This window comes from Paraburkholderia sp. RAU6.4a, assembly GCF_050435625.1.
In the GTDB taxonomy this organism is placed as follows: Bacteria; Pseudomonadota; Gammaproteobacteria; order Burkholderiales; family Burkholderiaceae; genus Paraburkholderia; species Paraburkholderia tuberum.
This window is the reverse complement of the sequence record NZ_JBNDKQ010000002.1, coordinates 3,156,827-3,213,081: the sequence shown is the minus strand read 5'-3', so window position 1 is coordinate 3,213,081 and position 56,255 is coordinate 3,156,827. Positions and strand designations below refer to the sequence as shown.

At 64.1% G+C, this 56,255-nt stretch carries 52 protein-coding genes, 1 tRNA gene, 1 pseudogene and 1 riboswitch (2 of these 55 running past the window's edge); of the genes and pseudogenes, 25 read left to right on the top strand and 29 right to left on the bottom strand.

What is annotated here, in order from left to right; all coding sequences use genetic code 11:
• Window positions 1–1,732, bottom strand: partial view of a xanthine dehydrogenase molybdopterin binding subunit gene (gene xdhB / locus OKW40_RS19635; protein WP_429491078.1) — the 5' portion only. It extends 638 nt beyond the left edge of the window; the window shows 1,732 of its 2,370 coding nt (coding positions 1–1,732); its start codon is at window positions 1,730–1,732; the stop codon falls past the left edge of the window.
• A gap of 34 nt (window positions 1,733–1,766) precedes the next feature.
• Entirely contained in the window at window positions 1,767–3,284 is a 1,518-nt protein-coding gene (gene xdhA / locus OKW40_RS19630; RefSeq protein WP_429491076.1) for a xanthine dehydrogenase small subunit, read from the bottom strand.
• 228 nt (window positions 3,285–3,512) lie between these two features.
• Here xdhA and OKW40_RS19625 point away from each other — a divergent pair, with 228 nt between their 5' ends.
• A complete protein-coding gene (locus OKW40_RS19625) occupies window positions 3,513–4,724 on the top strand; it encodes an MFS transporter (protein ID WP_184055477.1) in 1,212 nt (403 codons plus the stop codon).
• A gap of 141 nt (window positions 4,725–4,865) precedes the next feature.
• Here OKW40_RS19625 and OKW40_RS19620 read toward each other — a convergent pair whose 3' ends face one another.
• The 6 genes from OKW40_RS19620 to OKW40_RS19595 all read right to left on the bottom strand — a co-directional run bounded on the left by OKW40_RS19620 (window position 4,866) and on the right by OKW40_RS19595 (window position 13,726).
• Window positions 4,866–6,155, bottom strand: coding sequence for an oligosaccharide flippase family protein (locus OKW40_RS19620; protein ID WP_429294564.1), 1,290 nt, complete (start codon window positions 6,153–6,155; stop codon window positions 4,866–4,868).
• 31 nt (window positions 6,156–6,186) lie between these two features.
• Window positions 6,187–7,923: a hypothetical protein gene (locus OKW40_RS19615; protein WP_429491075.1), complete on the bottom strand. Its 1,737-nt coding sequence runs from the start codon at window positions 7,921–7,923 to the stop codon at window positions 6,187–6,189.
• Window positions 7,924–7,981: 58 nt separating this feature from the next.
• A complete protein-coding gene (locus OKW40_RS19610) occupies window positions 7,982–8,896 on the bottom strand; it encodes a glycosyltransferase family 2 protein (RefSeq protein ID WP_090803220.1) in 915 nt (304 codons plus the stop codon).
• A 157-nt stretch (window positions 8,897–9,053) separates the two neighbouring features.
• Window positions 9,054–10,259, bottom strand: coding sequence for a hypothetical protein (locus OKW40_RS19605; protein WP_184062219.1), 1,206 nt, complete (start codon window positions 10,257–10,259; stop codon window positions 9,054–9,056).
• Between the two features lie 4 nt (window positions 10,260–10,263).
• Window positions 10,264–11,364, bottom strand: a complete 1,101-nt coding sequence (locus OKW40_RS19600; RefSeq protein WP_429491072.1) for a glycosyltransferase — start codon at window positions 11,362–11,364, stop codon at window positions 10,264–10,266.
• A gap of 142 nt (window positions 11,365–11,506) precedes the next feature.
• Window positions 11,507–13,726, bottom strand: coding sequence for a GNVR domain-containing protein (locus OKW40_RS19595; protein ID WP_429407307.1), 2,220 nt, complete (start codon window positions 13,724–13,726; stop codon window positions 11,507–11,509).
• Window positions 13,727–13,946: 220 nt separating this feature from the next.
• On the opposite strand from OKW40_RS19595, the gene OKW40_RS19590 reads away from it, so the two are divergent.
• The gene (locus OKW40_RS19590; RefSeq protein WP_090803213.1) at window positions 13,947–14,330 is read left to right on the top strand and encodes a hypothetical protein; all 384 of its coding nucleotides are present in this window, start codon (window positions 13,947–13,949) and stop codon (window positions 14,328–14,330) included.
• A gap of 463 nt (window positions 14,331–14,793) precedes the next feature.
• Here OKW40_RS19590 and OKW40_RS19585 read toward each other — a convergent pair whose 3' ends face one another.
• The 5 genes from OKW40_RS19585 to OKW40_RS19565 form a co-directional block, all read right to left on the bottom strand.
• Window positions 14,794–16,038 (bottom strand): glycosyltransferase, encoded by a 1,245-nt coding sequence (locus OKW40_RS19585; RefSeq protein WP_184062222.1) that lies wholly within the window; start codon window positions 16,036–16,038, stop codon window positions 14,794–14,796.
• Window positions 16,039–16,130: 92 nt separating this feature from the next.
• The gene (locus OKW40_RS19580) at window positions 16,131–17,015 is read right to left on the bottom strand and encodes a polysaccharide deacetylase family protein (protein WP_184062424.1); all 885 of its coding nucleotides are present in this window, start codon (window positions 17,013–17,015) and stop codon (window positions 16,131–16,133) included.
• 61 nt (window positions 17,016–17,076) lie between these two features.
• On the bottom strand, window positions 17,077–18,330 hold the full coding sequence (locus OKW40_RS19575) for an NAD(P)-binding domain-containing protein (RefSeq protein WP_429356656.1): 1,254 nt from the start codon (window positions 18,328–18,330) through the stop codon (window positions 17,077–17,079).
• A 35-nt stretch (window positions 18,331–18,365) separates the two neighbouring features.
• A complete protein-coding gene (locus OKW40_RS19570) occupies window positions 18,366–19,355 on the bottom strand; it encodes a carboxylate--amine ligase (protein WP_260330580.1) in 990 nt (329 codons plus the stop codon).
• 719 nt (window positions 19,356–20,074) lie between these two features.
• Window positions 20,075–21,298, bottom strand: coding sequence for a pyridoxal-phosphate-dependent aminotransferase family protein (locus OKW40_RS19565; protein ID WP_429491069.1), 1,224 nt, complete (start codon window positions 21,296–21,298; stop codon window positions 20,075–20,077).
• A 223-nt stretch (window positions 21,299–21,521) separates the two neighbouring features.
• Here OKW40_RS19565 and OKW40_RS19560 point away from each other — a divergent pair, with 223 nt between their 5' ends.
• On the top strand, window positions 21,522–22,517 hold the full coding sequence (locus tag OKW40_RS19560) for a 2-hydroxyacid dehydrogenase (RefSeq protein ID WP_018419530.1): 996 nt from the start codon (window positions 21,522–21,524) through the stop codon (window positions 22,515–22,517).
• A 44-nt stretch (window positions 22,518–22,561) separates the two neighbouring features.
• Here OKW40_RS19560 and OKW40_RS19555 read toward each other — a convergent pair whose 3' ends face one another.
• Window positions 22,562–23,143, bottom strand: coding sequence for a plasmid fertility inhibition factor family protein (locus tag OKW40_RS19555; protein ID WP_429356653.1), 582 nt, complete (start codon window positions 23,141–23,143; stop codon window positions 22,562–22,564).
• 140 nt (window positions 23,144–23,283) lie between these two features.
• Between OKW40_RS19555 and OKW40_RS19550 the strand changes: the two genes are divergently transcribed.
• From OKW40_RS19550 to OKW40_RS19530, 5 genes and pseudogenes are all read left to right on the top strand, one after another.
• Complete coding sequence (locus OKW40_RS19550; RefSeq protein WP_429491067.1) at window positions 23,284–24,102, top strand: crotonase/enoyl-CoA hydratase family protein; 819 nt, start codon at window positions 23,284–23,286, stop codon at window positions 24,100–24,102.
• 99 nt (window positions 24,103–24,201) lie between these two features.
• On the top strand, window positions 24,202–24,594 hold the full coding sequence (locus OKW40_RS19545) for an SRPBCC family protein (protein ID WP_429491065.1): 393 nt from the start codon (window positions 24,202–24,204) through the stop codon (window positions 24,592–24,594).
• 198 nt (window positions 24,595–24,792) lie between these two features.
• A pseudogene (locus OKW40_RS19540) lies at window positions 24,793–25,952 on the top strand (MFS transporter).
• 71 nt (window positions 25,953–26,023) lie between these two features.
• Window positions 26,024–26,608, top strand: coding sequence for a hypothetical protein (locus OKW40_RS19535; RefSeq protein WP_429491061.1), 585 nt, complete (start codon window positions 26,024–26,026; stop codon window positions 26,606–26,608).
• 112 nt (window positions 26,609–26,720) lie between these two features.
• Window positions 26,721–28,511, top strand: a complete 1,791-nt coding sequence (locus OKW40_RS19530) for a PQQ-binding-like beta-propeller repeat protein (RefSeq protein ID WP_429491060.1) — start codon at window positions 26,721–26,723, stop codon at window positions 28,509–28,511.
• Between the two features lie 107 nt (window positions 28,512–28,618).
• On the opposite strand, the gene fahA is transcribed toward OKW40_RS19530, so the two are convergent.
• From fahA to OKW40_RS19515, 3 genes are all read right to left on the bottom strand, one after another.
• Entirely contained in the window at window positions 28,619–29,917 is a 1,299-nt protein-coding gene (fahA, locus tag OKW40_RS19525) for a fumarylacetoacetase (RefSeq protein WP_184062232.1), read from the bottom strand.
• Complete coding sequence (hmgA, locus tag OKW40_RS19520) at window positions 29,914–31,260, bottom strand: homogentisate 1,2-dioxygenase (RefSeq protein ID WP_187617856.1); 1,347 nt, start codon at window positions 31,258–31,260, stop codon at window positions 29,914–29,916. The genes fahA and hmgA overlap by 4 nt, the downstream gene beginning before the upstream one ends.
• 62 nt (window positions 31,261–31,322) lie before the next feature.
• Entirely contained in the window at window positions 31,323–31,463 is a 141-nt protein-coding gene (locus OKW40_RS19515; RefSeq protein ID WP_184062434.1) for a hypothetical protein, read from the bottom strand.
• A 267-nt stretch (window positions 31,464–31,730) separates the two neighbouring features.
• On the opposite strand from OKW40_RS19515, the gene OKW40_RS19510 reads away from it, so the two are divergent.
• Window positions 31,731–32,564, top strand: coding sequence for an EAL domain-containing protein (locus OKW40_RS19510; RefSeq protein WP_184062236.1), 834 nt, complete (start codon window positions 31,731–31,733; stop codon window positions 32,562–32,564).
• Between the two features lie 41 nt (window positions 32,565–32,605).
• Here OKW40_RS19510 and OKW40_RS19505 read toward each other — a convergent pair whose 3' ends face one another.
• On the bottom strand, window positions 32,606–33,391 hold the full coding sequence (locus OKW40_RS19505) for an IclR family transcriptional regulator (RefSeq protein WP_429407325.1): 786 nt from the start codon (window positions 33,389–33,391) through the stop codon (window positions 32,606–32,608).
• Between the two features lie 94 nt (window positions 33,392–33,485).
• Between OKW40_RS19505 and OKW40_RS19500 the strand changes: the two genes are divergently transcribed.
• Complete coding sequence (locus OKW40_RS19500; protein ID WP_429407327.1) at window positions 33,486–34,676, top strand: acyl-CoA dehydrogenase; 1,191 nt, start codon at window positions 33,486–33,488, stop codon at window positions 34,674–34,676.
• A 74-nt stretch (window positions 34,677–34,750) separates the two neighbouring features.
• Here the strand turns inward: OKW40_RS19500 and OKW40_RS19495 are convergent, their stop codons facing one another.
• Window positions 34,751–35,389 carry a peroxiredoxin gene (locus OKW40_RS19495; protein WP_429356645.1) on the bottom strand — a complete coding sequence of 213 codons (639 nt, stop codon included), beginning with the start codon at window positions 35,387–35,389 and terminating at the stop codon, window positions 34,751–34,753.
• Window positions 35,390–35,737: 348 nt separating this feature from the next.
• On the opposite strand from OKW40_RS19495, the gene OKW40_RS19490 reads away from it, so the two are divergent.
• From OKW40_RS19490 to OKW40_RS19480, 3 genes are all read left to right on the top strand, one after another.
• A complete protein-coding gene (locus OKW40_RS19490) occupies window positions 35,738–36,040 on the top strand; it encodes a DUF883 family protein (protein ID WP_026225611.1) in 303 nt (100 codons plus the stop codon).
• A 131-nt stretch (window positions 36,041–36,171) separates the two neighbouring features.
• A complete protein-coding gene (locus tag OKW40_RS19485) occupies window positions 36,172–36,561 on the top strand; it encodes a phage holin family protein (protein WP_429491057.1) in 390 nt (129 codons plus the stop codon).
• Between the two features lie 57 nt (window positions 36,562–36,618).
• Complete coding sequence (locus OKW40_RS19480; RefSeq protein ID WP_184062241.1) at window positions 36,619–37,134, top strand: DUF3318 domain-containing protein; 516 nt, start codon at window positions 36,619–36,621, stop codon at window positions 37,132–37,134.
• Between the two features lie 79 nt (window positions 37,135–37,213).
• Here OKW40_RS19480 and OKW40_RS19475 read toward each other — a convergent pair whose 3' ends face one another.
• The 7 genes from OKW40_RS19475 to glyA form a co-directional block, all read right to left on the bottom strand.
• Window positions 37,214–37,645: a type IV pilin protein gene (locus OKW40_RS19475; protein ID WP_184062244.1), complete on the bottom strand. Its 432-nt coding sequence runs from the start codon at window positions 37,643–37,645 to the stop codon at window positions 37,214–37,216.
• A gap of 22 nt (window positions 37,646–37,667) precedes the next feature.
• Entirely contained in the window at window positions 37,668–38,138 is a 471-nt protein-coding gene (locus OKW40_RS19470; RefSeq protein WP_187617853.1) for a pilus assembly PilX family protein, read from the bottom strand.
• Window positions 38,139–38,266: 128 nt separating this feature from the next.
• On the bottom strand, window positions 38,267–39,073 hold the full coding sequence (locus OKW40_RS19465) for a PilW family protein (protein WP_429491047.1): 807 nt from the start codon (window positions 39,071–39,073) through the stop codon (window positions 38,267–38,269).
• Window positions 39,070–39,519, bottom strand: coding sequence for a type IV pilus modification PilV family protein (locus tag OKW40_RS19460; RefSeq protein WP_429491044.1), 450 nt, complete (start codon window positions 39,517–39,519; stop codon window positions 39,070–39,072). The genes OKW40_RS19465 and OKW40_RS19460 overlap by 4 nt, the downstream gene beginning before the upstream one ends.
• A complete protein-coding gene (locus OKW40_RS19455) occupies window positions 39,516–40,082 on the bottom strand; it encodes a GspH/FimT family pseudopilin (RefSeq protein ID WP_429491040.1) in 567 nt (188 codons plus the stop codon). Before OKW40_RS19455 ends, OKW40_RS19460 begins: the two co-directional genes overlap by 4 nt.
• 213 nt (window positions 40,083–40,295) lie before the next feature.
• A complete protein-coding gene (gene nrdR / locus OKW40_RS19450; RefSeq protein WP_008919734.1) occupies window positions 40,296–40,778 on the bottom strand; it encodes a transcriptional regulator NrdR in 483 nt (160 codons plus the stop codon).
• Between the two features lie 3 nt (window positions 40,779–40,781).
• A complete protein-coding gene (glyA, locus tag OKW40_RS19445) occupies window positions 40,782–42,029 on the bottom strand; it encodes a serine hydroxymethyltransferase (RefSeq protein WP_090803175.1) in 1,248 nt (415 codons plus the stop codon).
• A 178-nt stretch (window positions 42,030–42,207) separates the two neighbouring features.
• A riboswitch (ZMP/ZTP riboswitch) is annotated at window positions 42,208–42,334 on the bottom strand.
• A 247-nt stretch (window positions 42,335–42,581) separates the two neighbouring features.
• Here glyA and ydfG point away from each other — a divergent pair.
• The 8 genes from ydfG (at window position 42,582) to ybgF (ending at window position 48,992) form a co-directional block, all read left to right on the top strand.
• Window positions 42,582–43,328, top strand: a complete 747-nt coding sequence (ydfG, locus tag OKW40_RS19440; protein ID WP_090803174.1) for a bifunctional NADP-dependent 3-hydroxy acid dehydrogenase/3-hydroxypropionate dehydrogenase YdfG — start codon at window positions 42,582–42,584, stop codon at window positions 43,326–43,328.
• 103 nt (window positions 43,329–43,431) lie between these two features.
• Entirely contained in the window at window positions 43,432–43,896 is a 465-nt protein-coding gene (gene ybgC / locus OKW40_RS19435) for a tol-pal system-associated acyl-CoA thioesterase (RefSeq protein WP_184062254.1), read from the top strand.
• Window positions 43,897–44,083: 187 nt separating this feature from the next.
• On the top strand, window positions 44,084–44,761 hold the full coding sequence (gene tolQ / locus OKW40_RS19430) for a protein TolQ (protein ID WP_090803171.1): 678 nt from the start codon (window positions 44,084–44,086) through the stop codon (window positions 44,759–44,761).
• A gap of 10 nt (window positions 44,762–44,771) precedes the next feature.
• A complete protein-coding gene (tolR, locus tag OKW40_RS19425) occupies window positions 44,772–45,218 on the top strand; it encodes a protein TolR (RefSeq protein WP_184062426.1) in 447 nt (148 codons plus the stop codon).
• Window positions 45,215–46,252: a cell envelope integrity protein TolA gene (gene tolA, locus OKW40_RS19420; protein WP_184062256.1), complete on the top strand. Its 1,038-nt coding sequence runs from the start codon at window positions 45,215–45,217 to the stop codon at window positions 46,250–46,252. Before tolR ends, tolA begins: the two co-directional genes overlap by 4 nt.
• 138 nt (window positions 46,253–46,390) lie before the next feature.
• Window positions 46,391–47,683: a Tol-Pal system beta propeller repeat protein TolB gene (gene tolB, locus OKW40_RS19415; RefSeq protein WP_429407343.1), complete on the top strand. Its 1,293-nt coding sequence runs from the start codon at window positions 46,391–46,393 to the stop codon at window positions 47,681–47,683.
• A gap of 32 nt (window positions 47,684–47,715) precedes the next feature.
• Window positions 47,716–48,222: a peptidoglycan-associated lipoprotein Pal gene (pal, locus tag OKW40_RS19410; protein WP_018419502.1), complete on the top strand. Its 507-nt coding sequence runs from the start codon at window positions 47,716–47,718 to the stop codon at window positions 48,220–48,222.
• Window positions 48,223–48,242: 20 nt separating this feature from the next.
• Window positions 48,243–48,992: a tol-pal system protein YbgF gene (gene ybgF, locus OKW40_RS19405; protein WP_184034372.1), complete on the top strand. Its 750-nt coding sequence runs from the start codon at window positions 48,243–48,245 to the stop codon at window positions 48,990–48,992.
• Between the two features lie 268 nt (window positions 48,993–49,260).
• Here ybgF and OKW40_RS19400 read toward each other — a convergent pair whose 3' ends face one another.
• Window positions 49,261–50,403 (bottom strand): ISNCY family transposase, encoded by a 1,143-nt coding sequence (locus OKW40_RS19400; RefSeq protein WP_429335789.1) that lies wholly within the window; start codon window positions 50,401–50,403, stop codon window positions 49,261–49,263.
• Window positions 50,404–50,572: 169 nt separating this feature from the next.
• Between OKW40_RS19400 and OKW40_RS19395 the strand changes: the two genes are divergently transcribed.
• Window positions 50,573–50,648 (top strand) — tRNA-Lys (locus OKW40_RS19395).
• Window positions 50,649–50,969: 321 nt separating this feature from the next.
• Window positions 50,970–52,712 carry a hypothetical protein gene (locus OKW40_RS19390; RefSeq protein WP_429491037.1) on the top strand — a complete coding sequence of 581 codons (1,743 nt, stop codon included), beginning with the start codon at window positions 50,970–50,972 and terminating at the stop codon, window positions 52,710–52,712.
• Between the two features lie 100 nt (window positions 52,713–52,812).
• On the opposite strand, the gene OKW40_RS19385 is transcribed toward OKW40_RS19390, so the two are convergent.
• Complete coding sequence (locus tag OKW40_RS19385; RefSeq protein ID WP_184062260.1) at window positions 52,813–54,195, bottom strand: sensor histidine kinase; 1,383 nt, start codon at window positions 54,193–54,195, stop codon at window positions 52,813–52,815.
• Entirely contained in the window at window positions 54,173–54,895 is a 723-nt protein-coding gene (locus tag OKW40_RS19380; protein WP_429491035.1) for a response regulator transcription factor, read from the bottom strand. Before OKW40_RS19380 ends, OKW40_RS19385 begins: the two co-directional genes overlap by 23 nt.
• 233 nt (window positions 54,896–55,128) lie before the next feature.
• On the opposite strand from OKW40_RS19380, the gene OKW40_RS19375 reads away from it, so the two are divergent.
• Window positions 55,129–56,223, top strand: coding sequence for an IS630 family transposase (locus OKW40_RS19375; protein ID WP_429491033.1), 1,095 nt, complete (start codon window positions 55,129–55,131; stop codon window positions 56,221–56,223).
• Window positions 56,220–56,255: the start of a DUF6429 family protein gene (locus OKW40_RS19370; RefSeq protein ID WP_090812276.1), read on the top strand. The gene runs 207 nt beyond the window's last position; the window shows 36 of its 243 coding nt (coding positions 1–36); its start codon is at window positions 56,220–56,222; the stop codon falls past the right edge of the window. Before OKW40_RS19375 ends, OKW40_RS19370 begins: the two co-directional genes overlap by 4 nt.

The window sequence follows — 56,255 nt, the reverse complement described above, 5'->3', positions numbered from 1 at the left end:
TCACCCGATCATGCGCGAAGCGCACGTCCCGCGGATTCACGCTGCCCGCGCCGAAGCGCTCGGCCGCGAACGCGGCGAGCCGCTCGCGCAACTGGCGCGCGGCGTCCTGCGCGGCTTTGCCGTTCAGGTCGGACCCGGTCGACGCGGCCGTCGCAGACGTATTGGCGACTTTGCTGGTATCGGTCGCGGTCACCCGAATCCGGTTGAAACCGACGCCGAGTTCATGCGCGACGACCTGCGCGACCTTCGTGTTCAGCCCCTGGCCCATTTCGGTGCCGCCGTGGTTCACGAGCACCGAGCCGTCGGTGTAGATATGCACGAGCGCGCCGGCCTGGTTGAAGTGCGTGACGTTGAACGCGATGCCGAACTTGACCGGCGTGAGTGCCAGGCCCTTCTTCAGGATCTCGTTGTTCGCGTTGAATGCGTCGATCTCCTTGCGGCGCGCGCGATAGTCGCTGGTCGCTTCGAGCTCGTCGATCAGCTCGTGAATCACGTTGTCTTCGACCACCTGGCCGTACGGCGTCTGGTTGCGCTCGGTCTTGCCGTAGAGATTGCGGCGGCGCACGTCGAGCGCATCGATGCCGCACGAGCGCGCGACGTTGTCGAGGATGTACTCGATCGCGAACGCGCCCTGCGGGCCGCCGAAGCCGCGAAACGCCGTGTTCGACTGCGTGTTGGTCTTGCCGCAGAAGCCGTCGATCGAGACGTCCGACAGCCAGTACGCGTTGTCGAAGTGGCACAGCGCGCGCGTCATCACCGGGCCCGACAGGTCGGCGGAAAAGCCGCAGCGCGAGGTCATGTCGACCGCGACGCCTTCGATCACGCCCTCTGCGTCGTAGCCGACTTCGTAGGTGTAGTGGAAATCGTGACGCTTGCCGGTCACCATCATGTCGTCGTCGCGGTCCGGGCGCAGCTTGACCGGGCACAGCAGCTTCCACGCGGCGAGCGCAGCGCAGCACGCGAACAGCGCCGACTGCGATTCCTTGCCGCCGAAACCGCCACCCATGCGCCGGCATTCGATCAATACGTTATGCGATGCAACGCCCAATGTGTGCGCGACGAGGTGCTGCATTTCGGTCGGATGCTGGGTCGAGCAGTAGACGTGCATGCCGTCGTCGTCCTTCGGCACCGCGTACGAGATCTGCCCTTCCAGATAGAACTGCTCCTGGCCGCCGAGCCACATCTCACCGGCCTCGCGATGCGCGGCACACGCCATCTTCGTGCCAGCGTCGCCGCGCGCGAGCTTCATCGGCGGCAGCACGAACTGGTTCGCGGCGCGCGCCTGCTGCGCGCTCAGCACCGCCGGCAGTTCCTCGTAGACCACCTCGGCGCGCCGTGCGCCGAGCCGCGCCGCCTCGTGCGACGTCGCGACCACGATCAGCATCGGCTGGCCGACGTATTGCACGACGCCGTCGGCGAGGATCGGATCGTCGCCATGAACGATCGGGCCGACGTCGTTGACGCCGGGGATGTCGTCGGCGGTGAAGACCGCGACGACGCCGGGCGTCGCGCGCACCTTGTCGAGCGCGATCGAGACGATCTTCGCGTGCGCCTTCGACGACAGCCCCAGCGCCGCGTGCAGCGTGCCGGCCAGCTCGGGAATGTCGTCGGTGTAGGTCGCGCGGCCGCTTACGTGCAGATGAGCGGACTCGTGCGGACGCGACACGTGCACCTGGGTGAAGTCGTCGAGTTCCTGGACCTCTTTCAGGAACGGTTCGGCTTGCTGGTTCATGGTTGTGTTCTCCGTATCCTTGAACGCGCGGGGCTCAGGCGCTCGCGCCGGCCGGCGCGACCGCGCGCACGTCGAGCGCGCTCTTCGGCAGCGGCTGATGCGCGCGCGTTTCGAGCCAGAAACGGTACAGCGTGTTCTTCGCCGACTCGAGGCGGTAGTCGCTGCTCGCGCGCATGTCGGTGAGCGGCGCGTAGTCAGTGCCCAGCGCGAGCATCGCGGCCTGCGCGGTCGCCTCGTGCCATTCGGCGTCGCGCAGCACGGCTTCGGCCTGGAGCGCGCGCTTCGGCGTCGCGGCCATGCCGCCGAACGCGATGCGCGGCTCGCGGATCGCGTCGCCGTCGGCGATGAACGAGAACGCCGCGCAGACAGCCGAGATGTCCGAATCGAAGCGCTTCGACAGCTTGTAGGTACGAAAGCGCAGGTTCGCGCGCGCACCGCCGCGCGCGGGCACCTTCAGGCCGACGACGAACTCGTGCCCGGCCATGTCCTTCTGCTGATACGCGAGGTACAGGTCTTCGAGCGGCATCTCGCGCTCGATGTCGCCGCCCCGCACGATCACGCGCGCGCCGAGCGCGATCAGCCCCGGCATCGAATCGCCGATCGGCGAGCCGTTCGCGATGTTGCCGCCGAGCGTGCCGGCGTTGCGGATCGGCAGCGACGCGAAGCGCTGCCACATTTCGGTCAGCTCCGGGTACTGCTTCGCGATCTCGGCATACGCTTTTTCGACGCTGACGCCGGCGCCGATCTCGATCCAGTCGTCATTGGTTTCGAGCTTTTGCAGCTCGGCGATCTGTCCGACGTAGACGAGGTCGCCGAGCTCGCGCATCTGCTTGGTGACCCACAGGCCGATGTCGGTGCTGCCCGCGAGCAGGCGCGCGGCCGGTTCCTGCTGTTTGATCCGCGCGAGCGCCGCGACCGTGCGCGGCGCGGCGAAGCGCTGGCCCGCGTGCTCGTACTGAAACGTGTCGCGGCGTTCGAGCGTCGCGAGCGTGTCGGCGAGCGCCTTTACGTCGACTGGCGCTTGCGGCGCGGGCGCGTCGAACATGCGCTCGGCCGCGTCGACGATCGGCCGGTAGCCGGTGCAGCGGCACAGGTTGCCGGTCAGCGCATTGCCGATCGCCTCGCGCGACGGCACCGTGCGGTTCGCGCAGCCATGCTCGTGGCCGTGCTTCTCGTAGAGCGCCCACATCGACATGATGAAGCCCGGCGTGCAGAAGCCGCACTGCGAGCCGTGGCAGTCCACCATCGCCTGCTGCACCGGATGCAGCGAGCCGTCCGGCTGGCGCAGGTCTTCGACCGTGAAGAGCGCGCGGCCGTCGAGGGTCGGCACGAACTGGATGCAGGCGTTGACCGCCTTGAACTCGACGCCGCCCGCCGGATTGCGCTCGCCGATCACGACCGTGCAGGCGCCGCAGTCGCCTTCGGCGCAGCCCTCCTTAGTGCCGGTGCAATGCGCGTCCTCGCGCAGATACTGCAGCACCGTGCGGGTGACGGGCGCGTCCTCGATTTCGCGGATCGCGTTGCGGTGATAGAAACGAATCGGCTCGGTCATGTCTCGGTGCTCTCGTCTGTTCCGTGTTTGCGCGGACACGCCGCGTCGATGGTTTGAAAGCTATCACCGTCAATAAACGCAACCCATAGCTCGAATCGCATGGGGGACATATTCCTCGCGCGATATGACCCGCCATTGATTCGTCCCATTTTTTAAGCAAACCCTGCAAGGGAATCGGTTCCATGGGAGAATCACGCCTTCCCGCCGAATTCAAGTCTGGTTTTCCCGATGTCCACCGACTCCGCGTCCGCCCGCAGCGAATTTGCGACGACCCTGCAGATCATTCCGGTCGTCTTTTTCACCTTTCTTTGCTACCTCGCGATCGGTATTCCGCTCGCGGTGCTGCCCGGTTACGTGCACGGCGACCTCGGCTACAGCGCGGTGCTGGCCGGCGCGGCGATCAGCGTGCAGTACCTCGCGACGCTCGCGTCGCGGCCGCTCGCGGGCCGCTCGGCCGATACGCTCGGGCCGAAGCGCACGGTGTCGATCGGTCTGCTCGGCTGCGGCGCGAGCGGTGTGCTGCTGTTGCTCGCCGCGCTGACCGGTCGCTGGCCGGGGCTGAGCCTCGCACTGCTCGTGTGCAGCCGGCTCGTGCTCGGTTTCGGCGAGAGCCTGTGCGGCACCGGCGCGATCCTGTGGGGAATCGGCCGGGTCGGCACCTCCAACAACGCCCGCGTGATTTCGTGGAACGGCATCGCGACCTACGGGGCACTCGCGATCGGCGCACCGCTCGGCGTGATGATCTCGCGCTCGATCGGCTTTACCGCGCTCGGCATTCTGGTGATCGCGCTCGCGGGGCTCGGCTATTACCTCGCGCGTCTGATCGCGCCGGTGCCGGTCGTGCACGGCGAGCGGATGTCGTATCGCAGCGTGTTGACGCGCGTGCTGCCGCACGGTATGGGTCTCGCGCTCGGCTCGGCCGGCTTCGGTTCGATCGCGACCTTCATCACGCTGTTCTATGCGGCGAAGCACTGGCCGAATGCGGCGCTGTCGCTGACGCTGTTCGGCACGCTGTTCATCGGCGCGCGCCTGCTGTTCGCGAACACGATCAAGACCTACGGCGGCTTTCGTGTGGCAATCGCGTCGTTCTCGTTCGAATGCGCGGGTCTGTTGATGCTGTGGCTCGCGCCCGAGCCGCATATCGCGCTCGCGGGCGCCGCGCTGACCGGCTTTGGCTTCGCGCTGGTGTTTCCGGCGCTCGGCGTCGAGGCGGTCGGGCTCGTGCCGCCGGCGAGCCGCGGCGCAGCGCTGTCCGCGTACTCGGTGTTTCTCGATCTGTCGCTCGGCATTACCGGGCCGCTGGCGGGGTATATCGCCGGCGAGTTCGGTTACGGCTCGGTGTTCCTGTTTGCCGCGATCGCGGCTGCCGCGGCGGTCGTGCTGTCGACGGTGCTGTATCTGCGCAACGCGAAAGTAACCAGTCTGTCCACCGCGCAGTAAGCACTCGCAGTAAGCACTCGCAGTAAGCACTCGCAGTGAACGCGCGCAACGAACGCGCGGCGCTGACGCAACAAGGCCGCGACGCGCAAAGTCTTCACGACGCGCGCCGCGGCCATTCGATCCCGCTGTCCATCCTCGCGGCTAATCTCTCTCCGCCGCCATCTCCTGCTTGATCGTCGTCTGCGCGCGCACCGCGATCTGGCCGTGATTGATTCGGCTCGACACGTTGTACACGCCGATCAGCATGAACAGCTCGGTCGCGGCCACCGAGCACGCGGTGCCGACACCGCCCCAGAAGTAGATGCTGATCGGTGCCTGCACCAGATGGAACAGCGCGCCGTAGATATAGATCCGCTTCAGCAACGACTGATTGCCCGACGCGATGATCGTCAGCATCACCTGGGTCGTCGTCATGCCGACGATCGCCGGCACGAACACGAGAATGCGCAAAATGCGGAACGTCTCGCCGAACGCCTCGCCGAGAAAACGTCCGACGAACCATTCGCCGAGCACCGTAAAGCCGACCAGAATCAGCACCGCCGACGCCGCGAACGCGACCATGAAGCCGCGGTTGACCTTGTGGATATAGGCGATGTCGTTGCGCTCGTAAGCGACGCAGATCTTCGGAAAGAACGCCTGGATGGCCGGCGCCGTGCACGCGCGTAGCGCGTTGGTGAGTCGCTCGGCCGCCACGTAATAGCCGACCGCGCCCGGGCCGCTGATCATGCGCAGCATGATCACGTTCGCGTACATGTACACGGACGTCAGCGCCGAACCGAGAAAGATGTGATACGCCTCTTTCGCCTCGGCCATCACGTCGGCCCAACTGACCCGCACAGTCAGCAGGATCTCGCGCTTCCAGATCAGCGCGCCCATCAGGATCACGCCGCACACGAAGGTCGGCGCATATTGCAAAGCGGCCGCGAGCATCACGTCGTCGCGAGTCCTCACGAACAGGAACAGCGGAATCAGCAGACCCACGCGCGTCGCGAGCAGCGTGCCCGCGAGCACCGGCAGGCGCTGCGTGCCTTCGTAGAAGCAGCCGGGCGTCAGCACGCCGCCCCAGATCACGAGCGAGCCCAGCAGCGTCGCACCGCGCTCCTGCGGCGACATGTGCGCGGCGAAGGCCCAGCCGACCAGCACCAGCGAGCACAGCAACGCGAGAATCGCGCGGCCGATCGTGGTCGACCAGTAGATGCGGTTCACGACCTCCGGGTTATCGATGTGCACCGCCACCTTGCGCGCGCTCGACAGGCCGAAGCCGAAGTCGACGATGACGAGAAGAATCTGCGAAATCGATTGCGCGTAACCGATCACGCCCAACCCGGCCGGCCCAAGTATGTGCGACAGATACGGCAACGTAACGAGCGGCAGCACGTAGTTCAGTGCGTACACCGAATACAGCGCGATGATGACGTTTCTCGTCGACACAATCGTCCTGTTTGCAGTAGGCGGTTAAAACTCAGGTCGAAAAAACAGAATACGACACGAAAGCAGGTTCACTTAGTGCGATATCGATCTTGTTGTAGCGATCGTCTTCGCCATTTGCGTTCAACACCGCGCTCTTCACCGCATTGCCGATCAGATTGCTTACCACGGTCTTGTAGTTGGCATCGGTTGCGTCGGTTGCGAACAGGATTTCGGCGAGTAGAGCATGGCCGCGTGTGGCCGCGCGCAACACCACGCGGCCCGAGGTCGAGCGCAGCACGTTGATCGCGATGCGCGTCGTCTCCTGCGACACGGTCTGGTTTCCGCAATGCAGCGCCGCCGCGACGCCGCCGCGTTCGTAGCCGACGCCGAGATTCAGCGCATGCACGAGGCTCGCGTCCTTGCCGCCCGCGATCGCGCCGCCGCCCGGATACGCCTTGGCGTAACCGACGATCGTGTCACCCGCGCGATCGCCGAAATTGCCCTGAATCGTGATGCCGTCGAGCGGTGTGCTGCCCGGCGCGGTCGAACTGCCGTACACGAACTGCGGGCCGTCGCAGCCGGCGTTCTCGTCGTCCTGGCCGGGACGGTAGCGATTGCCGACGATCGTCGCCGCCTGCTGGTAATCGATCTGGATGTGGCAACTCTGACCGGGCGGCACATCGAGGTACGACGGATGGCCGCGCGTCGAGAATTTCCAGCGGCCGATCTTGCCGTCGCCGCCGCAACCATTGCGCGAGAAGTAATTGCCGTTCACCACCTTGCCCCAGTTGCCGCTCTTCATATAGACGCCGGCAAAGCCATTGCGATCGAACACCGCGCCGACGATCAGCGACTCCGCGCCGAGAATCACGCCGTGTCGCGCGTTCCATTCCCAGCGTCCACCGATCACCTGCCAGAAGTTGTCGACGATATCGGCGCCGGCCGTATGGCAGAACATGCCGATGCAATTGATCAGCGAGCCGTCGGTGTGCTCGGTCGCGTAGAAGCCGCGCTCGCACATGTACGCATAGCAGCGCTCGAGCGTCGAGGTGACGCCGAGTTCGTAGCCCGCGCGCGAAAAACCGATCGCCGTGCAACGACTAGCCCCGGCCGACGTACCGAAGTGGATGCCGATCGCCGTGTTGCCGGTGTGCGCCGGGTAGTTGGCGAGGTAGTAGATGACCTTGTCGTAATGCGCGGGCCGCACCTGCACATGCTCGACGAACGCCGAGTCGCCCAGCGTCAGCGCCGCCGACCTCGGGCCGCCCGAGTCCTGTCTCTCCAGCACGGTCGCCCCCATCGCGATGTCGGTGATCACCACGTATTCGCCGCCGCCGTCGCCGCGCAGTCTCGAGCCGTTCGCGGTGGTCAGGTCGCCGGTGTAACGCCAGATGCCGCGCGGTAGATACAACCCGCGCGCACCGCTCGCGAACGCTTCCCTGAGTTCAGCGCCGCAGTCGTAACCGGACGCGCCGCGCTGGATCGCCGCCAGCCGGTGCGGATCGACGAAGCGCGCGACGCTGACCTCGAGTCCCGCGACGATATCGCTGAGCGTCTTCAGATAGCTCGGTGCAACCGGTTCCGATGCGGCACGCTCGGGCACGGACGCGGCGACGCGCAGGATGCCGCCGGCGCCGTCGCCCGCGCCGTTGCCCATACTCGCGAACGCGCCGCGCTCGCGCAGCGCGTGCCCCGTCGCGCGCGCGATGCCCAAATCGGCTGTGCTTGCACTGGCCCCGGCCAGGCCGCCGAGCAGGAACGTCTTGAGCGCCTGTCGCCGGGTTTTCATCTAGCCTTCCCCCATTGCGTTACTCCGTTCCTTTTTCACGTCGAGACATCGACAGGCATCAGTCCACCGTGATGCTTTGCCCCTGCTCGGCGGCCGCCGGACGCGCGCTCACGGTCATGGGGACCGGCACCGCACGCGCCTTCGCGCTGCGACTCAGGCCCTGCACGCCTGGCGGTCTGAACAGCGGCACACGATACTTGCGGCTGAAACGCCACAAGCTGTTCATATGCCGGCGCCCCGCCTTGCTCAGGAAGCCCGCCGCCGACGCACGCTGATGCTCGTGCGTGAGTCGCGCACCCGGCACGCACAGCACGCGGTAGCCCGCCTGCCAGATGCGCGCGCAAAAATCGACGTCCTCCATATAGAGAAAGAAGTGCTCGTCCATGCCGCCGAGTTCGCCGAATAGCGCGCGCCGCACGATAAAGCCCGTGCCCAGCACCCAGTCGGCCTCGAACGGCGTGCCCGCGGCCCACGCTTCGCGCATCATGTGGTTGTCGATGCGGCGCTTGAACGCGCCGAGCCGCCCGAGCGGCGAACGCCGGCCGAGTATGTCGAGCACCGAATAAAAGCGCCGCGCGGAAAACTGCCGCTCGCCATCCGGATAGACCAGATCGAGACCGACGAGGCCGACATCCTTCTCCGTTCTGAACAACTGCACCGCGTTTTCGAGCGATGTATCGACGAAATAGGTGTCCGGGTTCAGCACGAGCACGAGTTCGCGCAGACAACCGACCATGCCGAAATTGACGCCGGCTCCGAAGCCGCGATTGATCGACGTTTTGACGAGCCTCACTCCCGTCGGAAGCGTCTCCCTCAGATAGGAAAACGAATTGTCGGGCGAAGCGTTGTCCACCACGACGATGTCCTCCTTATCCGCAATCGAAAGTTCTAGCACGGAGCGCACGCAATTTCCGACCAGTTTTGGCGTGTTGTAATTGACGATCACCACGCTAAACATTCCCTTCAGGTTCATCCCCACCTCCTGCTTTACATCAGGTGTTCGTGGAATTACCCCCAAACACGGCTTTCTGGTTCTTGCACCTTGCTTCGCGCTGTTCGCGCGCACTACCGACTACCCACTGCTCGTCCGCGCGATGCAGACGATCTGGAGCGCACTGCCTTCTGGTTCGCTACGTGCTGTCTGGACGCGGTCCGCCCACGTAATCGAACACTGGCAATGTCATCAGGATGAAGACAAACGGAATCACTTCGATCGATTGATAGAAGAGCGTTTGAAATAGAGCGGCCCACATGCACAACGAAATCCGGCTCGCGCTGCTCGCGAGTTTCGTCACCGATATCAGCACGCCGTAATAGAAGATCGCGCCCATCAGGCCGATATTCAGAATCTGCTGCAGCACGCTCGATTCGACGACGCCGAACTCCTGTTTCACCGGCTCGGGTGCCGAGTTCGTGACGAGCCCAAAGTACGTGCCGGCGATCACGTTGACCGGCAATACGAGCGACTTGGCCTTTTCCCATGCTTCGGTGCGCCCGTCGTTGCCGTCCGATTGCAGATCGGTCGCGCCTATGATCCGTTCGGTGCCGACGTTGACGACACTATCGTTCTGACTGCTCACCGCAACGCCGAAGATCATGATTGCCATCGTCGCGAACACGGTGGCAACGATCAGTTTCGCGTTTCTCGTGATGAACTGGATCGGCGCCTGCACGAACGCGAGCCCGAACGTGCCGAGAATGATCAGCATGCCGCTACGCGACAGCGCCGAGAAAATCGCGAAGCTGAGCACCGCGCACGCGAGGCCCGACAGCACGTTCTTGCGCACCAGATAGTCGACGCCGCACAGCGACGCGGCAATCGCGACGAACAGCGGGTAGTGCAGATAGCTGCCGGTCAGCGACGGCGCGCGCAGATTGTCGAAGCCGTACGTCGCGCCGGGCAGATCGATCGGGAAGACGTTCTGCTGCTGCGCGAGCGCGACACCCGCCTCGATCAGCGCGATCAGCACGAGCCCCGCATAGGCGACCCGCGGCTGCACGAAGCGCCTCTGATAGTTCGAGATCGCGTAGAAGTAGATGAACAGCGTGAAGATGAAGACGAACAGATAGGACGGCCCGAACTCACCGGTGAGCGCGAGCGTCGCGACGATCGACAGCCCGGTCGAGAACAGCATGCCCACGAGGAAGCCGAACGACAGGCGTCCTTCGTCGCGGAAGTAAGCGGCGATCGCCGTCGGCGAGATGTACCACACGAGCAGCCCGACGATGCCGCCGACCTGGATCAGATAGGCGGCGTCCTTGCCGATCAGATACTCGAGCACGCCGCGCGAGGCACACAGCACGACGGCCAGCAGATAGGCGATGGTTGCGATCATGGCGTCAGGCCTGATACGCCACGGAGGCGTTGACGTTGACCGGATCACCGCGGTAGATGCGCTCGATCACGTCCTGGAACTCATCGATTTCGCAGACGTTGAGCAAGGTGCCGTCGTGCTCGACGCCTTCCGCGCCGAGCGGCGTCGAGACGACCGGCAGTTTCGCCGCGAGCATTTCGAGCGTCTTGAGCTTGACGCCGGCGCCCGACAGCAGCGGCACCACGCCGATATCGGCGGACTCGAAGTACTTGCCCGGATTTTCGACGAAGCCGGTCACGCAAATATCGTCGCTATTCAGGCGCTTTACGCGGTCGCTCGGATCGGAGCCGACCACGAACAGCTTCAGTTGCAGGCCGCGCCGGCGCAGCGGCAGAAAAATCGTGTCGATGAAATTGAGCAGCGCCTCTTCGTTTTCACGGCGTTGCATCGCCCCCCAGAACAGGATGTTGCCTTTCTCGACCGTGTCTTTCGAGCGCCGCACTTCCTTCAGAAACGCCGGCAGTGAGATCGGCACGACCTGCAACGTGCCGACCCCGGGGTACAGGCCGTTGATCAGCTGCGCGTCCTTGCTGGACAGCACGAGCACCTTGTCGGCCAGCTTCAGCAGACGCTGCTCGAGCATGAAGGTCTGCCGCGTGAACAGCCATCCTTCGATGGACTTGACGCGCAAGATGACCTGGATCTGCAAGTCATGCGCGCACATCACGATCTTCACGCCGTCGTGGAAACGCTCGCGCAGATTCTGGGCATACGCAAAGCATTGCGAGAACTCGAGCCGCACGGTGTCGTATCGGTTCCTGTCGACCAGCTCGCAGAGGAACTTGCCGATCGCGGGCTTATAGCGCGAGAACAGGCGCGGTGAAAAAGTCAGCGGATTCGCGAGGAACGACGGAATCAGGTCGAACCGGCTCACGTACTGGATGTACACGTTGCGCACGTTCGCGCGGAACTCGATGGCTTTTTCGTCGACCGGCACGCGCGACACGATCAGCACGTCGAGCTCCGACTCCGCGCTCAGTTTGATCAGGTAGTCGTAGGCCAAACGGTGGCCAGCTTGCGGCGCGTTTTTCTGAGGCAGAAAAGGCGTGACAAATAGCTGTTTCATCCGGGTAGTCCCTTGCCTGTACGGTATGCGCTCGGCAGGCGCGGCCGTAAGATCCCTTCGCATTGCCATGTTGGTGTTCTGATCGGTCCAGTCGGGCGCTACGCCCCGCACCGCGGGCGCGTCGCGAACCAGGCGCCCGGGCTTATCTGTCGTACGGTTTGTAGATGTAGGCTGCGTAGCGATAGCGTCCGTAGCCGTAGCTGTAGCGTCCCGGCCGCATCCGCAGTCCGTTCATGATCACGCCGCGCACCGGCAGGCCGACCTTCTGCATCTGGCGGACCGACTCACGCAGCTCGCCGATGCCCGTGACACCCTGACGCGCGACGAAGAACGTCGTACCTGCCACGCAGGCGAGCCGGACCGCATCCGCGGCGAGCAGCACCGGCGGTCCGTCGAGCAGCACGACGTCGTAGCCGGTCGCGACCTGGCGCAGCACCGCTTCGAGCCGTGTGTTCGACAGCACGTCGCTCGGGCTCGCCACCTGGCGGCCGCTCGCGATGAAGTCGACACCCTGGAAACGGGTCGCGCGAATCAGCTCTTCGGGACGGTACGCGCCCTGGATCAGATCGGTGAGGCCAGGACCGCGATCGCCGCCGAGATGCCGATGCAGGAAGCCGCGACGCAGGTCGCCGTCGATCAGCAGGACGCGCTTGCCGGTCGCACCGATTACCGCGGCGAGATTCAGCGACACGAACGACTTGCCGATGCCCGGCGTCGGGCCCGTGATCAGCACGATATGGTTGCGCGCCTTGGTCATCGTGAATTCGAGCGCGGTGCGAAAGCCACGCAGACTTTCGATGGCCGGATCGATCACCGCTTCGCCCGCAAGCACGAGCGCCTTCGATTCCGGACGGCGACGGCTGTGCGCGAACCGCTCTTCCTGACGGCTGAACGGCACGCTCGCGTAGACCGGCAAACCGGTGCGCAGCTCGACTTCGTACGGATCGTCGATCGCGTCGAACAGACGCTGACGCACGAGCGCGATCACCGAGCCGACGAACACGCCCAGCATCAGCGCGCCGATGATGATCAGCAGCGGCTTGGGCCGCACCGGCGTATCGGGCGCGACGGCGCCATCGACGATGCGCACGTTGCCGGACTTACCCGCCTTGATCAGCTTCAGCTGTTCGAGCGTATTGCGCAGCGACGTATCGAGCTCGGTGCCGACCTGCACGTCGCGCTGCAGGCGCAGCACGTTCTGTTCGAGCGGCGGCAGCGATTGCGTCCGGCTCGCGAGATCTTTCGCTTCCTGTTGCGCCGCATGCAACTGCGCGTTGACCGACTGCACGGCCGGATGCTGGTCGGTGAAGCGCGTCAGCAGTTCATTGCGCTTCTGTTGAAGTTCCGCGAGCCGCGTCTGCGCCTGAACCGACAGCTGCAGCAGGTTGGTCGCTTCCTCGCCGAGATCGACGGTGCCATGCTTCGCGCGGAAGTCGTTGAAGCGCGTTTCCGAAGCGGAAAGCTGCTGGCGCATTTCCGGAAGCTGTATTTCGAGGAAACGGATCGAACGCTCCGCTTCCTCGGATTTGCGCTTCAGGTTCTGGCTCACGTATTCGCCAGCGATGGTCGCGAGAATCGCGCTGATCTTCTTCGGATCGCTGCCTTCGAGCGACACGCCGAGGATGTCCGATTCCTTGCCTTTTTCCGAGATCGTCAGTTCCTTGCGCAGCTTTTCGGTCGTCGTCAGCGCGGACTGGCGCCGCACTTCGAAGGTCGCGCCGGGATTCGCCTCGATCCGGTCGACGACGAGCGTGAGCGGCCCGTAGTTGGTCGTCGCGCTCAGCGGTTGGCCGACCGTGCCTTCGAGCTTCAGCTTGCCGTATTGCAGCTCGTAGCTCGATCCCTCGCCCATCTTCAGCACGAACGGACGGTCGAATAGCTCTTCGGGGACGTCGAATTTCGATACCGTGATGCGCTCGTTGCCGTACACGTAGCCGTGCGGTCCCGGCGTCGACAGATGATCGGAGTGACGGGCGAGCCAGCGGCCGAACAGCGGGAAGTAGCGCGGCGCCGCTTCGATGTCGAGATTGAGCTTGTCGACCGCGCGGCCCACCACCATGCGCGAGCCGATCACCTGTGCCTCGCCTGACGTCGCGGTCTTCACGTCGAACATCGCGGACACGTCGCCGATCACGCTCCTGGACGAGGTACCCGCGTTCTCCTCGACCTGCACCAGAATGTCCGCGCGATACACGGGTTGGGAGAACACCGAATAAGCGATGCCGAGCGCGACCGCGATGGCCGTCGTGATCGCAATCAGCTTGCGATTGTCGTACAGCGCATCCAGATAATTCGCGAAGCCTGCCGGCGCATGTTCGCTGTTGTTGTTGCGGCTATCGAATGGTGCACTGCTTTGGTTCATGCGAGTTCTCCCAAAGTCTCTACGGATTGCCACTTGTTCCCGGCGCCGGGACCGGCACCTCGCCGCATCCAGTCACGCCTGTGTCCAGCGAGCTGACCGCCTCGATCGGACGGGGGTAGCTGATTGACGCCACATCGGCTACCTTTGTGTGTAACAGCGCCTATGCGAGGTCGGCTCTTTTCCCTAACATCGCACCACATGCTTTCTTACGGATCCCGAAATGAAAAAACTTCTTGCCGCCGTCATGCCCGTCTTGCTGAGCGCCCAGGTGGGTTACGCCCAGAGCATCGTGTCCGCCGCCTCTTCGGCTTATGCGCCGAGTTATGTCGCCAAACACTCGCAACTCGACGCGATGACGCCTCATGCGGCCAGTTCCACCACGCTCTACGGCTCCTCGTCGGATTTCGCGTACGCTAAAAAGAACCGCTATGTCGCGCCCAACGTGTACACCCAAACCAAAAACAGCCTTCCGAAGCAGAAACGTACAAGCGTTGCACAGCCTGTCCGCGGCAAGAACTCAGCGGACCCCTACGGCAGCGATTTGTGGAATTCAGACCAGACCTACGCGTCTCCCGAGACCGCCGATCCGTACAGCGTGCGCTGAGCTGTAGCGCATCACCGTCTGGACCCCCCGTATCGCCGATGTGGCCGCTTGCGGCCACATTCCTGTTTGGTTTGAACTGACTGCCGGGCCCGGTCGCGAAGATTCCCCGATTAGCCGCGTCTCGTCCGCCGTTTTTCCACGCAAACGCTCACGACATGCACATGCTTTTGTTCTGATGAGTCTGGCTTTTTCGCCGACCCATTGAGCCGGTCATCGCCAACTCCGCGCCGTCACCGCGGCTTCGTTTACTCTGTCGAGCCACGCGCTTCAGCGCTCGATAAAATGCCTTTCCTTGGCGATCATAATATTCAGAGAGCCCGTCCTTACAACGTTCGGCAGCGCACACAAAAGCCGATTGCTACAGGATTGCTTCAGACAAATCACGCGATAAAAAACACGTGTTTAAAGCGACGATAACGGCACGGATATACACGCCGTTTGCCACAATCAGCGCCGACTATTTTCAGGGCGCCGGACGCGGATTATCCGCATAGCGCGCGCGACGGCGCGACGGCGCGACGTGCGTCGAACTTTCGCCGATGTGCATGATTTCAGCCAGACGCCGCGCGTAATGCTCGGGCAGATATTCTTCGACGTCGTACTTTCTGTGCTCATCGGCCAGATGAATGGCGAGTTCGCCGAGCGCCTGTTTCAGGCTGCCCGGTTCGAACTTGAACTTGATCTTGTTGCCGACCGATTCCGCGGTCACCGCCATGCTGCCGCCATCGCGAACCAGCACCGGCAGACCGAGCATCGCCGCCTCGATCACGACAAGGGGCGCGTTCTCCGCGCCCACCGACGGCACGACCACCGCATCGGCGAACTCGCGCATGGCGGGAAACAACTGCTGCTGCGGCATCGTGCCGAACAGGATCAGCTTGCGCTGTGCGATCAGCGACGCGTAGCGCTGCTCGATCGCCGCGCGGTCCGGGCCGTCGCCGTACACGCCGATGCAATTGATGCGCTCGAAGCCCGTCGCCTCGCAGAGCGTCAGAAATTGCAGCAGGCCTTTCTCCGGCGAGATCCGTCCGACGAACGCGATGTTGAAGCGCTCCTTGTCACGCACCGTGACGATTGGCATCGCGCTCGGCACCGCCGACGGATTGTGCACGATGACCGTATTCTCGATGCCGACGCGATGCAGCGCCTGCTGCATGAACAGGCTCGGGCACAAGATCCTGTCGAACACGCGCGCGGGCTGATAGGCCGCGCGCACCGCGTGCCACCACGCCTTCGTCATCAGATCGTGCACGAGGCCCTTCGGCGTCGGCCGCAACGTGAAGACCGCGCGTGTGCGCAGCACGTCGAGCGGCAGAATGATCGGACGCTTATCCTTGTCGAAGTACTGCAGCGACGGGTTGTAGTAGACGAGGTGATAGTCGTGGCAGGTGTGATACGCGCGATAACCGAACTGACGCTCGTGCCGCGCGATCACGCTGAGAATCGAAGGCGACAGCACGTTGTGGTAGTTGTGCACCATCAGCCGATGCGGCCGGAAACGATGCAGCGCCTTTTCGAGCGCGCGCGCGGCGGTCGTGTTCCAGGAGCGCGACAGCATCGTCGAGCGCGCGGAAAACTGGCTATCGTCGAAACGCTCGACCTCGACGCCGGGCAGCGTGCCCAACAGCTCGGCCGATTGTTGATAGACCACTTCCGCGCCGCCCATGTGCGCGTAATCGTTGATCACCAGTACCCTGCAGCGCTGCATGTCCCCTCCTGTCGTATGCCCCTCGTGCCGTCTCGCGAAAAACCCGGACGGCGTTGCCCGGACGAATCGCTTCGTCCAGGCGCTCCCTCTGTTCAAAACTGCGGAAACTTGCCGCGCCAGCCTCCACCCTCGCGCAGATAGCGCAGAAACAGCGCAATGCCGCTCAATTGCGCCGCGAAGCGCAGCGTCGATGCCGCATCGTCGATGATGATCGTGCGCAGCCGGTACGGATCGGTGTGCTGATCGTTCCAGCCGATGTCGCAGGTGCGCGCGGTTTTGAAGCCGGCGGCCCGCACGAACTCCACTTCGCGTTCGCCGTAATTGCCGTTCGGATACGCGAAGTGCTCGCACGGTTGTTGCAGCAGCGCCGCGATCTCATGGCGGCTGTCGCGGATTTCGGCCTCGCTTTCAGCGTCGCTGCAATGCGTGAGGATCGGATGGAAGCGCGTATGCGCCTGGAAGTCGATGTGCTCGCGCATCGCCTGCATCGCTTCGATCGACAGGCCGGTCGGACGGTCATCGCCGTCCTGCTGGTAGCCTTGGGCCGCCAGCGCGGCGAGGCGCTCGTCGTTCGTCATCCGCTTCAGACGTTCATGGCCGACGCGCAGCGAGCCCGGATGCAGCCACCAGTGACTGCGCGGCCGTCCGACGATGCGGCTGCACAGGAAGATCGTCGGGCGCACGTTGTGCTTGACGAACACCGGCAACAGCTTCGCGTTGCCCGCGTGACCGTCGTCGAGCGTGATCGCCACGCGTGGCCGGCCGCGGCCGGGCGCGCTGACGTCGGTCAACGGCACGAACTCGCACAGCTTGCCGAGATAAGTCAGGTGACGGTCGAGCGTGTCCGGATCGGGATCGTGATAAAGCAGCACGGCCACGCGATCGCGCCACAGCACCTTGCGCGTGAACCACGCGAGACCCGAAATCAGGACGAAGCCCGCGAGCATCTCCTTCACGAGCGTCTTGTAGCGCTTCATGCGGCGCCCGCGGTAGCTGCCGGACAGGTGCGAGCGCGCAGACGCGCCCGTTGCTTGGGTCTTATTCACCTGAGCGCTCCGGCATGGGTGCATGGGCGACGGGCCACGTGCGTTGCCGCGCACCCGCTTTCAACGAACCGATAATGTGCCGCGCCACGGTCGGCGACGCGTGCTTGGTTCCATAGACGAAGCGCATCACGGGCCCGAAGCTGTGCGCGCACGCGGGTCCGATCACATAGAGGCCGCGCACGTGCGTTTCGTAGTGCGACGTCAGGTCGGGCATGCCGCCCTGATTCGAAATCGCGTCGGCCAGATCTTTGGACAGGAACGCGTGCTGCCGCATGTCGGTTTTGAAACCGGTCGCGGCGATCACGTGATCGGCGCTCACCCGCGCTTGCTTGCCGTCGCTCAGCACGTTCAGTACGACGCGGTCGTTTTCGACCGCCGCGGAGCGCACCACGGTGCGATGCGAGATCTGCACCTTGCCGACCACGCGATCGTGCAGCCACCACGCGCCGGACGCGCCGTACGTATGCTCCATGATCTGCTTGCGGCGTCGCGGGTCGAGCATGTGGAACACGCCCGGAAACTCGGACAGGAACAGCGAGCGCCAGCCGCGCCCCAGTCCCGCGTCGGGCCCCTTGATGCGCGACAGGATGTTGCGACCGCCGTGCGGCCGCTCATGCCACACCACGCTGCTCTCGCGCATCAGCACGTGCGCGCGCGCGCCGAGCTCGTTGAGCAGCGCGGACAGCCCGAGCGCCGACTGCCCGCCGCCGACGATCGCAATGTCCTTGCCGCGCGCCCACTCGAGGTTCCCATACAGCTCCGAATGCGACGCATATTGCGCCGGCAAGTCCCGCAGCGCCGGCGGGGTTTGCGCGAAGCCCTTCAGGCCGAGCGCGATCACGACTCTGCGCGCGGCGAGCGAGCGGCCGTCGCTGAGCGACAGCTGGAACTGATCGCCGACGCGGCGCAATGCGAGCACGTCGACCGGCTGGATTTCGCCGACCAGATTCGACTGGAACCACAGCCCGTACTCGACGAAGGTTTCGAGCGTCAGCGCCATGCCGAGCGGTTGGTAAGGCAGCCCTTTCAGGCGGCAGTAGTCTTCGACGGTAAAGCCGCTGCGCGGCGCGTGCAGGCTCGACGCGAAAGCCTCGGAGCGCAGCAGCATGCCGGGCGGCATGTAGTTGCGCCACGCTCCCATCGGTTCCCCGAGGATCTGGTGATCCACGCCGGCGGCCTTCAGATGCGCGGCAAGAGATGACCCGTAGGGCCCCGCGCCAATGATGATGGTATCGGTCAAAGACATGCTGGTCTCCAGGGAAACGGCTTTCGTTGCCAGCGTCAGGCTTTGGCCTGACGCGACTCGGGCGCCCTGATCGCTTTTTTCCAGCTGCGCTTCATGCGTCGCAGCGGATTCATCACGACATAGTGCTGCAACGCTGGGAACGGATCGTTCCAGCGGAAATAGCCATCGAAAATTTTCGTGCGCTCGCTCAGCAATTCGGGCGGCGGCCGGTCGGAAAACGTCGCGCGCCACGCGACCGGTTGCCGGCTCAGGCGCTCGACGGGCAATGGCAGGCCGAGTTCATGGCGGTACGCGGCAAGCGGAATGTTGACGCCGCACAGCGTCGCGATCTCCTCCTGCCAGTCCGTGCGGCCGACCGTGGGCTCGACCATCACGAACTCGTTGTAGTTGTCGTCCCACTTGTACTCGATGCTGCCCATGCCGTCGAAACCGGCCAGCTCGGCGAAGCGCCGCGTCAGCGGTTCGAGCGTCCCGCGCGCTTCGGGCGCGGCCACGCAGATCGCGGTATTGCCGACGCCCGGCGGCGAGCTCAACACCTTGCGGCCGGTGAACATGCTGACCATGTTGCCGTCGGCGCCGCGATAGAACAGCGTGAAGTGGATGTTGCTGTCAGGCCCCTCGATCCACTCCTGCGCGATGATGCCACCCGGCGTCGCGAGCATCGCGATAGCGCGATCGCGTGCATGCTGCAGCATGTCGACGCGCACCGCGCGTTCTTTCTCGCCGCGCAGCACGTTGCGCTTGTCGTCCGGTTTCAGCACGCACGGGTAGCGCAATTCGGCCAGCCGTTCGATGTCGGCAAGCTTGTCGAGCACGACCGAGCGCGGCACCGGAAAGCCATGCCGCTGCGCGAATTCGTGAAAGCGCGCCTTGCTCGACAACATCTTGACGGTGTCGTCGGCCGGCAGGCGGAACCGATACCAGTGCGACAAAGCCGCTCGATTTTCCGACACCGCATGCACCGCGTCTTCGTCGGTCAGAATCAGAACTGGCAGACGATCGAACCGCTTGCCGAGTTCGATCATTTCATCAACGAATATTTTCCCGACAAAACTCTTTACCTGATGCGCATGAACGTGTCGGCACCACGTCGCCGCGCGGGTCCTCGTATCGACTGCGATAACCGGAACGCGGGCCTGCGCGAGCGATCGCGCCACCCCCAGTCCGTTCAACTCTGCTCCAACGATAACCCCTGCCGATTGACCTGAGTCGTATGCGCTCGCCATAGTGTCGATATCCTTGCTTCGTACGTGCGTGGACCCTCGAAGACAGTCTTCGAGACTCCACGCGATCGAATTATCGAATCGGATAGAAATCCTTTTTTGTCGCCTCGCGGGGGCGCTTTGGCGTTAAAGCTTGGTTCCGGCGGCATGCATGCATGAGCGCGGCAGGCACGTCCTGGCACGCGCCGTGTGTCGAATCATGGTCTTGCGATTTACCGCAGCGTGAGCATTGCGCTGCTCTTGCCTTGACCTACTTTACGTTTCGGCCTGATCTCGATACGTGCGCCGGCGCACAGAGAACAATAGAAAGTAAGAAAGGAAGAAAACCCTTTAGAAAGGCGCAGAGCCTTATTCCGTAAGGGTTTCGGAGATTTCGCCATTGTTATGTAAAAAGGTTGCGAAGCATTAATTTATTGCAACGCAATAATGGCGGGAAAAAACTTTCTAATGCGACTATAAAGTGCTGGATCGCACAAAAGATATGCGCTGCGAATGCTATTCGTAGCGCATCGGAAAAATGCTTATTTACCTTCGCTCAAGCCGCGCTCGAGCGCCGCGACACCCGCCGGCAGATCGACGTTGACGCCGAGATCGACCATCGTGCGGCCCAGCGCATGCACGGTGCGAAACAGGTTGTGCTCGCGGCACTGTTCGCCCATCTGGCCGATACGCACGATCGGCAGACCGAACGAGCCGGAGATTTCCACCTGATGCTGCCGCGAGATATGCGCGCAGACGTCGGCGGGACTGAGGCCGTCCGGCACGTCGATGCCGACCACCGAATTCAGGCGGCAATTCTCCGGCGCATACAGTTGCAGGCCCATCGCGGTGACGCCTTGTTGCAACGCGAGCGAGCATTTCAGATGGCGCGCGAAGCGCTTCTCCAGCGTCTCCGCGCAGACGAGCCGCAGCGCCTCGTGCAGCGCGAGCACGCCCGACACCGGCGCCGTGTAGTGATACCCGGCGTTGTGCCAGAAGTTTTCCGCCAGCGACGCATCGAGGCACCAGTGCGTATTGGGCGCCGTGCGGCCTTTGACGCGCGCCCAGGCGGCGTCTGAAAACGCAATCAGCGACACGCCCGGAATCGATGACAAGCCCTTCTGGCCGCCGGTGATCACCGCGTCGATGCCCCAGATATCCATTTCGAGCGGCATCGTGCTCAGCGTGCAGACCGCGTCGACGATCACGAGCGCGCCCGCTTCCTTCGCAAGCGCGGCGATGTCTTTCAGATGATGATTCCACACGGTGTTCGAGGTCTCGCCCTGCACGACCGTGACGACCTCGGGACGCTCGCGGCGCAGCGCGTCGGCGATCTGGTCGAGACTCGCGACCGTGCGGTCCGCGACTTCGAGCATGCTCACGCGCGCGCCGACGCGCCGGCCCATTTCGCCCATGCGGTCGCTGAAGAAGCCGTTCTTGATGCACAGCATGCGCGTGCCTTCCCACGCGAGATTGGAGATCGCCATCTCCATCGCGCCCGATCCCGGTCCCGCGACGCCGAGCACCCACTTCGACTGCGTCTGGAACACGTAGCGCGCCATCGTTTTCACCTGGTTCACCACCTTCGCCATCGTGCCGCCCAGATGGTTGATCACGATCGCATTGGCCTTCGCGACCGCGGCGGGAATCGGCACGGGGCCGGCGCCCATCATCAGCAGCGGTTCTTCGGGAAGGATCGCGTCGAGTGATTCGACAATTGGACAGGGGACGGACGAAGCAACGGTAGTGGAGGTTGAAGTCGGCATGATCGGTATATGAATGTGAAGCGCAAAGGAACGAACGGCCTCGCGGCAGGCACGCCGCTCGAGGCCGTTCGTCCGATCATTCACCGAACCGCGCGATCGCGCAAGTTTTTTGGCCAAGGTAGCCAGCCGTCATGCGCGAGCGGTACCCGCGTTCACCACATCACCCTACTCTTTCATTCGCGAAGTCGCCTAACATCGAGAAACAGCTTCTTAGGAGCCCGATATGCGCACGATCCTGTTCAGCAGTCGTCAATACGACGTCGATACATTCACCGAGGCCAATGCCGCGCATGGCTATGAACTGCATTTCCAGGAATCCCCTCTCGACAGCGAGACCGCGATCCTCGCGCATGGCTACGACGTGGTCTGCCCGTTCGTCAACGACAGCGTCGACGCCGCCACGCTCGAACGGCTTCATGCGGGCGGCACGCGCATGATCGCGCTGCGCTCGGCGGGCTTCAATCACGTCGACCTCGCGGCGGCCGAGCGGCTCGGCATGCCGGTCGCACGCGTGCCGGCCTACTCGCCGTACGCGGTCGCCGAACATGCGGCCGGGCTGATTCTCGCGCTGAACCGGCGCCTGCCGCGCGCGGTCGCGCGCACGCGCGAAGGCGACTTCTCGCTGCATGGGCTGCTCGGCTTCGACCTGCATGGCAAGACGGTCGGCGTGATCGGCGCGGGCATCATCGGCCGGGTGTTCGCGCGCATCATGGCGGGCTTCGGCATGCAGGTGCTCGCCTACGATCCGGGGCCGCCGGCCGACGAACTGCTCGCGCTCGGCGCGCGCTACGTGCCGCTCGATACCTTGCTCGCCGAATCGGACGTCGTCAGTCTGCATTGCCCGCTGTTGCCCGACACCTATCACCTGATCGACCGCGCCGCGCTGGCGAAGATGAAGCGCGGCGCGATGCTGATCAACACCGGGCGCGGCGGGCTCGTGGAGGCGAACGCACTGATCGGCGCGTTGAAGGACGGCCAGCTCGGCCATCTCGGGCTCGACGTGTACGAGGAAGAAGGCGGCATCTTCTTCGAGGATCATTCGAATCTGCCGCTACAGGACGACGTGCTCGCGCGTCTGTTGATGTTTCCGAACGTGATCGTCACCGCGCACCAGGCGTTCTTCACGCGCGAGGCGATGACCGAGATCGCGCAGACCACGCTCGCGAACATCGCGGCGTGGCAGGCGGGCACGCCGCGCAACGTCGTGCAGGCGGGGTAGCCGTGATAACCGTGGCGTACGCGAATTGCCGCGGACCACGAAAGTTAGACGTCGCTGTCGCTGCCCAATTGGGTCGCGCGAATCGCGGTGCGGGCATCATCGGCCGCGCCGCACAGCTCACGCAGCAATCCCGCCTCGCGCTCGTGCACTTCGACCGGACACCAGCGCGCGCCCGCCTCGGCCAGATAGCGCGCGCGATGCTGGCCGTTGCGAAACGCCACCACCCCCTCGCGCTCGATGCCGACCCAGCCGAGCAATCCCGGCGCGCGACGCGTGGAGATCGTCACGTAGGGCATCTGCGGAATCCGCGGGCTGTCGGGATCGAGAAACTCGCGAATGCCGCGGACCTTGCCCGAGTGCCATTCGGCGACTGGCTTCAGCACGTAATCGGTGTTGTCGCGATCCGCGCACACGAGCAGCTTGCGCAGATCGACGAGCACGACCTGGTGACGTGTGCCGTCGGCGACGAAGACGCGCTTCAGGCGCACATGGTCGTACCACGAGTGGTCCTGCAACGGCACGACCCACACCGTTCCGGCGCAGGCTGGCGCGGCGGCCGGCGATGAATTGGGCAAAGGCAAGGACAAAGGTAGGCTCGGCAAGCTGGCGACAGGACGCCAGCGCATCAATAGAGCGCTAACGCTACGAGCCGGATGTGATGGAAACATGACAACTCACCGGATTAATTGCGCTGCATGAGCGTGCTGTAACACTGCCGGATCAACAGGCCAGCAGCGACCTTCAGGTACCCTTAAGGTACATAACGATGATAGCCAACCAATATTTCAATAACCATGTGCGAATCGAGTCGAATGACGGCAACGGCGTCGCTACGATCGTGCTGGAGAGGCCCGCGCGGCGCAATGCGGTCGATCGGCAGGTGGCCGAGGCGTTGAGCGCTGCGTTCAGCCGCTTCGAGGCCGAGCCGGCGTGGCACGCGGCCGTGCTGTTCGGCGCGGGCGGCACATTTTGCGCGGGCGCGGACCTAGGCGCGCTCGCCGACGCGCCGCGCCGCAATGAGCTGCACGCGGACGGCAGCGGCCCGGGGCCGATGGGACCGACACGCACATGCTTCAGCAAGCCGGTGATCGCCGCGATCGCCGGCTATGCGGTGGCGGGTGGGCTCGAGCTTGCCGCGATGTGCGACCTGCGCGTCGTCGAGGAAGATGCGGTGCTCGGCGTGTTCTGCCGGCGTGTCGGCATTCCGCTGATCGACGGCGGCACGATCCGGCTGCCGCGACTGATCGGTCTGTCGCGTGCGCTCGATCTGATCCTGACCGGCCGCGCGGTCGATGCGCGCGAGGCGCTTTCGTTCGGGCTCGCCAACCGCGTGGTGCCGAAGGGCGAAGCGCGCGCGGCCGCCGAGCAACTGGCCGCAGAGCTCGCCGCGTTTCCGCAGGCGGCGCTGCTCGCCGATCGTCGCTCCGCGCTCGAGAACAGCACGCTGGACGATCTCGCCGAGGCATTGCGGCGCGAAGGCGCGGGCGGCTACGCGGCGGTCTTCGCCGAGGGCGTGGCGGGCGCGGCGCGCTTTGTGTCCGGCGCGGGCCGTCATGGCGACACGTTCGACGCGGATCGCGGATAAGACGGCGCCGCGCGATCGGTGACAGGTTTGCAATCGCCGGTCGCGACACCCCCGCGCGCACGAGACCTGGGTTACCCGAAACGAACAGGAGGAAGTGCGATGGCGACGATCTACCGGGAAATCGCCGTGGCAACCACCGCGACCGATGCATGGGCCGCGCTGCGCGATCCCGCCGGGGTCGCCCGCGTATTCGCGGGCGTGCTGATCGCGGCGCGCATGGAAGGCGACCTGCGCTGGGTCACCTTCGCCGACGGCACCGTGGTCGAGGAACGCGTGATTGCCGTCGACGATGCCCACATGCGGCTCGCCTACTCGGTGGGCGGCGGGCGCTTCGAGCATCATCACGCGACGCTGCAGGTCGTGGCCGACACGTCCGCACATTGCCGCGTGATCTGGATCGCCGACTTCAAGCCCGACGATCGCAGCAACGTGGTCGAAGCGCTGACGGATGCGGGCTGCGCGGCACTCGGGCGCAACCTCGCGCGGCGCTGAACGCCGCCCGGCGGCTCGGGCTCCCGCCGCCGCGTTCCACAAAAAACAACAGCTTTCCGGACAGCCTGCAAGCCAGATTTGACTTAGGTAGAATCCCCTACTGTTTTTCCCTAGCCGGCAATAGCGTTTCCGCCTTCGGAATCGCCCGCCCGGCGCCCGTTGTTCGCGCCGCTTCACGCGTCACACCCCATCATCGCCATGCCATTGCCTCTGCTTGCCCTTGCCGTTGCCGCGTTTGGAATCGGTACCACCGAGTTCGTCATCATGGGCCTGTTGCCCGATGTCGCGCGCGATCTGTCCGTGTCGATTCCGGCGGCTGGCATGCTGGTGTCCGCGTATGCGCTCGGCGTCACGATCGGCGCGCCGATCGTCGCGATCGCGGTCGCCAACATGCCGCGCAAAAAGGCTCTGATGAGCCTGATCGGCGTGTTCATCGTCGGCAATCTGCTGTGCGCGATCGCGCCCGGCTACGCGGTGCTGATGGCCGCGCGCATCGTCACCGCGTTCTGCCACGGCGCGTTTTTTTCGGCATCGGCTCGGTGGTCGCGGCCGGGCTCGTCGCGCCGAATCGCCGCGCGCAGGCAATCGCGCTGATGTTCACCGGCCTCACGCTCGCCAACGTTCTCGGCGTGCCGCTCGGCACCGCGCTCGGCCAGGCGGTCGGCTGGCGCGCTACTTTCTGGGCCGTGACCGGCATCGGCGTGCTGGCGGCGGCCGCGCTCGCGGTGTGCCTGCCCACGAAGATCGAGATGCACAAGGCGAGCCTCGTGCGCGAATTCAGCGTGCTGAAGAACCCGCAGGTGCTGATGGTGCTCGGTATCAGCGTGTTCGCGTCGGCGAGCCTGTTTTCGACCTTCACCTACATCACGCCGATTCTCGAAGACGTGACCGGCTTCACGCCACACGCGGTCACCCTGGTGCTGCTCTTGTTCGGCCTCGGCCTGACGGTCGGCAGCACGCTCGGCGGCAAGCTCGCGGACTGGCGGCTGATGCCCTCGCTGGTCGCGTTCCTGATGGCGATCGTCGTGATCCTGTGCGTGTTCGCGGGCACGATGCACGCGCGCACTCCGGCGATGCTGACCGTGTTCGTGTGGGGGGTGCTCGCATTCGCGATCGTGCCGCCGCTGCAGATGCTGATCGTCGATCGGGCGAGCCACGCGCCGAATCTGGCGTCGACGCTGAATCAGGGGGCGTTCAACCTCGGCAACGCGACCGGCGCATGGCTCGGCGGCATGGCGATCGGCGCCGGCGCGCCGCTGACGACGCTGCCGTGGGTCGGCGTCGCGACCGCGCTCGGCGCGCTGTTGTTGACGTTGTGGTCGGTGTCGATCGAGCGGCGGGTGGCGGTGGCGGGGTGAGCTGGCCGGCTCGAAGTCATGGTTCGAGAGAGCGATTACACCGTTCTGCACTTTGCCTATAAACCTCTTCGATGAAGCATCCCACCGTCTACACGACTCCCCCTGCCACCGGCGTTTCGGCCATCGTGCGGTGGGATGAACAAAGCTCCACGCTGACCTGTGAGGTCAAATATCCACCTTTGGCTTCGCTGCCGGAACCGCAAAACAATCTCAGCGACTTGCTGGATGCGCGTTTCCGCATTGGCGCGCCCTCTTATGTCCTCACGGCGGGCACGTTGTCGATGCTTGTCGATCAGCATCGCCGGTTGATCGGATTGGACTTTTACACGAATCCCGAGCGATGGACCGTCCGCACGTCCGAACTCGCAGACCCAACCGACGAAACTCCGCACATCGAGTCAGAATTCGACGCGCACGGACATGCGCACGACATGGGAGCGCCAGAGGTCTGTTACGAGCCTCGCGACGGCACCCTTTATCTGTCGTGGGGTACCGTGTCTCACTGGTACGGTATTGCGTCAGCGCTCGCGATCGGCGTCGATGAGGACAAGCGCCTCACGCAGATCCGGCTGCGCGGCGCTCGCGTTTCTGGCGGCGCCGTGGTGGGAGCGTCGGCGGATCGCGCTGCGGGCGCCGAGTTGACGAATAGACGCTAATTGCTGGCTTTTACGATCTATACGCAGGGTGATAATCTCAACCCACGTTGCGCGGACACTCGACGAACGGCCCATATTTCGTGGCGCCGCCGCAAGCAACGGGGAGTCCGCCATGGTCTCGATGCGCCTGTTGCTCCGTGCCAGCCTGTTGGGCACGGCGATCGCGGTAGCCGCGATCGTCGCGGCGAACTGTGGAGGCGGCGGAGGCGGAGACAGCAGTGCCCCGACGGGCGCGAGCGTCGGCGCCGGCGGCAGCGGCGCATCCGGCGCATCCGGCGCATCGGCCCCGGCCGCAGCGAGCGGCGGCAGCACCACGAGCGGCGGCGCCACCACCGGTAGCACCGGCGGCTCGGGCAGCGGCGCGGGCACCCCGATGGGCGGCACATCGGCGGCAGCCGTGCACGACGTGCTCACCTATCACGACGACATCGCGCGCACCGGCCAGAACCTCGGCGAAACCACGCTGACGCCCGCCAACGTGGCGGCTTCGACGTTCGGCAAGGTCGGCTTCTTTAGCGTCGACGGCAAGGTCGACGCGCAGCCGCTATTCGTCGCTGCGCTGGCGATCGCGGGCGGCACGCACAACGTGCTGTACGTCGCGACCGAGAACGACAGTGTGTACGCATTCGATGCCGACACCGGCGCGACCCTGTGGCAGGTGCGCACACTCGGCACCGGCGAAACCCCGAGCGACGACCTCGGCTGCAGCCAGATCGTGAACACCATCGGCATCACCTCGACACCGGTGATCGACCGTTCGCGCGGCACGCACGGCACGATCTACGTCGTCGCGATGTCGAAGGACGCGGCCGGCGGCTACCATCATCGCATTCACGCGCTCGACCTCGCGACCGGCGCCGAGCTGCTGAACGGTCCCGCCGAAGTCGCCGCCTCTTACCCGGGCAGCGGCGCGGGTAATACGAACGGCGTCGTGCCGTTCACCACGTCGTTGTACGCGGAGCGCGCGGGGCTGCTATTGCTCGGCAACACGGTCTACACGACGTGGACCTCGCACTGCGACGACGGCGGCTATACGGGCTGGATCATGGGCTACGGCGCCGACACGTTGCAGCAGACCACCGTGCTCAACCTGACGCCTAACGGCATCGGCGGCGCGATCTGGATGAGCGGCGCGGGACCGGCGTCGGACGGCTCGTCGATCTATCTGCTCGATGCCAACGGCACGTTCGACACGACGATGACGTCGAGCGGCTTCCCCGCCAGCAAGGATTTCGGCAATACGTTCCTGAAGCTCGGCACGGCGGGAGGCCTGTCGGTGGCCGACTACTTCGCGATGACGAACGTCGTGCAGGAGGCCCACGACGACATCGACCTCGGCTCCGGCGGCGCACTGGTGCTGCCGGACCTGACCGACGCGAACGGCACCGTACAGCATCTGACGCTCGGCGCGGGCAAGGACAGCACCATCTACGTGCTGAATCGCGACTCGATGGGCAAGTTCAACCCGGCGGCCGACAACATCTATCAGGAGATTCCCGCGCAGCTGGCCGGCGGCGAGTTCGGCATGCCCGCCTATTTCAACGGGCGCGTGTATTTCGGCTCGGTCGGCGATCATCTGAAGGCGTTCACCGTGACCAACGCGAAGCTGTCGATCACACCGACCGCGCAAAGCGCGATGACGTTCGCCTATCCCGGGACGACGCCGAGCATCTCGGCGAACGGCACCACGAACGGCATCGTGTGGGCCGCCGAAAACGGCACCGTCGCGGCCTTGCATGCGTTCGACCCGATCACGCTCAACGAGCTGTACAACAGCAACCAGATGGGCACGCGCGATCAGTTCGGCACGGGCAACAAGTTCATCACACCATTGATCGCAAACGGCAAGGTGTATGTCGGCACGACGAATGGGGTGGCCGTATTCGGGTTGCTGGGTGGGTGAAGCGGACGACGCGCCGATTCATTGCGACACGGTATGCCCAAGGTCTCGCACAAACGACGAGGGCCGGCATACCGCGCCGGCCCTCGCTCATCGTGACTGCCGCGCGCTCACCCTCGCGCCGGCAGAATCTCTGCGGCACACGCGCCGAACCCCACGCGATACCCGTCGCCCTGGCACCAGCCGACGAGCGTCAACTCATCGCCGTCCTCGATGAACGTGCGCGTGCCGCCCTCCTTCAACGCCAGCGGCTTCTTGCCGTTCCACGTCAGCTCCAGCAGGCTGCCGTACGAATCCTCGGTCGGCCCGCTGATCGTCCCCGAGCCCATCAGGTCGCCCACCCGCGTATTGCAGCCCGCCACCGTGTGATGCGCGAGCTGCTGCGCCATCGTCCAGTACATGTATTTGAAGTTGGTCCGCGCGATCGTGCTCGCTTGCCGCGCGGGTTGCGCACGCAATGTCACTTCGAGGTGAATGTCGAACGCATGCTTTCCTCGATGCCGCAGATAGGCGAGCGGCTCCGGCTCCTGCACCGGCTGCGCGACGCGGAAGGGTTCGAGCGCATCGAGTGTGACGACCCACGGTGAGATCGTCGTCGCGAAGGTCTTCGCATTGAATGGGCCGAGCGGCACGTATTCCCATTGCTGGATGTCGCGCGCGCTCCAGTCGTTCAGCAGCACCATGCCGAAAATGTGCGCCTCCGCATCCTCGCACGCGATCGGCTCGCCCAGCGCATTGCCGCCGCCGATGATGAAACCCGTCTCCAGTTCGATATCGAGCTTGCGGCTCGCGCCGAACACCGGGCGCTCCTGGTCGGGCAACTTCAGCTGACCATTCGGACGACGCACCGGCGTCCCGCTCACGACCACCGACGACGCCCGTCCGTTGTAGCCGATCGGCATCTCCGACCAGTTCGGCAGCAGCGCATTCTTCGGATCGCGGAACATCGCGCCGACATTGGTCGCGTGTTCCTTCGATGAATAGAAATCCGTGTAGCCCGGAATCTGCACCGGCAGATGCAGACGCGCATCGGCCGCGCGCACGAGCACCTTCGCGCGCAACGCGGCATCGTCGCGCAGCGTCGCAGTGTCGCGCGTGAGCAGTTGGCTCAGCTGGATACGCACGCTGCGCCACACGTCGCGGCCAAGCGCGATGAAATCGTTCAGCGCATCGCGCGCGAACACGTTGTGCGCCGGCACGCTCAGCAGACCCGCGGCCTGCAATCCGGCGAGATCGACGATCCGATCGCCGATCGCGACGCCCACGCGACGCGCGTCGTTGCCACGGTCGCTGAAAATGCCGAACGGCAGGTTCTGGATCGGGAAGTCGCCAGCCGGGTCGTTGGCCGACTCGATCCAGCTCTTGCGCGACGCATCGAGCGTCGCCTGGAGATCGTTCACCGCGTTCATCGTTGCTCCGGATTGAAGTGTTTCTTGAGGCCTTGCCAGCACTCGTAGTAATGCGCCTGCAGTTGCGCGGTTTCGAGCGCGAAGCGCGTCGGCTTGATCAGCGTGCGGGTCTCGAACATGAAGGCCATCGTGTCGTCGACCTTCTTCGGCACCGAGGTATCGAGATGCGACGCCTTCTCGAACGTGTCCGCGTCCGGGCCGTGGCCCGTCATGCAGTTGTGCAGGCTCGCGCCGCCGGGCACGAAGCCCTCGGCCTTCGCGTCGTAGACGCCATGCACGAGGCCCATGAACTCGCTCGCGACGTTGCGATGGAACCAGGGCGGCCGGAACGTATCTTCGGCGGCGAGCCAGCGCGGCGGGAAGATCACGAAGTCGATCGTATCGACGCCCGGCGTGTCGCTTTGCGATTGCAGCACGAGGAAGATCGACGGATCCGGATGATCGAAGCTGATCGAGCCGATCGTGTTGAAGCGGCGCAGGTCGTATTTGTACGGCGCATAGTTGCCGTGCCATGCGACCACGTCGAGCGGCGAATGGCCGATGTCCGCGCGCCACAGCTTGCCGTTCATCTTCGCGACGAGTTCGAATGCGCCTTCGCGGTCTTCGTATGCGGCGTGCGGCGTCAGGAAATCGCGCGGATTCGCGAGACCGTTGGAGCCGATCGGCCCCAGTTCCGGCAGACGCAGCAGCGCGCCGAAGTTCTCGCAGATATACCCGCGCGCGCTGCCGTCCGGCAGGCTGACCGCGAAGCGCACGCCGCGCGGAATCACCGCGATCTCGAACGGCTCGACATCGACTCGGCCCATTTCGGTCGCGATATGCAGGCGCCCCTGTTGCGGCACGATCAGCAGTTCGCCGTCGGCGCTGTAGAAGAAGCGATCGTGCATCGAGCGGTTCGCCGCGTACAGATGGATCGCGCAACCGCTCATCGCTTCGGCCGAGCCGTTGCCCGCCATGGTGACCCAGCCGTCGATGAAATCGGTCGGTTCGCTGGGCATCGGCAGGGGGTCCCAGCGCAGTTGGTTCGGCGGCGTCGGCGGCACCTCGGCGAAGTTCGCGACGAGCCGCTCCGACGGCATCGACGTGAACGGCTTGTGCATGGCCGCCGGACGAATCCGGTACAGCCACGAGCGACGGTTATGACCGCGTGGCGCCGTAAACGCCGTGCCCGAAATCTGTTCGGCATACAAACCATAGGCCGCGCGTTGCGGCGAATTGCGACCGGTCGGCAGCGCGCCCGGCAATGCCTCGGTCGCGAATTCATTCGCGAAACCCGACTGATAGCCGGGCTCGATTTCAGGACGCAGGCGTTCGTCGGCCGGCGTACGTGTTGAGGTATCCATACAAGGTTCTCCGCGAGTTGCCCGATTCTTTCCCGGTTGATACGTGATCTTTGCAGTCAGGCTCAGGCCGGCTCCGCTTCGGCCGCGCGGCTGGGTTGCCGCGTCGCACCGGCGAGCACGACCACCAGCAGCGCCGAGCACAGCACCGGCAGCGCCGCCGCATGAAACAGCGCGGCATTCGACCAGTTCAACGCGATCAGCATTGGGTCGTCCCCTCAGGCTGGCTAAAATTGTGTTTTACGAATAGTAAAACGAATTATGAATAGTGAAACTAACGTATACCCTTGGAAACACGCCGGCGAACCTCGTCATTCCGCGCTCAGCCCCGGCCGATAAGCGTGAGGCCAATAACGATATGAGCATTTTGTTAATCTGCGCAGGGCGCGTACTGCTACCATCAGTGAATGCGGCCATCGCGTCGCGCTGCCACGCGCCCGGTGCGCGTTCATCGTCGCCTTTCATTTGCCTTCATGATTTCGCCGACCATCCCCGATCTGATCGCCCGCGCCGCTCATCACCCGTTTCTCGGCGAGCATCTGGCAATGGGACAAGGCGGGCACGCCGGCATCGCGCTCGCACATTTCGATGGCATCGAGCTCACGAGTGCCTACGAGCCGATCTTCGACATCAGCGTGCACGGGCTTGCGCAGTCGCTGTCATGCGGCGCGGAAGGGGTTGACCGCTTCGGTGATGAACTCGGCTTTCAGGCGGTCACGCACCGGCTCGACGCGCCGCCATTCGAGGTGTTCGATCCGTTCGACAACATCGCCGACGATCAGCAGCTGGTCGCGCTAGACCGCATGTCGCGCGCGCTGCACGCAATCAACTTCTTCGGCCCGCAGCGGCATGGGTTGCTGTTTCTGCGGGTGCACGAAAGGCTGTTGAAGAGCGTGAAGTACGACCACGGCCGGCATTTTTCGAGCGTGCTGACCTCGTTCAATTTGAGTCCGACGCGCATCGTGATCGAGTTGCCGGCGGCGGCGGTCGCACACAAGACGTTCCTGGGCTATCTGACGCGCAGCTATCAGCACTACGGGTTCAAGGTGGCGGGCAATCTGTCGAACGCGGGGCAGATCCTGTCGGTATCCGAAACCGCGCGGCTCGACTTCATCAAGATGGACGCGGCGGCCGCATTGCGCGACGCGACCGTAAAGCCGCTCGTCGGCTACGCGGGCCGGCTGCGGGTGCCGCTGATTTTCAATCGCGTGATGGATGAGGCGCAATTCTCCGCGCTACAGCAGTACGACGTGCGGTTCGTGCAAGGGCCATTATTCAACGCGCATTATCACGACCGGGCGGCGTGACACGGTGTGGGCCCGGTTAGCCGGGGCGCCCCGGCATTACCTCAACCCGGCTCCCCCAGCCGCGCCGCGAGCGCCTTCAGGCGCGGCGCGACATTCTCGCGAAACACTTCCTCCCCCATCGACGACGCCGGCCCGCTGCAGCTGAGCACGAGCCAGCGCTTTTCGCGCGGCTCGCGAAACGGCACCGCGACTGCGTTCACGTCGTCATGCCACGCACGAAACGAGTAGCAGCATCGCTCGGTCGCGAACGCGGCGATCTCCTGTTCGGCTTCGGCGACGAGCATCGCCCCCACTCTGCCAGCCGCTTTTTTCAGTTCCGCGAGTAACGCGGTACGCGCGTCGGGCGGCTGCACGGCGAGATAGGCGCGGCCCATCGAGCTCGTCAGCATCGACAGTTTCGAGCCGGATGCCAGGCCGAGCGTCAATGCGGTTTCGCTGCGAATCGTCTCCAGATACACCATGTCGAGCCCGTCCCGGCACCCGAGCGAGACCGCCGCGCCGACCTCGCGCGCCAGGCTGCGCAGGTGCGGGCGTGCCAGTTCGAGCATGTCGGTGCCCGACAGCAGCGCGAAACCGAGCGACAGCACGCCCGCGTCGAGCGCATATTTGCCGTGTCTTTCGTCCAGCCGCAGATAGCCGAGCACGGTCAGCGTGTAGGCGAGCCGGTTCACGGTTGCCTTCGGCAAACCCGTGCGTTCGACGAAATCCCGATTGCCGAGCATCGTCTCGCCTGGCCGGAACGCGCGCAACAGGTCCAGCCCGCGAGCAAGGGCGACGACGAATTTGCGTTCGTCGAGCGAAGCGGAGAAAGTGGATGGCGGCGTCATAGGGTGATACACTCGGGCGTCATTTGCAAAACATTGTTTCGCAAAGCGGAACTCTAGTCAAGCGGGTTCTGAGCGAGAAATCAGGAGATACGTCATGGCCGTAGCCGCGCAGTTTCACTGGGAAGACCCGTTGCTGCTGGATCAGCAGCTCACCGAAGACGAACGTATGGTGCGCGATGCTGCTGCGGCTTACTCGCAGGACAAGCTGCTGCCGCGCGTGCTGGAGGCGTTCCGCCACGAAAAGACCGATATCGGGATCTTTCGCGAAATGGGCGAGCTTGGCCTGCTCGGTCCGACGATTCCCGAACAGTACGGGGGCCCCGGTCTGAACTATGTCGCGTACGGGCTGATCGCGCGTGAAGTGGAACGCGTCGACTCCGGCTATCGCTCGATGATGTCGGTGCAGTCGTCACTGGTGATGGTGCCGATCTACGAATTCGGCTCGGACGCGCAGAAGGAAAAATATCTGCCGAAGCTCGCGCGCGGCGAGTGGATCGGCTGCTTCGGCCTGACCGAGCCGAACCACGGCTCCGATCCGGGCAGCATGGTCACGCGCGCGAAGAAGGTCGATGGCGGCTACTCGTTGTCGGGCTCGAAGATGTGGATCACCAATTCGCCGATCGCGGACGTCTTCGTCGTATGGGCGAAGCTCGAGGAAGACGGCAATGACAACATCCGCGGCTTCATTCTCGAGAAGGGCTGGAAGGGTCTGTCGGCACCGGCGATCCACGGCAAGGTGGGTCTGCGAGCGTCGATCACCGGCGAAATCGTGCTCGACGAAGCGTTCGTGCCGGAAGAGAACATCATGCCGGGTGTCAGCGGCCTGCGCGGTCCGTTCACGTGTCTGAACTCGGCGCGCTACGGCATCGCCTGGGGCGCGCTCGGCGCGGCTGAAGCGTGCTGGCACATCGCGCGTCAGTACGTGCTCGATCGCAAGCAATTTGGCCGGCCGCTCGCCGCGAACCAACTGATCCAGAAGAAGCTCGCCGACATGCAGACCGAAATCACGCTCGGGCTGCAAGGCGTACTGCGCCTCGGCCGCATGAAGGACGAAGGCACGGCCGCGGTCGAAATCACCTCGATCATGAAGCGCAATTCGTGCGGCAAAGCGCTCGACATCGCCCGCCTCGCGCGCGACATGCTCGGCGGCAACGGCATTTCGGACGAGTTCGGCGTCGCGCGTCATCTGGTGAACCTCGAGGTCGTCAACACCTACGAAGGCACCCACGACGTTCACGCGCTGATCCTCGGCCGTGCGCAGACCGGTATTCAGGCGTTCTTCTGATTCCGATGCTGGTGTATCGATAATGCAAAAAAGCCGGTTCCTTCGAACCGGCTTTTTGGTTCATGCCGCGCCGCTTACCGGTTCGGCTGCGGCGTCAGGCGCAGGTACGGACGCAACGCCTTGTAGCCCTTCGGGAATTTCTGCTTGATGACTTCCTCGTCCTTCAGCGACGGCACGATCACGACGTCATCGCCCTGCTGCCAGTTGCCCGGCGTCGCGACCGAGTGACTGTCGGTCAGTTGCAGCGAATCGATCACGCGCAGCACTTCGTCGAAGTTGCGGCCGGTGCTCGCCGGGTACGTGATGATCAGACGCACCTTCCGGTTCGGATCGATGACGAACAGCGAGCGCACCGTGAACGTTTCGTTCGCGTTCGGGTGAATCATGTCGTACAGCCCGGAGACCTTGCGATCGCCGTCCGCGAGAATCGGAAAACCGACGTTGGCAGCCTGCGTCTCGTTGATGTCCTTGATCCACTCCTTGTGCGACTCCGCGCTGTCGACCGACAACGCGATCGTCTTCACGTTGCGCTTTTCGAACTCGCCCGCGAGCTTCGCGGTCAGGCCCAGCTCGGTCGTGCAGACCGGCGTGAAGTCGGCCGGATGCGAGAACAGCACGCCCCAGCTATTGCCGAGCCACTCGTGAAACCTGATGCGGCCAATGCTCGACTCCTGTTCGAAATCCGGCGCAATGTCGCCAAGACGTAGACTCATAGTGCATCTCCTGTAGGTATTCGGAAGGTATCCGGATAAGGTCGCGGGCGTGTGCCCGCGGCGGCCAGTCACGATAAAGCATAAGGCCGCGGTGGTACATGGCGAACCAACATCGCGTCAGTACTTTATGTGTTTTTGTAATTTTCTCCCGTTTGACGGAAACTTTGCGGGACAGATCAACTCAATCCAGATACCGGTCTGGAACAGAGTGCCCTCAAACGGGTGTCTTGACGCCACGCGCTGGCGGGAACGAATCGTGCAGCGGCGGCATGCAACCGGCACTATGCTCGCCAGCGACCGTTTCTTTGGTTACGATTTACGCGTAGCGTGAGACAAAGGGAGCTGTCAATGTCGGAAGTCAACAAGGAGAGATTGATGTCGGATATCAAAACCGTCCTCGCGGACGCTGAAGACCTGCTGAAACAGGCCGCGAGCGCTACCGGCGAACGCGCGTCGGAACTGCGCGAAACCGCGCTGACGCGCCTGAAGCAGGCGAAAGAAAAGGCAGCCGACGTTCAGGTCGTGGTCGTCGAAAAAGGCAAGAAGGCCGCCCGCGCCACCGACGACTACGTGCACGAGCATCCGTGGGCGTCGATCGGCATCGCCGCGGGCATCGGCGTGGTGGTCGGTCTGCTGATCAATCGCAAGTAAAGGCCGGTGAGGCCGCCGGAGCAGGCATGTCCGGCGCACCGGCGACACGGGCGGACCGGCGCGAGCCTCGCCGGTCCCCTTCTGCTGGCGCGCACGCGCCGGCCAGGCCCTCACGCGCAACGCCCACAGCCATGACGACCGAAACACACTCGCAGCGCGCAGAACGCAGCCCGTTGCGCCGTATTCTCAGTTCCGTGTTTGCGATCCTGCAGACGCGGCTCGAACTGGTGGGCATCGAACTCGCCGAGGAAAAAGACCGCCTGCTCGGCGTGCTGTTTCTCGGTCTTGCCGCGACGATGCTCGCCACGATGGCCTTGATCGCGTTGACCGCACTCGTCGCCATTACCTTCTGGGACACCTACCGATGGCAGGCGCTTGCCGGCATCACCGCGGTCTACGCGATTGCCGGGCTCGCCTGTGCGCTGAAGGCGCGCAGCGGTTTGCGCAACGCGCCGATGATATTCGAAGCGACCATCGCGGAGTTCGAAAAGGATCGCGAAGCGTTTCGCAGCCGCGACTGATGGGAAAGTTCGTCTGCATCCGATCCATCGCCTCACCCTCACTGCCGCCGACACGCCATGAGCCCCTCCCGTCCTGATACCGCCTTTCGTAACAAGCGCCATCCGTCGAAGGATCTGAGCGCGCCGCATCTGCGGGCGCTGCGCAAGGAATTGCTGCTCGTGCGCGCCGACGTCGAGCGGGTCGAGCTCGCACGGGCCACCTTCGAACTGCGCCAGGCCGTCACGCATTTCAGCTGGCTCAGGTTCGTGATCCCCGGCTTTGGCGGCGTGCGCGTCGGTAAAGGGCCAAAGGCGAGCGTGCTCAACGCGGGCACGATCGGCGCGTTGCTCAAGCAGTACCCGTTCATCAGCTCGATCGCTTCGCTGTTGCTCGCCAAACCGCTGCGCGCGAGGGTCGTCGCGAGCGCTAAGCCCGTGCTCAAGTGGGGCAGCCTTGCGCTCGGCGCGTGGGAAGCGTTCCGGATCTGGCAACAGATGAAGAACGAGTCGGCGGCGGCGCGGGCGGCCGCGGCGGCTTCCGCTACGGCGCAGTCGCCGGCGGCGCAGGACGATTCGTTGCGAAGCGGCTATTGAGGTCGTGGCCGCTGCGAGTGGCAGCGATCTATCGGACCTCCCGCTCGCAAGGTTGCGCGTGTCGGACTTCAATCACCCGCTAACTGGTATTCCAGCATTCGCTGCTCGTGGGCATCGCGCCGCTCGCATCGTTTCTATTGCCTCGCTGACCCGTCGCATCCAGCGTGAACGTGCCGCACGGGTCGTCGCGCATCGGGCCCGCTTCCGCGGGCGCCGCTTCGATCGAATAGCCGCCGTTCGTGTCGTCCGCGGGCAGCACGCGCACTCGATACACCGGGGCGCCGAACTGCGGCGCCTGATCGATACCCGGTGGCAAGGCCGGCACGCCATCGCTCGCCGCGGCCTCGACGAATTGCGCAGCCCGATATAACGCCGACGCCGCATCGATGCGATGCGTGCGCGCAATGTGGCTGCGATACGAAGGGATCGCAAACGCGGCGAGCGTGGCGGCAATCGCGAGCGCGATCACGAGTTCGAGCAGCGTGAATGCGGATGTGTTCGGCCTTTTCATACGTGTCCAGTCGGTGCGTTCCTCAGAATGGTCTTGCTGCAACGCGCCGCCAATGACGTTCGATCGCGCCATCTTCGGTCACGACCTCCATCTGCAACCAGATCTGCGACTCGCTGCTCCGCCCGAAGCCGCGCGCGGTCAGCAGATAAGCGCTGGCGTTGGGTCGACTCGCGAGACGCCAAGGCTCGATCAGGCATTGCGGCGCGCGCGATGATCCCGGCCATTGCGCCACAGGCGTGATGGCGCCTGCGTCGAAAGCGGTTTCAAGCCTCCATTGAGTCGGCTCGCCGGATGTGAGCGGTGCATCGCGCGCGTCGCCACTTGCCGATAGCACGTTGCGCTCGCACCAGCTCAGCGCCGAATCCGCCGCGTGGAAAGCCTGCAGATAGTCGCGCACATTGGTCGCCGCGCGAGCGGCCGCGAGCGATGTTTCGAACCATATCGCGGACGTGGCGAGCATCATGGCCGAGATCAACAGCACGATGGCTAGCACGACGCCGCGTTGATGTGCCCGTCGGGCACCGCCCTGACAATTTCGCCTACCTAAGTGTTTCGCTGTTCCGCGTGGCCCGCCGCATATGTCGTACGCGCGGCCGCGTTGCGGTGCTGTGCCGCGATCCATCACGACGACACCTCCGCGCGATTCCGCAGCGCAACGCGGCGGGAAAACACCTGTCGAGGCCGCAGGTCGGTACCGAGTGTACTCACGCCATCGCAGTCGATGTACTTCGAACGCTGTCCTTGCGGCGCGCCGCGCACCAGCACGCAGACATCGACCGCAACGACGTTCGCCCATTGATCCGCCGCCACGGCCGACGCATTCACCGCACCCGCCGCGCCGTCCAGCCAGTAGCGCAACCGCACGCGCTCGACGCCTTCGATCAGCGGCTGCGCGGACCCCGCGTTGCCGCTGCCCACGCAGTAAAGCTCCGGCTCGCCGGTCGAGCCGCTGACGTTGGCGAAGTAGCGATTGACCACCGGCGCGCCCTCATCGCCAAGGACCGCGTCGCTGCTTTTGACGGCCTGTCCGACACAGTCGGTGACCTGACCGCTCGACGATGGCCATGTCGATACGACGTCTGCGACGTAACGGATCGCGACGCCATCCGAGCCGGTGCTCAAGGCGGTGCAAGCGAGGCTGTCGTCGGCGCCGGTCGGACGACCGCCCGAGCAGCCGAATAGCGCAGGCGCCGCGTTGTAGCCAATGACATTGGCAGGGACGAAGCCGGCCATCTGCAATTGCTGGCCGATCAGCATCAGCGCGGTCAAGCCCGCTTCGCGAATCCGGGTCGCGTTGCTCGCCTGCACGAACGCGTTGCGCTGCGCCGTGTAAAGGGACACGGCGCCCGCGATCACGAGCAACCCGAGCGCCATCGCGATCAGGAATTCGATTAGCGTATGACCGAGTGGGCAATGCGGCCGCTTCATTTCGCGAACGCCAACGCGACACACGACGATCCAGCCGGTGCATCGACGTCGCCGCAAGGCTCCGCCGGCTGGGCGCTCGCATCGCCCAAAGCGGGCCGGTCCCGCAAGGACGCCCACGTCACGCGCGCCGCCGCGACCGCGCCGCTCTCGCCAATCGATGCGTCGCCGTGCGGCAGCAGAACGCTCGCCCAGGCGCGCCATTGATTGAGCGCGACATCGCCCGTGGAAGGCGTGCGCGTCGCTTCGGCAATCGAGTCGGCTATCCACGCGGCGCTCTCGCGCAGCGTCATCGCGCGCGCTTCGCGTGCGATCCACACCTGAACCGCGATCAAACCCAGCGCGCTCACCGCGACCAACGCGACCGCCAGCATCACCTCGATCAACGAGCTGCCATTCCATGTCGATGCGTGCACACGCAAACCGGTGTTGAATGCCGGCTGTCTCATGACGTCGCTCCGCACGCGCCCTCCGCGATCCGCGCGCGACCCCCTGCCGCGACGCTGATGCAGCGCCGCCACGGGTTCCCCTGCATCGATTTCGATGGGCTTCGCGGCGCGATATCAAAACTTCGAAACGCGCCGATCAGTTGCCCAGCCGGCGGCGTGAACGTCATATCCGTCTGCACGCCGGCGATGCTCACCGCCGCGAGCGCCGGCTGCGCGCGCAACAACGACGGCTTGCCGCCACGTTCGGCGAATACGGCCCAGCCGCAGGCCCAGTCGGCGATGCCGCCGGCGCAGGCTTGGCCCGACGCGAGACAGACGCGCGCTGCATCGACGCGGCACACCGTGATGCGCGCACCGCGCCGCAGCGCCTCGCTGCGCGCGTAGGCGAACGTGGACAGCAGCGCCTTCGAGCGCGCGTCGACCTGATCGCGCATATGCCATGCGGCGAACGACGGCACCGCCATCACGGCCATCAGCATCACGAGCGCTATCACCGCCAGCGTTTCGACGAGTGTGAAACCGGCGCGCGATGGCCGGCAAATCCCCTGGAATTTCATCTGCATCCCTGAGCGTTACGAACGGATGCAGCCAATCTAGCGATTTGCGAGCGCGCCGACCATCGTCCGAATGGCCAGGTGGCATTCAGACGTTAGCGCGCGCAACAATGCACGTGACGATCGATCACGGAGGCGGGAGAAGCGATGCGTGAAAAAAAGCGCGAAATGCGCGAGGCGATGGACGCGAATGACCGCAGCTCAGCTGCGACACGCGTGCGCTCAGCGCTTGCGGGAAGGCTTGGGCGGGGAAGAGGCGCGGCGGAATTCCTCGATCACGTCCTCGAATTCGGAGACGTCTTCGAAGCGCCGGTACACGGAAGCGAAACGGACGTAAGCGATCGTGTCGAGCGCGCGCAACTCGTTCATCACGAGTTCGCCGAGGCGCTCGCTACGCACCTCGCGCTCGCCGCTGCCGAGCAGCTGATACTCGATACGGGCGACAGCCGCTTCGATCGCGTCCACCGCAACCGGGCGCTTGCGCAGCGCCAGTTGCATGCTCGCGACGATCTTGCGGCGATCGAATTCCGTGCGCGTGCCGTCCTTCTTGACGACCGACGGCAACGCCAGCTCGACCCGCTCATACGTCGTGAAACGCTTGTCGCAGGCCGGGCAGCGGCGGCGCCGGCGGATCGTCGCGCCGTCTTCGGATACGCGCGAGTCGACGACTTGCGTATCGGCATGGCGGCAGAAGGGGCAATGCATGGTTTAGCCGTAAACCGGAAAGCGCTTGGTCAGATCGGCGACCTGAACCTTCACGCGCTCGATCGTCGCGGCATCTTCCGGGTTGTCCAGCACGTCGGCGATCAGGTTGCCGACCTGCTCGGCTTCCTTCACGCCGAAGCCGCGCGTGGTCATGGCCGGAGAACCGAGGCGGATACCCGAGGTCACGAACGGCTTTTCCGGATCGTTCGGGATCGCGTTCTTGTTGACCGTGATGTGTGCCGCGCCGAGTGCCGCTTCCGCAGCCTTGCCGGTGATCTTCTTCGCGCGCAGGTCGACCAGCATCACGTGGCTTTCGGTGCGACCCGACACGATGCGCAGACCGCGCTTGACCAGCGTTTCAGCAAGCACACGCGCGTTCTCGACGACCTGCTGCTGATACGCCTTGAATTCCGGCGAAAGCGCTTCCTTGAACGCGACGGCCTTCGCGGCGATCACGTGCATCAACGGACCGCCCTGGATGCCCGGGAAAATCGCCGAGTTGATCGGCTTCTCGAACTCGGCCTTCATCAGGATCACGCCGCCGCGCGGGCCGCGCAGGCTCTTGTGCGTGGTGGTGGTGACGAAATCGGCGTGCGGCACCGGGTTCGGATAAACGCCCGCGGCGACGAGACCGGCGTAGTGCGCCATGTCGACCATGAAGTACGCGCCGACCGACTTCGCGATCTTCGACATGCGTTCGAAATCGATGCGCAGCGCGAACGCGGACGCGCCCGCTACGATCAGCTTCGGCTTGTGTTCTTGCGCGAGCTTCTCGGCGGCGTCGTAGTCGATGTCTTCGGCTTCGTTCAAGCCGTAGCTGACCACGTTGAACCACTTGCCCGACATGTTGACCGGCGAGCCGTGCGTGAGGTGGCCGCCGTGCGCGAGGCTCATGCCCATGATCGTGTCGCCCGGCTTGAGCATCGCGAAGAACACGCCCTGGTTCGCCTGCGAGCCCGAGTTCGGCTGCACGTTCGCGGCTTCGGCGCCGAACAGCTGCTTCACGCGGTCGATCGCCAGCTGCTCGGCGACGTCGACGTATTCACAGCCGCCGTAATAGCGCTTGCCCGGATACCCTTCGGCGTACTTGTTCGTGAGTTGCGAGCCTTGCGCGGCCATCACGGCCGGGCTCGTGTAGTTTTCCGACGCGATCAGTTCGATGTGCTCTTCCTGACGGCGGTTTTCCTGCTCGATGACCTTCCAGAGTTCAGGATCGACGTTGGCGATGGTGCTTTGGGCTCTGTCAAACATACGGGTTCCGTTGAGTGTTTTCAGGTTGACCGGATCGTGCGCCGAATCCTGCGTAGAGGGTACACAGCGGGGTACGCAGCGCTTTGGGCGGCGAGGCTTGCCCTGACGTGGCGAATGGAGAGTCGCCGCACACGCGAGGCGAGCCAGCCACCGTCAGCGCAGATTAATGCGCGCGGTTCACGGCTGCCCAGGCGAACGGCAAAACGGCACCCTGCGCTTCACGGTGGGTTGTTCCACCTTGAACCCGATTGGTTGAATCGGCTGAGTCGGACGACTCGGTTCTATCGCCAGTCACGCAGGGTCGAGCGCGTTAGTGTATTGGAAGAGGCCCGAATAGGCAACCGACTTGCGGGTGCTCCGGCGGCCGCTGGCGGGGCCTCCGGACGGTTTGGCGGCCCCGCTGCGCAACCATCTGAGGAAAGCGCGCCGGTCGCGCCGCGCACCCGTTGCGCGCCGCCGCGGCAGCCGCCGATCCGGCTCGTGCATCCTTGCCGCAGCGTGCCATTGGAAGTAGGCTTTGGGCCTTTGTCTCTTACCGACCAGGGAACTGCAATGATCGTGTTTGTCACAGGAGCGTCGGCCGGATTCGGCGCCGCCATCGCCCGCTCGTTCGTCAAGGGCGGCCATCGTGTCGTCGCCACTGCACGCCGCAAGGACCGTCTGCAAGCACTCGCCGACGAGCTCGGCGACGCGCTGCTGCCGTACGAGCTCGACGTGCGCGATCGCGCCGCCGTCGAAGCCGTGCCCGCCTCGCTGCCGGCGGACTTCGCCGCGATCGACGTGCTCGTCAACAACGCCGGCCTCGCGCTCGGCACCGAGCCGGCTCACAAGGCAAGTCTCGATGAATGGAACACCATGATCGAGACCAATTGCACGGGCCTCGCGCAGGTCACGCATGCGCTGTTGCCCGGCATGGTCGAGCGCAACCGCGGGCATATCTTCAATCTGGGTTCGGTGGCGGGCCGCTGGCCGTACGCGGGCGGCAACGTGTACGGCGCGACCAAGGCGTTCGTGCGCCAGTTCAGCCTGAACCTGCGCGCCGACCTCGCCGGCACCGCGCTGCGCGTGACCGACATCGAGCCGGGCCTGTGCGGCGGCACCGAATTCTCGAACGTGCGTTATCGCGGCGACGACGACAAGGCCGCCAAGGTCTACGAAAACGTGCAGCCGCTGACGGCCGAAGACATCGCCGATTCCATCTACTGGATCGCCACGCGCCCAGCCCACGTCAACATCAACACGATCGAGCTGATGCCGGTCGCGCAGTCGTTCGCCGGTCTGTCCGTGCATCGCGGCTGAGTTTGAAGGCGGGCGGCCGGCAAAGCCGGCTCCCATCGCCGCCGACGCCCGCCACAAGCAACTCACACTTCGAAACAGACCCCGGGTTGTGCGTTCCGGTAGAATGCGCCGCATGAATATGTCGACCAGCCAGCCAGGCACGGAAATCGGCTATACGTGGCCCATCCGCGTGTACTACGAAGATACCGACGCCGGCGGCATCGTGTTTTACGCCAATTACCTGAAGTTTTTCGAACGCGCTCGCACCGAATGGCTGCGCGCGTGCGGCGTCGACCAGCACCGGCTTGCGGAAGAAAACGACACGATTTTCATCGTGCGCAGTACCGCGGTCGATTACCGGGCTCCGGCCAGACTCGACGACATCGTGAAAATTATCAGCCGGATCGAGCGTCTTGGCCGAGCTTCGGTAGACTTCGTGCAGGAAGCATGGCGCGAAGGCACGCTGCTTGCCACCGGTTCGGTCCGGATTGGCTGTGTGGACCGCGCGACGCTGCGGCCAGCCGCGATCCCGCCGTCGGTTCTCGCCGCGCTGCGGCACGGGCCGGGCACTAGCGAGAGCGCTGACTGAACGACGGCGGCATGTCAACGGACGATCCCTGAGCCTCGTTGTTACGGGGCCAGTGAACTCATACCGGTCAGGTAACACAAAGCATGGTTCGGCTTCGATATCGCCGAAGCTTCCGTTTTGCCCACGGCAAGCTTGAAGCGACCTTGCAGCCGGACGCCCCCTTCCCGGGACGTTAAAACGAACCTTTATGAACACTACACAAGATCTGTCGATCGTTTCACTCGTACTCAACGCGAGCCTGCTGGCCCAGGCCGTCATGGCTCTGCTGCTGTTGCTGTCGCTACTCTCCTGGACTTTCATCTTCCGCAAGTGGTTTGCGATTCGCCGGGCGCGCGCGCAAACTGAACGCTTCGAGCGTGATTTCTGGTCGGGCGGCGACCTGCAGGCGCTGTATCAGAGCGCCGCGAACAACCGTCACAGGATCGGCGCGCTCGAGCGGATTTTCGAGTCCGGCATGCGGGAATTCCTGAAGGGCAAAGAGAAGCGCCTGAACGATTCGGGCGCGATTCTCGACGGCGCCCGGCGCGCGATGCGCGCGGCGTTCCAACGCGAAATGGACGTTCTCGAAGCGAATCTGGCGTTCCTCGCGTCGGTCGGTTCGGTCAGCCCGTATATCGGTCTGTTCGGCACGGTGTGGGGGATCATGAATGCGTTCCGCGGCCTCGCCAACGTGCAGCAGGCCACGCTCGCGAACGTCGCGCCGGGCATCGCCGAGGCCCTGACCGCCACCGCGATCGGCCTGTTCGCCGCAATTCCGGCCGTGGTCGCCTACAACCGCTACGCGCACGACATCGACCGTCTGGCGATCCGTTTCGAAACCTTCATCGAAGAGTTCTCGAACATCCTGCAGCGCCAGGCACACTGAGGAGGCCATGATGGCAGGCTCCCGTTCCTCCAGCATGCGCGGCTCGCGCTCGCGTCGCGCAATGGCCGACATCAACGTCGTGCCGTACATCGACGTAATGCTCGTGCTGCTAGTGATCTTCATGGTCACGGCGCCGCTCGTCGCGCCGTCGATCGTCAATCTGCCGACCGTCGGCGGCGCGGCGCCCCAACAGCAGACGCCGCCCGTCATCGTCAACATCCGCGCGGACGGCAATATGAGCGTCAAGTACAAGGACGACTCCGGCGCGCAGCAGCAGGAAGACATGACGAAGGCTGGCCTCAACGGTTTCATCGCCGATCGGGCACAATCGCACCCCGATCAGCCCGTCGTGATCGCCGCCGACAAAACCGTGAAATACGAAGTCGTGATGAACGTGATGTCCGATCTGAAGGCTCGGGGCGTCAAGCGCGTCGGATTGCTCGTCAAATCGCAATGATCCGCAAGAACTCCGAATACCCGCTTCAGCCGCCGCGTGAACGCGGCACCGGGCGAGCTTTTCTGTTCGCGCTGGTGATGCATGCGCTGCTCGGATTCTTCCTGTATCGCGGCATCCAATGGCAGAACAGCACGCCCGAGGGCGAGCAGGCGGAACTGTGGACAGAGGTGCCGGATTCGGCGATTCCGCGTCCCGTCGTCACGCCGCCGCCCACGCCGGTCGCCCCTGCTCCGCCCGTGCGCGACGAACAGGCCGACATCGCGCTGCAGGAAAAGAAGCGTCAGCAGCAGGAAGCGGCTCGCGCGGCCCAACTGGCCGAACAGCAGCGCCAGCTGAAGCTGAAAGAGCAGCAGGAAGCGGAAGCGAAGCGGCAGCAACAGCTGGCGGCCGAACAGGCGGCCCAACTCGCGGCGCAGAAGGCCGCGAAGCTCAAGCAGCAGCAGGCGCAACAGCAGCAACAGCAGCAGGCCGAGAAGCTCAAGCAACAGCAGCTCGCCGAGCAGCAGAAGCAACAGCAACTGAAAGAACAGCAGGAGCAGCAGCAAAAGCAGGCTCAGACAGAAGCGCAGAAGAAGGCTGAGGCGGAGAAAGCGGCGAAGGCCAAGGCGCAAGCCGATGCGGCCGCGCAGGCGAAAAAGCAGCTCGACAACGAACGTCGCGCGCGGCTTGCGCAGATGCAGGGTCTGGCTGGCGGCGTGGGCGGCAGCAGTTCGAGCAGCAACGGACTGGGCAAGAGCGGAACGGGTAGCGGCTCGGGCGGCACGGCGGCATCGCCGGGTTACGCGGACAAGGTACGACGGCTGGTGCTTCAGCATGTGAACTGGGGCGGCGAAACGGAAGGTCTCGAGACCGTGATCGCCGTGCGTTGTTCGCCGGACGGCAATCAGCTGAGCGCAAACATTACCCACAGCAGCGGCAACGCCGCGTGGGACGCCGCCGCGTTGCGGGCGGTGAAAGCCTCCGATCCGATGCCTCGGGACGTCAATGGCAAGACGCCGGACTACTTCACTATCACGCTGCGTCCGGCGGCTTGATGTGCAGGCTGACAGCCGACCAGCGGCCAACGCCGCGCCCCACCCGGCGCGGCGTTGCGCGGGAACGAAATAGCCGTTTTCCGGTCTGTCTGCTGTCTTCGAGTATTAAGTAAAACCGTTTTGAGGAACCCATACAGCATGAGTTTGATGACCAAGCTAGGCCTGCGAACACTCGTGGCAACGTGCCTGATCGCCGTCGGCGGCGCCGCCAACGCACAACTCAACGTCCTCGTGACGGGCGTCGGATCCACTCAGTTTCCGATCGCAACGGCGAATTTCGCCAATGAAGCGAACTCCCCGCAGCAGGTCAGCACGATCGTGCGTCAGGATCTGCAACGCAGCGGCAAATTCACGAATATCGACGCAGGCTCGACGCCGGTGTCCGAGACCGATTCCGTCGACCTCGGCGCATGGAAGGCGAAGGGCGCCAACGCGTTCGTCGCGGGCAGCGTGAACCGCCTGCCGAACGGCCAGTACGAAGTGCGCTTCAAGCTGTACGACACGGTCAAGGGCGAAAGCCTCGGCGGCCTCGTGCTGGTGAGCCCGGAAAGCGGTCTGCGCATGAGCGCGCACAAGGTCGCGGACTACATTTACGCCAAGCTGATGGGCAATCGCGGCGTGTTCGCCACGCGCCTGTCGTATGTGATCAAGTCGGGCAACCGCTACCAGCTGCAGATCTCGGATTCGGACGGTCAGGACGCGCACATCGCGCTGTCGAGCCCCGAACCGATCATCTCGCCGGCCTGGTCGCCCGACGGCACCAAGGTCGCTTACGTGTCGTTCGAGAAGAAGAAGCCGATCGTCTATATCCACGACCTGCCCACGGGCCGGCGCGTCGTCGTATCGGACCAGAAGGGCAACAACAGTGCGCCGGCGTGGTCGCCGGATGGCCGCACGCTCGCCGTCGCGCTGTCGCGTACCGGCAATACGCAGATTTTCGCGGTCAACGCGGACGGCAGCGGTCTGCGTCGTCTGACGCAAGGCAGCTCGATCGACACCGAGCCGACCTACTCTCCTGACGGTCAGTGGATCTATTTCACGAGCGACCGCGGCGGCGCACCGCAGATCTACAAGATGCCGGCGCAAGGTGAAAGCGCGGGCGGCGCGCAACGCGTCACGTTTACGGGCAGCTACAACACCAGCCCGCGTGTGAGTCCTGACGGCAAGGAGCTTGCCTACATCTCGCGCGTCGGCGGTGCATTCAAGCTGTACATCCAGGACCTGCAAGGCGGATCCGCCACGGGCCTGACGGACACGACACATGACGAATCGCCGAGCTTCGCGGCGAACGGTCAGTACATTCTTTACGCCACTCAGGTGAACGGCCGTGGCGTGTTGGCCGCAGTATCGACCGACGGTCGCACTCGGCAGGTCCTGTCCGTTCAGGGGGGCAGCGTACGCGAGCCGTCCTGGGGCCCGTTTATGCAATAACGTTGATGCAATAACACAAGGAGAGTAATCAAATGATGTCCAAACTTCGTTTCGCATTCGCCGTCGTGATGGTCGGTGCACTGGCCGCATGTCACTCGGGCGTCAAGCTCGACGAAAACGCCAACAAGGGCGCGGGCTCGGCCCAACCGAACCCGAACGACGTCGCGACGGTCAACGTCGACCCGCTGAACGATCCGAACAGCCCGCTCGCGAAGCGCAGCATCTACTTCGACTTCGACAGCTACTCGGTGAAGGATGACTATCAACCGCTGCTGCAACAACACGCGCAATATCTGAAGAGCCACCCGCAGCGTCACGTGCTGATCCAGGGCAACACCGACGAGCGCGGCACCAGCGAATACAACCTCGCACTCGGCCAGAAGCGTGCTGAAGCCGTGCGTCGTTCGCTGTCGCTGATGGGCGTGTCGGATTCGCAAATGGAGGCCGTGAGCCTCGGCAAGGAAAAGCCGCTGGCAACGGGTCATGACGAAGCGTCGTGGGCACAGAACCGCCGCGCCGACCTCGCGTATCAACAGTAAGTCAACGGGTGGTGAGCCGAATGACGCATCGTTTCTCCTGGCTGCGGTTTGCCGCAGCGGCCTGCGTCGCAGGCACGGCCCTCACGGCCGTGCCCGCCCATGCGGGCATGTTCGACGACGATCAGGCCCGCCAGGCCATTCTCGATCTGCGCTCGAAGACCGATAGTCTGTCGAGCCAGCTATCGGCGGCGCAACGCACGATCCTCGATCAGTCCAACCGTCTCGACCAGCTCAACCAGCAGGTCGCGACGCTGCGCGGACAGAACGAGGACATGGCGAACCAGCTCACGACGCTGCAAAAGCAGCAGAAGGACTACTACACCGATCTCGACACGCGCCTGAAGAAATTCGAGCCGCAGCAACAGACGGTGGACGGCGTCCAGGGCGAGGTGCAGCCGGGTGAAACCGATGCGTTCAACGCGGCTTCACAGCAATTCCGCAGCGGCGACTTCAAGAACGCGGCGGCATCGTTCCGCAGCTTCATCTCCAAATATCCGAACAGCCCCTATCAGCCGACCGCGCAATACTGGCTCGGCAACGCGCTGTATGCACTGCGCGACTACAAGGGTTCGACGACTGTCTGGCAAGGTGTCGTAAAGAACTATCCGCAGCATCCGCGTGCACCGGAAGCGCTGCTCGCGATCGCGAACAATCAGCTCGAACAAGGCCAGAAGGCCGCGGCGAAAAAGACGCTCGAGCAGATCGTCGCGCAATACGCCGGCTCGGACGTCGCGCAGTCGGCGCAGAACAAGCTGTCGCAGATCAAGTAGATCGTGGTGTCGGATTGATCACGTTTTGATGTAGTTGGCGGTAACGCGCAGTGTCCGAAGTGATAGCCACGCGCGCCTCTCGCTGGAAAGCCCGGGTAGTGATGCCCGGGCTTTTCATTTTGGGCGACGGTCTTGCCGAGTGTTGGGAGCAAATAGAACTGTCCGGTTTTATAGCAAATGATTTGTCCGCTTTCCTGCGTGGGCGGCAAAGCGGCGCAGGGCATAGCCCGAAGCCGGTTTGCCGCCCACGCGGCCGTCTGGCGAACCCTCAGGCGGCCTGCTGAACCGGGTCAACCTGCAGTGTGCCCGCGGCATCATAACGTCCCAGACAGCGCGGACCGTAAAACACGGCAAGCGAGCCGTCCACGTAGCGATGCACACGCACCCGCCGCTTGACGTAATGGGGCCTCGAACCACCGGCCGGGATCTGCAGTGGCAGCCCCTCGAAGCTCACACAGTTGTCGTTGTTCACGGTGCGCTCGTGGTGCTCGCACAGGATGTCGGCCAGGCCATTGCCGATGTACGGCACGAAGGCGCTGCCTGACTCGGCTGCAGATACCGCGAACTCGGCGTTGTGGCGGGGAAGATAGACCTGTTCCAGATACACATTGGCCTGCTGCATGCTGGTGATGCCGGCTTTGGCGAGCTCGCGTGGCAGCCGCTCCTGGTGCGTGCCGAAGGCCCGCTCCGAACGCCCGCGCGCCTCGGGTGAGTACGCCGCGATGTGCTCGATGCCCAGCTGCGCCAGCGCCCGGCCGAACTGCGTCGGGTTGTTTCGGTCGACCTTGCCGCCAGCTTCAGGCGTATGGAAATAGTGGCTGCCGCGATCGGTGTACAGCGCACAGAACAGGCCGTGCTGCGCGATTGTCTGGCCCACGCCGTGGAAACTCGACGCCGTGCCTTCCTCGTCGCAGAAGAACATCGACAGGTGTTCGCCCGTCGCATCGTCCATTGTCACCACCAGATCCCAGTCGTGCCCGCTAACCCACTCGTGACGGCTCGCATCCTGATGTATCAGCATGCCCGCCAGCGGCGCTCGCTCGCGCTTCTTGCGGTGCTTGCCACGCGCCTTGGCCCGCTTGACTTCACCGGCCTGCTGCAACTGGTTCTTGACCCACGTGTAGCTGCGCTGGCCGCCATGCTCACGCCGGTACCAGCCATGGAAATGTCGAACGTTCCAGCCGGGGTAATCGCGCCGGTAGAGCTCCACGAGCTTGACTACCTCATCGACGGGCGCCCGACGATGCGATATCTGGTCAAGCCGTTTGTCGATCAGCCCCTGCAGTCCGTCCGCCTCGTAGCGATCAATCTGTCGCCGCAGCGTGCGCTCGCAAACCCCCAGCAGGCGCGCCGCTTCCGCCTGCGTAAGTCGCCGATCCTGCCAGTCCGTGTACACCTCTTCGAATCTCATCTTCCGGGTTTCCTGTAACCAGCGTGCCCGGCTTACGGGTGGTTCCATACCGCACCCAAAAACCGGACACATTACGTGCTACAGAACCGGACAATTGATTTGCTCCTAACAGACGGTCTTGCCGAGTTGACAGGGCATGGGTGCGCCGATATAATTTCGCTTCTCTTTTGGGTCGTTAGCTCAGCTGGTAGAGCAGCGGACTTTTAATCCGTTGGTCACAGGTTCGAATCCCGTACGGCCTACCAAAAGATTCGAGGGCTGACATGCGAAAGCATGTCGGCCCTTTTCTTTTTTCCTTTGCCCGCGTGTGCAAACAGGTACGCGTGCGGCAAGCGAGCCGCCTCTTCCCGTCCGCCTCAACGTAGCCTTCCGTTCAGGCACTGCCCTCCGCCCTCCAACGCCGCCAAAAAACACCAGGCATCCCGCAACGACATCGCGCCAGCGCATTCTTATCTTTTTAGTAATTTTCGATTCATGTTTGTGCCACGGGTGGTTTGTAGCCTCGCGACTTGCAATACCGGCTGCAACTTTCAAAAAATTTCACCCACCCTACTCAAACACACAGAATGCAAACCACCCTGAAGGCGCTTCCGATCGCGGTTCTGATCTCCGCCATCTACGGCTGCGGCGGCAGCACCCAAAACCCGTCGAGCACGAGCGCGCCGCAAGGCACCACGAGCAGCACCCCGGCCACGACGACGACGCCCTCGACTTCCGCCAGCAACTATACGGCTGGCAACCTGCTGATCTCGCGCACGGCCTATGATCCGGCGTACGTCGTGAGCGGCACGCTGCCTTATAACGCGACGCCCACGACCACCAATACGTCGCCCGTGACGGCCGTCACGCCCGGCGGCTTTCCGAACGTGTTCACCAACGATTCGAACGACGCCAACTTCGGCGTGACGTCGGAAGCGTATCTGGACCAGTGGGCACCGAACGCGACGAGCCCCTCGCAAACGCTGGACGTCACCGCTCTGGCCGCGAAAAGCAACGTGAATTTCGCCACCAGCTTCGCCTCGAAGTCGGAGCTCGCGCTGAACGTGTCGCTGGATCAGAAATCGCTGACCTTCACCGGCTACAACGCGTCGATCGACCAGCTCGATATCTCAAACACGAATACGCCAGGCGTGGTCGACACGACGAATACCGACATCGCAACGCCTACCTACCGTACCGTCGCGCAGCTGAATTTCGCCGATAACAGCCTGTCGTTCACGAACACCAACGCATACGCCGGCAACAACAGCCGCGCGGCCGTGCTCGCCAACGGCATGTACTACATCGTCGGCAATGCCGGCAATTCGGGCAAGAATCCGAAGCCGACGACGGCCCAGCTCGACATGCTGACGATGAACACCGGCGTGCAAAGCATCGCTCCGGGCAGCCAATGCGCGTTCACGCAAGTAATCGGCGCATTCCAGTCCGGCACGGGCACCGGCACGTACGCGGTCGCACCGGCTGGAACGGCGTGCTCGCTGGCGTCGATGGGTTCGATCACGGGCGGTAGCTCGACGGGCGACCAGTTCGGCTTCTCGATCGCGAACCTGCCGACCACGCCCGCAACGGCCGCCGACAAAACCGGCAAGGACGCCAACTACCGCGGCCTGTTCGTCGGCCCGGACGGCACGATGTATGTCTCCAAGGGCAGCGGCGGCAACGGCGTGAACACGGTGTACCAGGTCGGCGCGACCGGTGCGCTCGCCAATGGCGGCAAGTTGCCGCAAAACGCCGCGACGACGATCGTGCCTGGTTTCCCGACGGCCCTCGCGACCAACCTGACGGCGCTCACGTCGCCTAGCCAGGTGACCGGCACGGTCTATCCGTTCGGGATGTGGATCCCCGCGTCGAATCCGTCGATCATGTTCGTCGCTGACGAAGGCGACAGCACGCCGGGCGACCAGGTGAGCGGCAGCGGCGGCCTGTGGGTCTATCAGAACCAGAACGGCACGTGGAAGCCGCTCGCCAACCTGACGACCGGCCTGAACCTCGGCACGGCCTACACGGTGACGGACACGACCGGCGCGTACGGTACGAAGGGCGCGAGCTATACGACGACGCCTGACGGCTTGCGCAACATCACGGGCCAGGTCAACAGCGACGGTTCGTTCACGATCTACGCGGTGACCTCGACGATCGGCAACAGCCTCGGCACCGCGTTCGATGCGGGCGCCGACTCGAACCAGCTCGTCAAGATCACCGTGAGCATCAACGGTTCGACGGTGAGCTCGGCGAAGGGCTTCACCGTGATGCAGACCGCGCCGTATGGCCAGGCGCTGCGCGGCGTCGCACTCGTGCCGAAGTCCTGAGCGGGTTAGTAGATTCAAATGAAACGACCTGCCATCCGGCAGGTCGTTTTTTCTGGCACGCTCCAACGTAAAATCCGTCGCGAGCAATCGCCGTCTCGCCTCAACGCGCCGGCAGTCCCGCATTGAACCGCAACACGATCCTGCAGCCTGGCGTGTTGTCGTGAATCTCCACGACGGCCTCGTGCACCCGCGCGATCGCGGCCACGAGACTCAAGCCGACGCCATGCCCCGAAGTCGCCGCCTCCTGCCCGTTTCTGCTGCGATAGAACGGACGCAGGACTGCATCGCGCTCACCTGCCTCGATTCCGGGTCCAGTATCCGCGACCTGCACGACGGGCCTTCCCGCTTCAAGCGTTGCTTGCAGCGTCACCGCGCCGCCACCGGGCGTGAACTTCAGCGCGTTATCGAGCAGATTCTCGATAGCGCCGAACAGCAGATCCACGTCGCCGCGCGCGAAAACTGGTTCGGACGCAAGCACCGCGACCGACAAACGACGGTTCTCCGCGACCGGCTCGTACAACTCCGCGACGTCGCGCAGGATGGTGTCCAGCGACACGTCGCAGAAGCTCGCGCGTCTGACATCCGCTTCGACCTCCGCGATCCTCAATAGCGCGGTGAAACGGTTCAGCACGACGTCCGATTGCGCGATCGCGGTGTCGACGGCGCTCGTGTAGTCGTCGACGGTATGCGAGCGCCGCCGCGCGCGTTCGAGGCCCGCGCGCAGATGCGTCATCGGCGTGCGCAGATCGTGCGCGATGCCCGCGCACACGCCGCGCACTTCGGCCACCAGCCGCTCGATTTCATCGAGCATCAGGTTGACGATTTCCGCCAGACGGTCGAGATCGTGATGCGTGCCGCGATTCGACAGACGCCGGTTCAGTTGACCCGCCATGATCTCGCGCGCCGTCAGACTCATCGAGCGGATACGCCGGTTCGACATCGCGTGAAGCGCGGCGCCGCAGCCGACGGCAAGCAGAATCGTCAGCATGAGCCCGAGGCACAGGATCTTCACGAGCGTATGGTCGAAATGAATGATCTCGTCGATCGAGTGACCGACGACCACCCGCAGACCGCTACGCGTCGGCACGATGATGCCGCGAAAATGACTGGCCAGCGACGGCGGCCCGTCGTCCATTGCTTGCGTGTAGTAGAACGGCCGGCGCTCGCGCTCGGCCGGCAACGCATGGATATTGCCGGCGAGCCAGCGGCCTTCTTCGTCGAACACGCCATAGGGCCGGCTGCTCGCGATGTCGCGCCGGCTCAGCGCCGCGATATTGGCGATCGCCTCGGCGCGGCCGATCGAGCTGAACTCGGCCACTTCTCCGCGCAGCCGTTCATCGACCTCGTGCAGCAGATACGTGTGCATCATCCAGTAGAGCATCGCGAACAGCACGACCGCGCAACTGATGAACACCATCAGCAGCCATGTGACGTTGTTCGCCGGCAGGCGCGGCCAGCGCCTATTCGCCGGCACGGAGGACATAGCCGACATTTCGAACCGTGTGGATCATCAGCGAAAACCGTCCGTTCAGACTGATCTTGCGGCGCAGGTGACCGATATGCATGTCGATCACGTTGGTCTGCGCATTGAAGCGGTAATTCCAGACCGACTCGAACAGCATCGCGCGCGTCACAGGCTGCTCCGTATGCAGCATCAGGTATCTGAGCAACTGGTACTCGCGAGGCTTCAACTCGATCGAATCGCCCGCGCGCCGGACCTGATGCGTGCCCATATCGAGCACGAGATCGCCGACGCTCAGCACCAGCGGTTGCTCCGAAGAAGAGCGGCGGCGCAGCAGCGCATTGAGGCGCGCGGTCAGCTCGAGACTGTCGAATGGTTTGGTCAGGTAATCATCGCCGCCGGCGCGCAGGCCGCGTACGCGTTCGTCGACCGCCGAAAGCGCGCTCAGTATCAGCACCGGGGTCTCTTTGCCGACGTTGCGCAACGTGGAGAGGATCGACAGACCATCCACGTCGGGCAGCATCCGGTCGAGCACGACTGCGTCGAAATCGCCGTTGAGCGCGCGCAACAGGCCGGCATGGCCGCTCGGCACGCTTTCCACCGCGAAGTTGTAGTCCTCGAGCGCGGTGGACACTTCGAGCCTCACACGCTCGTCATCTTCGACGACGAGAATGCGGGGTCTGCGCCCCGCGGGGTAGTTGATCGCTGCTCTGCTTTCCAAGAGGACGTCGTTTCCTGTGGTCGTGCGTCGCCGCATGAACGGCGACGTCAATAGCGGGGGCCGCCTATGCGGGCGCGGAGTATGACATGGCCATGTTGCTGCTTCATGACGCGTCCCGCGCGGAGCCGAAAACCGTTCACACGTGCAACTAGTGTCCTGAGTTAAAAATTCATTGAATGATGCCGATCACGTACTAAAGTGTCCTGTGTAGCACTTGATACGCGGAGGCAACGATGAGTGGACGGTCCAAAGGGGAACTCGTGCTGAGCGATTCGGAGCGCGAAGACCTGCAAGCGCTGACGATGCGACGCAAGACCGCGCAGGCCCTGGCATTGCGGGCGCGCATCGTGTTGGCCTGTGCCGATGGCATGGACAACAAGACAGTTGCGGCGAAACAGCGGGTCACACAGCAAACGGTTTCGAAGTGGCGGGCGCGATTCGTGAGCCATCGTGTGGACGGCCTGCTTGATGCACCACGGCCCGGCGCACCGAGGACGATTGATGACGCGCGCGTCGATGCGGTCATCGCGAAGACGCTCGAGTCCGTGCCTGTCGGAGCGACTCACTGGAGCACGCGCACGATGGCTCGCGAAATGAAATTGTCGCAGACGGCGGTCACACGAATCTGGCGTGCTTTTGGCTTGCAACCGCATCGGCAGGAGACGTTCAAGCTCTCCAGCGATCCGATGTTCGTCGACAAGGTGCGGGATCTCGTCGGGCTTTACCTGGACCCGCCGCTCAAGGCCATGGTGCTGTGCGTGGACGAGAAGAGCCAGATTCAGGCGCTCGATCGCACGCAACCCATGTTGCCGTTGGCACCCGGCATCCCTGAGCGACGTACCCACGATTACATGCGCCACGGTACGACCACCCTGTTCGCGGCGCTGGACATCGCTACTGGTGAAGTAATCGGCGAGGTACATCGGCGCCATCGCAGCAGCGAATTTGTGCGCTTTCTGCGCACCATCGAAGCCAGCGTGCCGTCTTACCTGGAGGTGCATCTGGTAATGGACAACTATGGCACGCACAAAACGCCCTCGATCAAAGCCTGGTTCGCTCGTCATCCTCGCTTCCATGTTCACTTCACACCCACCTCGGCGTCGTGGCTTAACCAGGTCGAACGATGGTTTGCCGCGCTCACTGAAAAATACCTTCGACGCGGTACGCATCGGTCGACACGTCAACTCGAAGACGCGATCCGTCATTATCTGGATGTCTATAACGCGAACCCCAAACCGTTTGTCTGGAGCAAGTCGGCCGATGAGATCCTGGCCAGCCTCGAACGGTTTTGTGTGCGCGTCCGCAAGGCTGCGGCAGGAGCATCATGAATATCAATACCGACGCAATTGATGAAGTTTCC

What these genes read in the sequence shown, in the direction of transcription:
- xdhA (WP_429491076.1), bottom strand. Translation starts at nt 3,284, where the DNA reads ATGACCGAGCCGATTCGTTTCTATCACCGCAACGCGATCCGCGAAATC.
- OKW40_RS19625 (WP_184055477.1), top strand. Translation starts at nt 3,513, where the DNA reads ATGTCCACCGACTCCGCGTCCGCCCGCAGCGAATTTGCGACGACCCTG.
- OKW40_RS19615 (WP_429491075.1), bottom strand. Translation starts at nt 7,923, where the DNA reads ATGAAAACCCGGCGACAGGCGCTCAAGACGTTCCTGCTCGGCGGCCTG.
- OKW40_RS19610 (WP_090803220.1), bottom strand. Translation starts at nt 8,896, where the DNA reads ATGAACCTGAAGGGAATGTTTAGCGTGGTGATCGTCAATTACAACACG.
- OKW40_RS19605 (WP_184062219.1), bottom strand. Translation starts at nt 10,259, where the DNA reads ATGATCGCAACCATCGCCTATCTGCTGGCCGTCGTGCTGTGTGCCTCG.
- OKW40_RS19600 (WP_429491072.1), bottom strand. Translation starts at nt 11,364, where the DNA reads ATGAAACAGCTATTTGTCACGCCTTTTCTGCCTCAGAAAAACGCGCCG.
- OKW40_RS19595 (WP_429407307.1), bottom strand. Translation starts at nt 13,726, where the DNA reads ATGAACCAAAGCAGTGCACCATTCGATAGCCGCAACAACAACAGCGAA.
- OKW40_RS19590 (WP_090803213.1), top strand. Translation starts at nt 13,947, where the DNA reads ATGAAAAAACTTCTTGCCGCCGTCATGCCCGTCTTGCTGAGCGCCCAG.
- OKW40_RS19585 (WP_184062222.1), bottom strand. Translation starts at nt 16,038, where the DNA reads ATGCAGCGCTGCAGGGTACTGGTGATCAACGATTACGCGCACATGGGC.
- OKW40_RS19580 (WP_184062424.1), bottom strand. Translation starts at nt 17,015, where the DNA reads ATGAAGCGCTACAAGACGCTCGTGAAGGAGATGCTCGCGGGCTTCGTC.
- OKW40_RS19575 (WP_429356656.1), bottom strand. Translation starts at nt 18,330, where the DNA reads ATGTCTTTGACCGATACCATCATCATTGGCGCGGGGCCCTACGGGTCA.
- OKW40_RS19570 (WP_260330580.1), bottom strand. Translation starts at nt 19,355, where the DNA reads ATGATCGAACTCGGCAAGCGGTTCGATCGTCTGCCAGTTCTGATTCTG.
- OKW40_RS19565 (WP_429491069.1), bottom strand. Translation starts at nt 21,298, where the DNA reads ATGCCGACTTCAACCTCCACTACCGTTGCTTCGTCCGTCCCCTGTCCA.
- OKW40_RS19560 (WP_018419530.1), top strand. Translation starts at nt 21,522, where the DNA reads ATGCGCACGATCCTGTTCAGCAGTCGTCAATACGACGTCGATACATTC.
- OKW40_RS19555 (WP_429356653.1), bottom strand. Translation starts at nt 23,143, where the DNA reads ATGCGCTGGCGTCCTGTCGCCAGCTTGCCGAGCCTACCTTTGTCCTTG.
- OKW40_RS19550 (WP_429491067.1), top strand. Translation starts at nt 23,284, where the DNA reads ATGATAGCCAACCAATATTTCAATAACCATGTGCGAATCGAGTCGAAT.
- OKW40_RS19545 (WP_429491065.1), top strand. Translation starts at nt 24,202, where the DNA reads ATGGCGACGATCTACCGGGAAATCGCCGTGGCAACCACCGCGACCGAT.
- OKW40_RS19535 (WP_429491061.1), top strand. Translation starts at nt 26,024, where the DNA reads ATGAAGCATCCCACCGTCTACACGACTCCCCCTGCCACCGGCGTTTCG.
- OKW40_RS19530 (WP_429491060.1), top strand. Translation starts at nt 26,721, where the DNA reads ATGGTCTCGATGCGCCTGTTGCTCCGTGCCAGCCTGTTGGGCACGGCG.
- fahA (WP_184062232.1), bottom strand. Translation starts at nt 29,917, where the DNA reads ATGAACGCGGTGAACGATCTCCAGGCGACGCTCGATGCGTCGCGCAAG.
- hmgA (WP_187617856.1), bottom strand. Translation starts at nt 31,260, where the DNA reads ATGGATACCTCAACACGTACGCCGGCCGACGAACGCCTGCGTCCTGAA.
- OKW40_RS19515 (WP_184062434.1), bottom strand. Translation starts at nt 31,463, where the DNA reads ATGCTGATCGCGTTGAACTGGTCGAATGCCGCGCTGTTTCATGCGGCG.
- OKW40_RS19510 (WP_184062236.1), top strand. Translation starts at nt 31,731, where the DNA reads ATGATTTCGCCGACCATCCCCGATCTGATCGCCCGCGCCGCTCATCAC.
- OKW40_RS19505 (WP_429407325.1), bottom strand. Translation starts at nt 33,391, where the DNA reads ATGACGCCGCCATCCACTTTCTCCGCTTCGCTCGACGAACGCAAATTC.
- OKW40_RS19500 (WP_429407327.1), top strand. Translation starts at nt 33,486, where the DNA reads ATGGCCGTAGCCGCGCAGTTTCACTGGGAAGACCCGTTGCTGCTGGAT.
- OKW40_RS19495 (WP_429356645.1), bottom strand. Translation starts at nt 35,389, where the DNA reads ATGAGTCTACGTCTTGGCGACATTGCGCCGGATTTCGAACAGGAGTCG.
- OKW40_RS19490 (WP_026225611.1), top strand. Translation starts at nt 35,738, where the DNA reads ATGTCGGAAGTCAACAAGGAGAGATTGATGTCGGATATCAAAACCGTC.
- OKW40_RS19485 (WP_429491057.1), top strand. Translation starts at nt 36,172, where the DNA reads ATGACGACCGAAACACACTCGCAGCGCGCAGAACGCAGCCCGTTGCGC.
- OKW40_RS19480 (WP_184062241.1), top strand. Translation starts at nt 36,619, where the DNA reads ATGAGCCCCTCCCGTCCTGATACCGCCTTTCGTAACAAGCGCCATCCG.
- OKW40_RS19475 (WP_184062244.1), bottom strand. Translation starts at nt 37,645, where the DNA reads ATGAAAAGGCCGAACACATCCGCATTCACGCTGCTCGAACTCGTGATC.
- OKW40_RS19465 (WP_429491047.1), bottom strand. Translation starts at nt 39,073, where the DNA reads ATGAAGCGGCCGCATTGCCCACTCGGTCATACGCTAATCGAATTCCTG.
- OKW40_RS19460 (WP_429491044.1), bottom strand. Translation starts at nt 39,519, where the DNA reads ATGAGACAGCCGGCATTCAACACCGGTTTGCGTGTGCACGCATCGACA.
- OKW40_RS19455 (WP_429491040.1), bottom strand. Translation starts at nt 40,082, where the DNA reads ATGCAGATGAAATTCCAGGGGATTTGCCGGCCATCGCGCGCCGGTTTC.
- nrdR (WP_008919734.1), bottom strand. Translation starts at nt 40,778, where the DNA reads ATGCATTGCCCCTTCTGCCGCCATGCCGATACGCAAGTCGTCGACTCG.
- glyA (WP_090803175.1), bottom strand. Translation starts at nt 42,029, where the DNA reads ATGTTTGACAGAGCCCAAAGCACCATCGCCAACGTCGATCCTGAACTC.
- ydfG (WP_090803174.1), top strand. Translation starts at nt 42,582, where the DNA reads ATGATCGTGTTTGTCACAGGAGCGTCGGCCGGATTCGGCGCCGCCATC.
- ybgC (WP_184062254.1), top strand. Translation starts at nt 43,432, where the DNA reads ATGCGCCGCATGAATATGTCGACCAGCCAGCCAGGCACGGAAATCGGC.
- tolQ (WP_090803171.1), top strand. Translation starts at nt 44,084, where the DNA reads ATGAACACTACACAAGATCTGTCGATCGTTTCACTCGTACTCAACGCG.
- tolR (WP_184062426.1), top strand. Translation starts at nt 44,772, where the DNA reads ATGGCAGGCTCCCGTTCCTCCAGCATGCGCGGCTCGCGCTCGCGTCGC.
- tolA (WP_184062256.1), top strand. Translation starts at nt 45,215, where the DNA reads ATGATCCGCAAGAACTCCGAATACCCGCTTCAGCCGCCGCGTGAACGC.
- tolB (WP_429407343.1), top strand. Translation starts at nt 46,391, where the DNA reads ATGAGTTTGATGACCAAGCTAGGCCTGCGAACACTCGTGGCAACGTGC.
- pal (WP_018419502.1), top strand. Translation starts at nt 47,716, where the DNA reads ATGATGTCCAAACTTCGTTTCGCATTCGCCGTCGTGATGGTCGGTGCA.
- ybgF (WP_184034372.1), top strand. Translation starts at nt 48,243, where the DNA reads ATGACGCATCGTTTCTCCTGGCTGCGGTTTGCCGCAGCGGCCTGCGTC.
- OKW40_RS19400 (WP_429335789.1), bottom strand. Translation starts at nt 50,403, where the DNA reads ATGAGATTCGAAGAGGTGTACACGGACTGGCAGGATCGGCGACTTACG.
- OKW40_RS19390 (WP_429491037.1), top strand. Translation starts at nt 50,970, where the DNA reads ATGCAAACCACCCTGAAGGCGCTTCCGATCGCGGTTCTGATCTCCGCC.
- OKW40_RS19385 (WP_184062260.1), bottom strand. Translation starts at nt 54,195, where the DNA reads ATGTCCTCCGTGCCGGCGAATAGGCGCTGGCCGCGCCTGCCGGCGAAC.
- OKW40_RS19375 (WP_429491033.1), top strand. Translation starts at nt 55,129, where the DNA reads ATGAGTGGACGGTCCAAAGGGGAACTCGTGCTGAGCGATTCGGAGCGC.